Source organism: Gilliamella sp. wkB308, assembly GCF_001690185.1.
In the GTDB taxonomy this organism is placed as follows: Bacteria; Pseudomonadota; Gammaproteobacteria; order Enterobacterales; family Orbaceae; genus Gilliamella; species Gilliamella apicola_I.
The window spans coordinates 1-57,671 of sequence record NZ_LZGN01000017.1 but is presented as its reverse complement, the minus strand read 5'-3'; the positions used below and the strand labels follow the sequence as shown (position 1 = coordinate 57,671).

At 35.0% G+C, this 57,671-nt stretch carries 49 protein-coding genes and 1 tRNA gene (1 of these 50 running past the window's edge); 20 read left to right on the top strand and 30 right to left on the bottom strand.

Annotated features, from left to right (window positions below; genetic code table 11):
- From A9G10_RS02165 to flgB, 14 genes are all read right to left on the bottom strand, one after another.
- Nucleotides 1-726 carry the 5' portion of a T6SS immunity protein Tli3 family protein gene (locus A9G10_RS02165; RefSeq protein ID WP_065558050.1) on the bottom strand. The gene continues 144 nt to the left of window position 1, outside the view, so only the first 726 of its 870 coding nucleotides appear in the window; it begins with the start codon at nucleotides 724-726; the stop codon falls past the left edge of the window.
- Nucleotides 727-977: 251 nt separating this feature from the next.
- On the bottom strand, nucleotides 978-1,847 hold the full coding sequence (locus tag A9G10_RS02160) for a T6SS immunity protein Tli3 family protein (RefSeq protein WP_065558049.1): 870 nt from the start codon (nucleotides 1,845-1,847) through the stop codon (nucleotides 978-980).
- A gap of 251 nt (nucleotides 1,848-2,098) precedes the next feature.
- Nucleotides 2,099-2,968 carry a T6SS immunity protein Tli3 family protein gene (locus A9G10_RS02155; RefSeq protein ID WP_065558048.1) on the bottom strand — a complete coding sequence of 290 codons (870 nt, stop codon included), beginning with the start codon at nucleotides 2,966-2,968 and terminating at the stop codon, nucleotides 2,099-2,101.
- Nucleotides 2,965-3,720, bottom strand: coding sequence for a T6SS immunity protein Tli3 family protein (locus tag A9G10_RS02150; RefSeq protein WP_065558047.1), 756 nt, complete (start codon nucleotides 3,718-3,720; stop codon nucleotides 2,965-2,967). The genes A9G10_RS02155 and A9G10_RS02150 overlap by 4 nt, the downstream gene beginning before the upstream one ends.
- Nucleotides 3,717-6,287 carry a T6SS effector phospholipase Tle3 domain-containing protein gene (locus tag A9G10_RS02145; protein WP_065558046.1) on the bottom strand — a complete coding sequence of 857 codons (2,571 nt, stop codon included), beginning with the start codon at nucleotides 6,285-6,287 and terminating at the stop codon, nucleotides 3,717-3,719. Before A9G10_RS02145 ends, A9G10_RS02150 begins: the two co-directional genes overlap by 4 nt.
- A 678-nt stretch (nucleotides 6,288-6,965) precedes the next feature.
- Nucleotides 6,966-8,009, bottom strand: a complete 1,044-nt coding sequence (gene flgJ, locus A9G10_RS02135; RefSeq protein WP_065558044.1) for a flagellar assembly peptidoglycan hydrolase FlgJ — start codon at nucleotides 8,007-8,009, stop codon at nucleotides 6,966-6,968.
- 16 nt (nucleotides 8,010-8,025) lie between these two features.
- Nucleotides 8,026-9,135: a flagellar basal body P-ring protein FlgI gene (locus A9G10_RS02130; RefSeq protein WP_065558043.1), complete on the bottom strand. Its 1,110-nt coding sequence runs from the start codon at nucleotides 9,133-9,135 to the stop codon at nucleotides 8,026-8,028.
- An 11-nt stretch (nucleotides 9,136-9,146) separates the two neighbouring features.
- Nucleotides 9,147-9,839, bottom strand: a complete 693-nt coding sequence (locus tag A9G10_RS02125; protein ID WP_065558042.1) for a flagellar basal body L-ring protein FlgH — start codon at nucleotides 9,837-9,839, stop codon at nucleotides 9,147-9,149.
- A 9-nt stretch (nucleotides 9,840-9,848) separates the two neighbouring features.
- Entirely contained in the window at nucleotides 9,849-10,631 is a 783-nt protein-coding gene (flgG, locus tag A9G10_RS02120) for a flagellar basal-body rod protein FlgG (RefSeq protein WP_065558041.1), read from the bottom strand.
- Between the two features lie 15 nt (nucleotides 10,632-10,646).
- The gene (locus A9G10_RS02115; RefSeq protein WP_065558040.1) at nucleotides 10,647-11,402 is read right to left on the bottom strand and encodes a flagellar basal body rod protein FlgF; all 756 of its coding nucleotides are present in this window, start codon (nucleotides 11,400-11,402) and stop codon (nucleotides 10,647-10,649) included.
- A 14-nt stretch (nucleotides 11,403-11,416) separates the two neighbouring features.
- Nucleotides 11,417-12,628 carry a flagellar hook protein FlgE gene (flgE, locus tag A9G10_RS02110; RefSeq protein ID WP_065558039.1) on the bottom strand — a complete coding sequence of 404 codons (1,212 nt, stop codon included), beginning with the start codon at nucleotides 12,626-12,628 and terminating at the stop codon, nucleotides 11,417-11,419.
- Between the two features lie 17 nt (nucleotides 12,629-12,645).
- Nucleotides 12,646-13,365, bottom strand: a complete 720-nt coding sequence (locus A9G10_RS02105) for a flagellar hook assembly protein FlgD (RefSeq protein ID WP_065558038.1) — start codon at nucleotides 13,363-13,365, stop codon at nucleotides 12,646-12,648.
- 13 nt (nucleotides 13,366-13,378) lie between these two features.
- Nucleotides 13,379-13,783, bottom strand: coding sequence for a flagellar basal body rod protein FlgC (flgC, locus tag A9G10_RS02100; protein ID WP_065558037.1), 405 nt, complete (start codon nucleotides 13,781-13,783; stop codon nucleotides 13,379-13,381).
- A 5-nt stretch (nucleotides 13,784-13,788) separates the two neighbouring features.
- Nucleotides 13,789-14,199, bottom strand: coding sequence for a flagellar basal body rod protein FlgB (flgB, locus tag A9G10_RS02095; RefSeq protein ID WP_065558036.1), 411 nt, complete (start codon nucleotides 14,197-14,199; stop codon nucleotides 13,789-13,791).
- Between the two features lie 153 nt (nucleotides 14,200-14,352).
- Between flgB and flgA the strand changes: the two genes are divergently transcribed.
- The 5 genes from flgA (at nucleotide 14,353) to flhA (ending at nucleotide 19,220) form a co-directional block, all read left to right on the top strand.
- Nucleotides 14,353-15,012: a flagellar basal body P-ring formation chaperone FlgA gene (gene flgA / locus A9G10_RS02090; RefSeq protein WP_081298968.1), complete on the top strand. Its 660-nt coding sequence runs from the start codon at nucleotides 14,353-14,355 to the stop codon at nucleotides 15,010-15,012.
- A 72-nt stretch (nucleotides 15,013-15,084) separates the two neighbouring features.
- Nucleotides 15,085-15,381, top strand: a complete 297-nt coding sequence (gene flgM, locus A9G10_RS02085) for a flagellar biosynthesis anti-sigma factor FlgM (RefSeq protein WP_065558034.1) — start codon at nucleotides 15,085-15,087, stop codon at nucleotides 15,379-15,381.
- Nucleotides 15,382-15,407: 26 nt separating this feature from the next.
- Nucleotides 15,408-15,842, top strand: coding sequence for a flagella synthesis protein FlgN (locus tag A9G10_RS02080; RefSeq protein ID WP_065558033.1), 435 nt, complete (start codon nucleotides 15,408-15,410; stop codon nucleotides 15,840-15,842).
- Nucleotides 15,843-15,984: 142 nt separating this feature from the next.
- Nucleotides 15,985-17,124 (top strand): flagellar biosynthesis protein FlhB, encoded by a 1,140-nt coding sequence (gene flhB / locus A9G10_RS02075; protein ID WP_065558032.1) that lies wholly within the window; start codon nucleotides 15,985-15,987, stop codon nucleotides 17,122-17,124.
- Between the two features lie 8 nt (nucleotides 17,125-17,132).
- Nucleotides 17,133-19,220, top strand: a complete 2,088-nt coding sequence (gene flhA / locus A9G10_RS02070) for a flagellar biosynthesis protein FlhA (RefSeq protein WP_065558031.1) — start codon at nucleotides 17,133-17,135, stop codon at nucleotides 19,218-19,220.
- Nucleotides 19,221-19,327: 107 nt separating this feature from the next.
- Here the strand turns inward: flhA and A9G10_RS02065 are convergent, their stop codons facing one another.
- Entirely contained in the window at nucleotides 19,328-19,963 is a 636-nt protein-coding gene (locus A9G10_RS02065; RefSeq protein WP_065558030.1) for an NAD(P)-dependent oxidoreductase, read from the bottom strand.
- A 187-nt stretch (nucleotides 19,964-20,150) separates the two neighbouring features.
- Here A9G10_RS02065 and A9G10_RS02060 point away from each other — a divergent pair, with 187 nt between their 5' ends.
- From A9G10_RS02060 to A9G10_RS02050, 3 genes are all read left to right on the top strand, one after another.
- On the top strand, nucleotides 20,151-20,486 hold the full coding sequence (locus A9G10_RS02060; protein WP_065558029.1) for a winged helix-turn-helix transcriptional regulator: 336 nt from the start codon (nucleotides 20,151-20,153) through the stop codon (nucleotides 20,484-20,486).
- Nucleotides 20,487-20,684: 198 nt separating this feature from the next.
- Nucleotides 20,685-23,105 carry an McrB family protein gene (locus tag A9G10_RS12715; protein WP_143425950.1) on the top strand — a complete coding sequence of 807 codons (2,421 nt, stop codon included), beginning with the start codon at nucleotides 20,685-20,687 and terminating at the stop codon, nucleotides 23,103-23,105.
- A gap of 5 nt (nucleotides 23,106-23,110) precedes the next feature.
- Nucleotides 23,111-24,202, top strand: a complete 1,092-nt coding sequence (locus A9G10_RS02050) for a 5-methylcytosine restriction system specificity protein McrC (protein WP_081298967.1) — start codon at nucleotides 23,111-23,113, stop codon at nucleotides 24,200-24,202.
- Between the two features lie 176 nt (nucleotides 24,203-24,378).
- On the opposite strand, the gene A9G10_RS02045 is transcribed toward A9G10_RS02050, so the two are convergent.
- The gene (locus A9G10_RS02045) at nucleotides 24,379-24,927 is read right to left on the bottom strand and encodes a hypothetical protein (protein ID WP_065558027.1); all 549 of its coding nucleotides are present in this window, start codon (nucleotides 24,925-24,927) and stop codon (nucleotides 24,379-24,381) included.
- Nucleotides 24,928-25,133: 206 nt separating this feature from the next.
- On the opposite strand from A9G10_RS02045, the gene treR reads away from it, so the two are divergent.
- The 4 genes from treR (at nucleotide 25,134) to A9G10_RS02025 (ending at nucleotide 30,571) form a co-directional block, all read left to right on the top strand.
- Nucleotides 25,134-26,102: a trehalose operon repressor TreR gene (gene treR, locus A9G10_RS02040; protein WP_065558026.1), complete on the top strand. Its 969-nt coding sequence runs from the start codon at nucleotides 25,134-25,136 to the stop codon at nucleotides 26,100-26,102.
- A 173-nt stretch (nucleotides 26,103-26,275) separates the two neighbouring features.
- Nucleotides 26,276-27,703, top strand: coding sequence for a PTS trehalose transporter subunit IIBC (gene treB, locus A9G10_RS02035; protein WP_065558025.1), 1,428 nt, complete (start codon nucleotides 26,276-26,278; stop codon nucleotides 27,701-27,703).
- 75 nt (nucleotides 27,704-27,778) lie between these two features.
- Nucleotides 27,779-29,452: an alpha,alpha-phosphotrehalase gene (gene treC, locus A9G10_RS02030; protein ID WP_065558024.1), complete on the top strand. Its 1,674-nt coding sequence runs from the start codon at nucleotides 27,779-27,781 to the stop codon at nucleotides 29,450-29,452.
- A gap of 567 nt (nucleotides 29,453-30,019) precedes the next feature.
- Nucleotides 30,020-30,571: a hypothetical protein gene (locus tag A9G10_RS02025; RefSeq protein ID WP_065558023.1), complete on the top strand. Its 552-nt coding sequence runs from the start codon at nucleotides 30,020-30,022 to the stop codon at nucleotides 30,569-30,571.
- A gap of 322 nt (nucleotides 30,572-30,893) precedes the next feature.
- Here A9G10_RS02025 and A9G10_RS02020 read toward each other — a convergent pair whose 3' ends face one another.
- On the bottom strand, nucleotides 30,894-31,955 hold the full coding sequence (locus A9G10_RS02020; protein ID WP_065558022.1) for a nucleotidyltransferase domain-containing protein: 1,062 nt from the start codon (nucleotides 31,953-31,955) through the stop codon (nucleotides 30,894-30,896).
- Nucleotides 31,956-31,970: 15 nt separating this feature from the next.
- Complete coding sequence (locus A9G10_RS02015; protein ID WP_065558021.1) at nucleotides 31,971-32,726, bottom strand: nucleotidyltransferase domain-containing protein; 756 nt, start codon at nucleotides 32,724-32,726, stop codon at nucleotides 31,971-31,973.
- A gap of 186 nt (nucleotides 32,727-32,912) precedes the next feature.
- On the opposite strand from A9G10_RS02015, the gene A9G10_RS02010 reads away from it, so the two are divergent.
- The 6 genes from A9G10_RS02010 to A9G10_RS01985 all read left to right on the top strand — a co-directional run bounded on the left by A9G10_RS02010 (nucleotide 32,913) and on the right by A9G10_RS01985 (nucleotide 37,790).
- Nucleotides 32,913-33,266, top strand: coding sequence for a hypothetical protein (locus A9G10_RS02010; RefSeq protein WP_065558020.1), 354 nt, complete (start codon nucleotides 32,913-32,915; stop codon nucleotides 33,264-33,266).
- A complete protein-coding gene (locus tag A9G10_RS02005) occupies nucleotides 33,253-33,696 on the top strand; it encodes a hypothetical protein (RefSeq protein WP_065558019.1) in 444 nt (147 codons plus the stop codon). The genes A9G10_RS02010 and A9G10_RS02005 overlap by 14 nt, the downstream gene beginning before the upstream one ends.
- A gap of 290 nt (nucleotides 33,697-33,986) precedes the next feature.
- Nucleotides 33,987-34,706: a JAB domain-containing protein gene (locus tag A9G10_RS02000; RefSeq protein ID WP_065558018.1), complete on the top strand. Its 720-nt coding sequence runs from the start codon at nucleotides 33,987-33,989 to the stop codon at nucleotides 34,704-34,706.
- A gap of 109 nt (nucleotides 34,707-34,815) precedes the next feature.
- The gene (locus tag A9G10_RS01995; protein ID WP_065558017.1) at nucleotides 34,816-35,790 is read left to right on the top strand and encodes an ABC-three component system protein; all 975 of its coding nucleotides are present in this window, start codon (nucleotides 34,816-34,818) and stop codon (nucleotides 35,788-35,790) included.
- Nucleotides 35,774-36,022 (top strand): ABC-three component system middle component 8, encoded by a 249-nt coding sequence (locus A9G10_RS01990; RefSeq protein WP_065558016.1) that lies wholly within the window; start codon nucleotides 35,774-35,776, stop codon nucleotides 36,020-36,022. Before A9G10_RS01995 ends, A9G10_RS01990 begins: the two co-directional genes overlap by 17 nt.
- A complete protein-coding gene (locus A9G10_RS01985) occupies nucleotides 36,009-37,790 on the top strand; it encodes a DUF2326 domain-containing protein (protein ID WP_065558015.1) in 1,782 nt (593 codons plus the stop codon). Before A9G10_RS01990 ends, A9G10_RS01985 begins: the two co-directional genes overlap by 14 nt.
- A 148-nt stretch (nucleotides 37,791-37,938) precedes the next feature.
- Here the strand turns inward: A9G10_RS01985 and A9G10_RS01980 are convergent, their stop codons facing one another.
- The 5 genes from A9G10_RS01980 to A9G10_RS01960 all read right to left on the bottom strand — a co-directional run bounded on the left by A9G10_RS01980 (nucleotide 37,939) and on the right by A9G10_RS01960 (nucleotide 42,806).
- Nucleotides 37,939-38,946, bottom strand: coding sequence for a hypothetical protein (locus A9G10_RS01980; RefSeq protein ID WP_065558014.1), 1,008 nt, complete (start codon nucleotides 38,944-38,946; stop codon nucleotides 37,939-37,941).
- 142 nt (nucleotides 38,947-39,088) lie between these two features.
- On the bottom strand, nucleotides 39,089-39,547 hold the full coding sequence (locus A9G10_RS01975; RefSeq protein ID WP_065558013.1) for a hypothetical protein: 459 nt from the start codon (nucleotides 39,545-39,547) through the stop codon (nucleotides 39,089-39,091).
- A 44-nt stretch (nucleotides 39,548-39,591) separates the two neighbouring features.
- The gene (locus tag A9G10_RS01970) at nucleotides 39,592-40,812 is read right to left on the bottom strand and encodes an RtcB family protein (protein WP_065558012.1); all 1,221 of its coding nucleotides are present in this window, start codon (nucleotides 40,810-40,812) and stop codon (nucleotides 39,592-39,594) included.
- Between the two features lie 58 nt (nucleotides 40,813-40,870).
- The gene (locus A9G10_RS01965) at nucleotides 40,871-42,013 is read right to left on the bottom strand and encodes a slipin family protein (protein WP_442903214.1); all 1,143 of its coding nucleotides are present in this window, start codon (nucleotides 42,011-42,013) and stop codon (nucleotides 40,871-40,873) included.
- A gap of 720 nt (nucleotides 42,014-42,733) precedes the next feature.
- Nucleotides 42,734-42,806, bottom strand: a tRNA-Pro gene (locus A9G10_RS01960).
- A gap of 318 nt (nucleotides 42,807-43,124) precedes the next feature.
- On the opposite strand from A9G10_RS01960, the gene rtcR reads away from it, so the two are divergent.
- On the top strand, nucleotides 43,125-44,738 hold the full coding sequence (rtcR, locus tag A9G10_RS01955) for an RNA repair transcriptional activator RtcR (RefSeq protein WP_065558011.1): 1,614 nt from the start codon (nucleotides 43,125-43,127) through the stop codon (nucleotides 44,736-44,738).
- Here the strand turns inward: rtcR and A9G10_RS01950 are convergent.
- The 4 genes from A9G10_RS01950 to hsdR all read right to left on the bottom strand — a co-directional run bounded on the left by A9G10_RS01950 (nucleotide 44,725) and on the right by hsdR (nucleotide 52,151).
- Nucleotides 44,725-45,582 (bottom strand): hypothetical protein, encoded by an 858-nt coding sequence (locus tag A9G10_RS01950; protein ID WP_065558010.1) that lies wholly within the window; start codon nucleotides 45,580-45,582, stop codon nucleotides 44,725-44,727. The two genes, rtcR and A9G10_RS01950, sit on opposite strands and share 14 nt — an antisense overlap.
- Nucleotides 45,583-45,585: 3 nt before the next feature.
- Entirely contained in the window at nucleotides 45,586-46,917 is a 1,332-nt protein-coding gene (locus tag A9G10_RS01945; RefSeq protein WP_065558009.1) for a restriction endonuclease subunit S, read from the bottom strand.
- Nucleotides 46,917-48,518: a class I SAM-dependent DNA methyltransferase gene (locus A9G10_RS01940; RefSeq protein ID WP_065558008.1), complete on the bottom strand. Its 1,602-nt coding sequence runs from the start codon at nucleotides 48,516-48,518 to the stop codon at nucleotides 46,917-46,919. Before A9G10_RS01940 ends, A9G10_RS01945 begins: the two co-directional genes overlap by 1 nt.
- Nucleotides 48,519-48,629: 111 nt before the next feature.
- Nucleotides 48,630-52,151, bottom strand: a complete 3,522-nt coding sequence (gene hsdR, locus A9G10_RS01935) for a type I restriction-modification system endonuclease (RefSeq protein WP_065558007.1) — start codon at nucleotides 52,149-52,151, stop codon at nucleotides 48,630-48,632.
- A gap of 634 nt (nucleotides 52,152-52,785) precedes the next feature.
- Between hsdR and A9G10_RS01930 the strand changes: the two genes are divergently transcribed.
- The gene (locus tag A9G10_RS01930) at nucleotides 52,786-53,463 is read left to right on the top strand and encodes a JAB domain-containing protein (protein WP_065558006.1); all 678 of its coding nucleotides are present in this window, start codon (nucleotides 52,786-52,788) and stop codon (nucleotides 53,461-53,463) included.
- 5 nt (nucleotides 53,464-53,468) lie between these two features.
- On the opposite strand, the gene A9G10_RS01925 is transcribed toward A9G10_RS01930, so the two are convergent.
- The 3 genes from A9G10_RS01925 to A9G10_RS01915 form a co-directional block, all read right to left on the bottom strand.
- Nucleotides 53,469-54,677, bottom strand: a complete 1,209-nt coding sequence (locus A9G10_RS01925) for a modification methylase (protein ID WP_065558005.1) — start codon at nucleotides 54,675-54,677, stop codon at nucleotides 53,469-53,471.
- Between the two features lies 1 nt (nucleotide 54,678).
- Nucleotides 54,679-56,721, bottom strand: a complete 2,043-nt coding sequence (locus A9G10_RS01920; protein WP_065558004.1) for an ATP-binding protein — start codon at nucleotides 56,719-56,721, stop codon at nucleotides 54,679-54,681.
- Between the two features lie 383 nt (nucleotides 56,722-57,104).
- Nucleotides 57,105-57,671: EF-Tu/IF-2/RF-3 family GTPase (locus A9G10_RS01915; protein ID WP_257006711.1), on the bottom strand; the 567-nt coding region annotated here is incomplete at its 5' end.

The window sequence follows — 57,671 nt, the reverse complement described above, 5'->3', positions numbered from 1 at the left end:
AATCCGTTCATCAGAAAAAGCGGCGGAAGGATAATATATTGGGTATTCTTTTAACCCAAGTCCGTAATCAATTTTGTTATAACGATAAGATGCGCCAAATATTACCTCGCCATTTTTTAACACAAAATAGCCGGTATTGCCTGAGATAGTAAGCGGTATATCACCTTTTATTGGATCAAAAAAAATGTCCTCAATGGGCGAATCATCAACACCAATAAAAAAATCCACTTCATCACCGGGTACCGCTGCCATGGGCGATACTCTGGCTGTAATAAAATGCCGCCCGCCATCAACGGACATGGCAAAGTCGGTTAAATTTTGGGTAGGAATGGCAATATACTGCTTGCCGGGGTTGTAATAGTGATATTTAGGTAAGTCATAAGCGGTATAAAACCGTTTTTGAATTAAGGTGTGAATATTATTTTTATCGTCATGAAACCAAATATGCCCACTGCAATTTTCGCCTTGCAGTTCAAGGTAGCGGTCAGCATCATAGCGGTAAATCACTTGCCGTTTGGTGCTGACATAATAGAATGATTTTTTCAGTACATCACCGTTTTGGGCAAAGCTATAAAAAAGTTGATACCCGTCGCGCGGTTCGGGTTTAGGTGGTCGCAGTGGCATTGGCTCTGAACTTGGAAAAGGGGCAATGATTGATAAAATACCAATCAGTACAACTGGCACAGCAAATAACATAATACATAATTTAACGAGTGTCTGTTTCATTGATAAGTTCCTGATTTGGCAGTACCTAGCCATTGTTGAAAGACCGTCAATAAAGACAGATTATTGGGTAATTTAACGTCATCGGCATCAAAATCGCACTGCATTCTTTATTCACCGGTAAAATTGTTTATATGCCCAATAACAACAGCCAATACGTGTTGCTTGCACAAGTTTAAGACGTGGTTTAAACAGGGTGTTATCAAAAATCCTGCCCCCTGTAAGGGGGGACATAAGGGCAATACTTAACATGACTATTTTTCCGCCCCGACTTCGCAACGAATTTTATCCCACCCTTGATAAGGTTCGGGCTGGATATGTTTCATTGACTCAACCCGATTTTTATGTTCTTGATTATCAATAAGCCTATCAAAGGCACCAAAATTAGATCCGTCTCTAATCCGTTCATCAGAAAAAGCGGCGGAAGGATAATAAAATTGGTTATATCTTAAACCTTGCCCATAATTAATATCGTCATAATCATAGGATGCACCAAATATTACCTCGCCATTTTTTAACACAAAATAACCGGTATTGCCCGAAATGGTAATAGGTGCGTTTCTGTTTCCTGGTTTGCTATAAATTCCTTGTATTGGCGAATCATCCACACCAATAAAAAAATCGACTTCATCACCGGGTACCGCTGCCATGGGGGATACCACGGCAATAATAAAATGCCGCCCACCATCAACCGAAACGGCAAAATCGGTTAAATTTTGGGTAGGAATGGCAATATACTGCTTGCCGGGATTGTAATAGTGATATTTAGGTAAGTCATAGGCGGTATAAAACCGTTTTTGAATTAAGGTATGAATATTATTTTTATCGTCATGAAACCAAATATGCCCGCTGCAATTTTCGCCTTGCAGTTCAAGGTAGCGGTCAGCATCATAGCGGTAAATCACCTGCCGTTTGGTGCTGACATAATAGAATGAATTATCCAGCACTTCATCGTTTCGGGCAATGCTATAAAAAAGTTGATACCCGTCGCGCGGTTCGGGTTTAGGTGGCCGCAGTGGCATCGGCTCTGAACTTGGAAAAGGGGCAATGATTGATAAAATACCAATCAGTACAACTGGCACAGCAAATAACATAATACATAATTTAACGAATGTCTGTTTCATTGATAAGTTCCTGATTTGGCAGTACCTAGCCATTGTTGAAAGACCGTCAATAAAGACAGATTATTGGGTAATTTAACTTCATCGGCATCAAAATCGCACTGCATTCTTTATTCACCGGTAAAATTGTTTATATGCCCAATAACAACAGCCAATACGTGTTGCTTGCACAAGTTTAAGACGTGGTTTAAACAGGGTGTTAGCAAAAATCCAGCCCCCTGTAAGGGGGGACATAAGGGCAATACTTAACATGACTATTTTTCCGCCCCGACTTCGCAACGAATTTTATCCCACCCTTGGTAAGGTTTGGGTTGGATATGTTTCATTGACTCAACCCGATTTTTATATTCTTGATTATATAGAAGTCTTTTATAAGCACCAAAATTAGAGCCGTCTCTAATCCGTTCATCAGAAAAAGCGGCGGAAGGATAATAAAATTGGTTATATCTTAAACCTTGCCCATAATTAATATACTGATAATCATAGGATGCACCAAATATTACCTCGCCATTTTTTAACACAAAATAGCCGGTATTGCCCGAAATGGTAATAGGAGTATTGTAGTTTCCTGGTTTGTCATAAATTCCTTGAATAGGCGAATCATCCACACCAATAAAGAAATCGACTTCATCACCGGGTACCGCTGCCATGGGGGATACCACGGCAATAATAAAATGCCGCCCACCATCAACCGAAACGGCAAAATCGGTTAAATTTTGAGTAGGAATGGCAATATACTGCTTGCCGGGATTGTAATAGTGATATTTAGGTAAGTCATAGGCGGTATAAAACCGTTTTTGAATTAAGGTATGAATATTATTTTTATCGTCATGAAACCAAATATGCCCGCTGCAATTTTCGCCTTGCAGTTCAAGGTAGCGGTCAGCATCATAGCGGTAAATCACCTGCCGTTTGGTGCTGACATAATAGAATGAATTATCCAGCACTTCATCGTTTCGGGCAATGCTATAAAAAAGTTGATACCCGTCGCGCGGTTCGGGTTTAGGTGGCCGCAGTGGCATCGGCTCTGAACTTGGAAAAGGGGCAATGATTGATAAAATACCAATCAGTACAACTGGCACAGCAAATAACATAATACATAATTTAACGAATGTCTGTTTCATTGATAAGTTCCTGATTTGGCAGTGCCTAGCCATTGTTGAAAGACCGTCAATAAAGACAGATTATTGGGTAATTTAACTTCATCGGCATCAAAATCGCACTGCATTTTGTCCCATCCGGTGTAATCATCGGGAATCGGGGGAATGGTGTCGGGAATGATTTGACTGCGACCTAATATTTTTTTATGTTGATCCCATTTAGATAACATATGTGGCGCTTTCGTGCCAAAAGGGCGTTCCGAGGCATGTACATTGCCATCTTTAGCTAAAATAAAGGCTTGGTCATTAACTACATCGTATTGGGGAGAATCATGATTGCCTAACCAGTACCTATTCGCTAAATGAATGCTTCTAAAGGAACGCCCACCGTCAATAGAAATATCAATAGCCGACAGATCTGATAAAGGAACAGAAATATAGTTTTTAGCGGGGTGACGATAGGGTTCGGTATAAATTCGTTGTGAGTGAGCCGCTAAACGATAATAGACTTGCTCTTTATCATCAATAAAATAGACTTGTCCATTACAACGGTAGCCGGTTAATAACAGATAACGGTTTTCGTCAAACCGATAGACAATTTGCGAAGGACTAACATATTTTTGCTCTTGCAAATCGGTAATGGGTGAAATAGCGAGTATGCTAAAAATATAGATAAGATAGCTGAGTACTTGCCAGCCCAAATGATGTCGCTTAATGGATAACCAAGAAAAGCTTATTCCTCCAATTAAGGTAAGCAATATTGCTAGAATAATCATTTATTTCTCCTTTTGGTGATAGGTTCAGGCATTGGCCATTGTATATCTTCATCAAACATATATGGGTAGTGTTTTTTAAGAATATCAGGGATTTTAGTTGGTGAGCTGGTGAAAGTATCTTTCATTAGCGAGTAAGTCCCTTCTAACGAACCAACAAACCTAAATTCATTCACTACGCTCTTAGGTACAGTGCCTTTTAAAAGATTCATACTCTTCTTAATTCCATCAGGTAAAATACCCGAAATTTGGTAGATTATTGTTTCTTTCTCTTCATTTTGACGCGACCGCCAGTCGGCATTATTAATTAGCCGATGCCAAGTTCGCTGATTGGCTTTACTTGCAATACTGACTTCGCCAAGGGCAAGGTCATACGCCATAATATGCGATGGTACCTGTTCGTGTAGGGTTATGCCAGAGTGGTGGCTGCTATCCACGGGTGTAGATGCTTGGGTTTTTACGTCTTCATAAATCCTTTGTCTGATTTCGTCTTCATCAGGAAAACACCAAACTTCGAATTTATAAGGGTCGTCGGTAAATCGGAAGTGGGCAACGTTTTTCCATTCAGGGTGCTCTGCTTCTCGATCTTTTTTCCATTGGTAATGAAGATCGATAATATTGGTATGTGGTGCCAATCCTCTCCATGGCTTTTTGGGGCGATTAGGTCCCCGATATTCAAATGTATATTTCGGGTAAGGCTTATAATGTTCCGATTTCTTATAATCATTTTCGTAATGTCTATATTTATCTTGTTGGATAAACTGATCATGATAATAAATTGCTTTGGCTAACTCAGTCTGTGCGCTTTTTCCACAGCCGGTGTAGGTAATGGGGATAGGTACTTGTTCGCCATTTACTTTTAACTGCTCCTCTACTGCGTAGCTAGCATTACTGTATAGGTTAGCATCAAAAACACTATCTGCCCCTGTTTCTGTTGGCGAATAAAGCCCGGATTGTTGATCTTGTTTTAATCGTTCTAAGTCTTCGTCATTTATTTTGTATTGAATAACGAGTTTACTTTTGAGTATATCGTAATAGCCGTTATAGTAACGACCATTTTTAACCGGATTATGTTGATTAATTAGCGAAATTTCATCTTGGGTTAAAAAGACTCTCACTGTAGTTTTATTACCTTTAACAATTTCTAAATATCTGTTGTGCAAAGCTTTTCTATCAATATATGTGGGCAAATCAATCTTGAATGTTCCACTGGGTCTAAAAAAAATAAACTTATCAGGATTTTCACCCACCGGAAAACCATGCCCAAAGGCACGTTGCCTTAATTTGTCCCCACACTGTTTAAAAACGTAGTTCGGTATACCTTGCCAACCCATTCCTTGAATGCTTCTTAACGAAACGACCTGATCATTAGGACTAAAGTAGTTATACACTTTACCGAAATTGTCACGCCAATACAGCGGATTGGTAAAATCGTAATCAGGCGTGGCAGGATTGAGTAAATCGGGTTTTATTGGGGGCGATGCCACATATTTTTCGATTAATACCTTAGGATCTTTAAACATCTTTTCCCGTAAATTCTGTCCTTGTTCGATAGCATCTACAAAATTGATAAAGGTTTGTTCCCGTGCTTTATTGGTTTGTACCGCCATGCCCAGTTCTTTTGATTGCCCTTCTAAAAATGTGCCATCAAACGCATACGGTGAGTGAGCCATAATCACGCAGTCTGCCGGTAAGTAATTTTCGTCTTTAAGCATTAGATTAGCTAACATAGTAATAATGGTGCCTTGGCTGTGGGCAACAATATTAATTGGCGCATGTTTTAATTTGTCATCATCCCTAATCTCTTTTATTAATTTAGCTAATCGATAAGCAGCGAATACCATATAAATTCGGTGCGGATTTTCATAAGCTTTTGACCCTTTTGGTGACCCTAATGTAGCCACGAAATTTGTTATAGACGTTAAACCGGGACCGTACATATCGGGTATGCAGGTGGTGGCGTCAGAAAACGGTCCACCATTACGCGTAAAAAGGTGATCGATCCAGTTACCAAATTGATCACTGCTTAATTTGGAAAAACCAAACATGTCTTTTAGTTCTTTGGTTTCACGTTCAACCCAATAAGCATCATAGGGTAGTTCGGCTTTTTTATCTTTTTTTAGTCGTTCTTCGTACGCTTTTTGTTCAGTGTAATAACTATCAATATCAACCGGTCGATACCCCCAGTAAAAAGGGATAATTGGCGAGTTACCTTTATGTTTTTCCTCACACGGTTTTAATGGCACCTTAATTATCTTGGGTTCTGTCCATTCTGTAAACATTTGCATTCTGGGCGAAAAATTTTCATGGTCGGTTTGCGTCCACTTCCATTTATTGGGTTTTAAATCGTTACGTCCTAAACGTTTGTTTAACCCCGCACAAATGCCTTTATCTAAATTAGGAAATGCTTCGCCTACATCGTTAACGCCGTGAATTAAAATAACAATACATGGCAATGGTGCAGGTACATCAACGACGTGGGTTTTCATGACATCAGTCGATTTTTCCGGTACTCCTATTACGCCTTCAACACAGGCAATGACATCATCATAGCTATTTTTATCCGTCATAAATTAACTCCTTGGGTAATCTTTTTACTATAATTGATTTATTTTTGTTATTGTTAATTTTGATTTTTTCACTATTTAATCCATGAGCTGATGTTCTATACCATTGATAAAATACGTAATGCCATTGAGTGGATTGTTTAAGACTATTGGTATTTTTATTGAGTTTTTTCAACCAATTTTTAAAAAGGGTTGTTTTAACATGATTGATTGATAAAACGCGAAAGGTGGTTAGTTTTAGGGGTAACCTGTTATGGTTAATGACAGACATGAATAAAATCGACAATTGCTTAAAATTAACAATGGTGAACAAATTGTGATTAAGCGACAAAACGTTGATTAAAAAATTTTGCTTGTTTATTGTCGATTTCCTTGTGTTCATTGTGCATTCCTTTGGTGTTCGATAGTGATAATTTTTTACCGAATTAGATAACTATCAGTATAAAAATTAGTCTAGTTAAAATACGTCTTTTTTTTCAACAATGCAACTTTTTTTTTGATTAAAATTATCGAGATAAGTGTTTAAACAAGGTGAGTAGCTTGTTAGCAATCAAGGCGATCACTAACAATATAAGGCATTTATGACTATGCGGTTATTGCATTTATAAACAACCCATATTGTGTTTTAAAAAAGGTTGCTAATGGTAAAACGTTATCCGTTAGATTGGTTTTTTTAGTCAATCAATTAAACATAATTCGTTTAAAACTTGTTACATGGGTGGTGGGGTGTGTTTGAGCAATTTGTTCTATACGGGCAATAATTTGTATGAGTTTGTCACTGTAGTTGGGATCGGTTGCGTATTTTGCTGCTTGTAATGCTTTGGCGGCGGTTCTTGCATCGGGTGCTTTGACCACCGCTTGGTAGCGAGGGCTTTGGGTTAATAGATTAATATAGTCGGTTAATGCATGTTGTTTACTGGTATAGACTTTGAAATTATCTTGAATTTTTATCATTCGGTCATTGATAAATTCTTGTGTTGTTAATCGAGTCGCATTACCTTGCCATGTTGGCGTGGCTTTGATACCAAAGTAGTTATGGCTTGATTGGTTATCTGCGGTTTTAATCAGTTTTTGTCCCCAACCGGTTTCTAATGCGGCTTGTGCAATGATAACTTCGTAAGGTATACCTGAACTTTTTGAAGCTTGTTGAGCAGGAACAATCCATTCTTTGACAAATGCGGTTACATGATCTTGATTTGCCTTATCGGCAGGTTTTAACGATGTGAGTTCAGATGCATTTATTTTTGATGCATTATCGATTTTATGGCTATGATAAAGCATTTGTCCTAATGCTTCGGGCGTGACTGTCGCTGATGCGTTGCTAAATAAAGATTGTGCAAGTTTAAGGTTAGGTTGTTGCGACGATTTTTGAGGTTGAATAGGAATAGTGCCCGATGACGATATATTTGATGACAAAGGTTTGCCATGCGTGAGTTGCTTGGTGATGATATTAGCAAGCCCCAACCCTTTACCCGCTGCTTGCTGAGCAATTTGCTGATCAAACATCGATGTAAAGAGTTGGGTTGCAGGTTGATTGAATAATCCACTGTCCGGCACTGCTTTACGCATTGATTGCATCATCATATTAATAAATAGCGTTTCAAATTGTTCGGCAACTTGTTTAATACTTTGATTAGTCCCTTTTGCCACATCGCGCTTTAATTGATTTAATCCATTTACATCATAGGCAAAACGGTGAACAGATTGATTAATCAGATTATTCATATTCTATTTTTTATATCTAAATGGTTTCTAACGAAGCATGTAAGCAACCGGCTTTTTTAAGTGCTTCAAGGATTGACATTAATTCGGTCGGATTGGCACCCAATAAGTTGAGCGATTTAATCACACTATTTAAATTCACCCCTGCAGTGACTTTTTGCAATGCACCACCTTGCTCTTCAACCGCAATTTGTGTTTCAGGTGTGACCGCTGTTTCCCCACCCGCTAAAGGTGTATTGGGTTGGTTAACTTTGAGTTTGTTATTGACGACAACCGATAAGTTACCATGCGCGACAGCGCAGTTATCCAGCTGGACTTTTTGATTCATGACCACAACCCCAGTACGAGTATTAATGACAACTTTGGCTGAGATCGGCGTAGCACCAATTTCAAGATTTTGTATTCGTGATAATAATTTAACCCGTTCTTGACTGGTAACAGGCATTTTGACTGTCACCGTCGTACCGTCCAGTGCCACAGCACTGTTTTTTTGTAATTTATTAATCGCTTCGGAGATTTTTAAGGCACGAGTAAAATCGAATTGATTCAGATGTAAGTGAATAATGTCTTGTTCATCTAATCGCATGGCTAATTCACGTTCAATCGTTGCACCATTTGGGATTGTCGCACCAGCTAATTGATTGACACTTACGCTACTTCCGCCACTACTTGCGCCCATGCCACCCAAAAATAGATTACCTTGAGCAATGGCATAAACTTGGTTATCTGCGCCTTTTAACGGCGTCATAATTAATGTGCCCCCTCGTAGACTTTTGGCATTACCAAGTGAAGATACCACGACATCTATTTGTTGTCCTACACGTGCATAAGAAGGTAATTTTGCCGTAACCATAACCGCAGCAACATTTTTAAGTTGCATATTGCTGCCTGTTGGAACAGTAATACCTAATTGAGACAACATATTGGTGATACTTTGAATCGTAAACGGTGTTTGTGAGGTTTGGTCGCCCGTTCCATCAAGTCCTACCACAATGCCATAACCCACTAATGCATTATCACGTACCCCTTGTATGGTGACTAGATCACGGATGCGTTCAGCGTAACTATAAGGTATCGCTAAAATCATCATTAAGATAAAACAGATAAGAGTAGGTATTTTTTTTATCATGCTAAAACTCGTTAAAACGGTGAAAGATTGAGAAATAAACGCTGTAGCCAACCCATTGTTTGTGCTTCATCGATGTAGCCATTTCCGACGTATTCAATACGGGCATCGGCTACTTGTGTTGAGATAACGGTATTATTGCCGCTAATTGTTCGAGGGTTAACTACACCTGAAAATCGTATAAATTCGGTTCCTTGATTAATCGCAATTTGTTTTTCACCAATGACTTTTAAATTGCCGTTTATCATGACATCTTGTACGGTGACAGTAATAGTACCACTAAAGGTATTTTTAGCGTTTGCTCCTCCAGAACCTTTAAAATCATTACCGCCAGACATGTCTGTTTCGACTTTTCCCCGTCCAACCAGTCCATCTAAAAAAGTGGGCACAGCTTTTACCCCTAAATTCAATGAACTGTTACGTCCGGCATTGATTGATGAGCTTTTGCTAGCGCTGACGTTTTCTTGTAACACGATAGTTAGCACATCACCAATATTGCGTGGACGGCGATCTTCAAACATGGGTTGATAACCAAAATTACTTGGTTGTGCTGCTTGATAGATAGAGCCGCTGGTGTTAACAATTTCTGGCATTTGCGGAACGATGCTTGTTTCGCCTTTGACTAATGGCTTTTTTGGTAATTGTGCGCAATTCACTAAGCACAGCGTAGCGATCACGATATACAGGGATTTTATCACGTTTATCATGGTATTAATTTATAACTGATTTAATCGTTGTAGCATCTGATCGGATGCTGAAATCGCTTTACTGTTAATTTCATAAGCACGTTGTACTTGAATCATATTTACCAGCTCTTCGGCAACATTGACATTCGATGTTTCGGTATAACCTTGGTATAGCAATCCTGCACCATTTAGCCCGGGGGTGTTTTCAGTTGGCGCACCAGAACTTTCGGTTTCTAAGTAAAGATTTTCTCCCATGCTTTCAAGCCCCGCATCATTAATAAAGGTGTGTAATGTCAGTTGACCTACTTGCACTTGCGAGGATTGATTAGCAAGGGTGGCATTGACAATACCATCACGCGCGACCGTCATTTTAATCGCATTTGCGGGAATATTAATGGTCGGTTGAATTTCATAACCGTTGGCGGTGACGAGTTGTCCATTTTGGTTAACTTGAAATGCGCCACTACGAGTATAAGCTTGAGTGCCGTCGGGTAATAGCACTTGGAAAAAGCCTTGTCCATTAATAGCAATATCACTGCTGTTGTCGGTTAATTCTAAATTACCTTGGCTGTGAATTCGTTCGGTAGCAACCGGTCTTACCCCTGTACCGATTTGCAAGCCTGACGGTAAGGTAGTTTGTTCTGAGGATTGTGCACCCGGTTGGCGAACAGTTTGATAGAGTAGATCTTCAAATACCGCTCTTTGCCGTTTAAAACCACTGGTACTGACATTGGCTAAATTGTTGGAAATAATATCCATATTCATTTGTTGTGCGGTTAAACCGGTTTTGGCAATCCAGAGTGATTTAATCATTGGTGATACTCCTAATTAAGTCAGTGATAATATTTGATTCGCTTTTTGGGCATTTTCATCAGCGGTTGTGATCCCTTTCATTTGCATTTCAAAATGGCGAGAGTGGCTGATTAAATCAACCATTGCGACAACGGGATTAACATTACTGCCTTCTAATACGCCCGACATCAATTTGGCATTGGGATTATCGGGTAATACGGCGCCACGGGCATTGCGTGTTTGTTCAGTCAATTGAAACAAGCCATTATCACCCCGAATTATTTCGTTGGGTTTAAGTTGGACTTTTTTAATTTTACCCACTTGGGCTATGGTGGTCGGTTTATCACCTGCGCCTAAAGCTGATAAAGTCCCGTCTGAACTGATACTGACTTTTGATTGTTGCGGAACGGTTAGTACACCGCCATCACCCATTAAAGGATATCCTTGCACACGCAATGTACCTTCTTCATCAATTTGGATCGCACCATTACGGGTATAAGCCTCACTACCATCGGCAAGTTGTACTGCTAACCAGTTATCTTCGGCTAAAGCAACATCTAATTCTCGACCAGTATAATTAAATGCCCCCATACTGGCATCAAATGTGGGAGTGGTTGCCGTGACCATTGTTCGGGTTGGCATAGTGCTGCCAACAATAGGCACCGCTTTCATTGCGGCTAATTGGGCACGAAACCCCGATGTTGAAACATTGGCTAGGTTATTACTGGTTATCGATTGCCGATGAAGTGTCTGACTTGCTGCCGACATGGCGGTATAAATAACGCGATCCATAATTTATTCCTCAATTAACGCAAGTTAACCAATGTGTTGAGTATCTGATCCTGCGTTTTTATGGTTTGCGAATTAGATTGATAATTGCGCTGGGCAACAATCATGTTGACTAATTCTTGACTCATATCCACATTGGATGATTCCACTGCACCGCTGGTTAATGCGCCCATCGTACCTGAGTTTGCAATACCTAATACTTCAGCGCCTGATTGGAGTGTTGAACGCCAATTGTTATTGCCTGCTGACTCTAGTCCGTTTACATTGGCAAAATCCGCCATCGCAATTTGACCTAACAACATGGTTTGTTGGTTAGAATAGATACCGTAAATCGATCCGTCATTATTGATGTTGTACCCGACTAAGTCACCCGGTGCATAACCATCAACGACAGGGGTTTTGATACTGCCTACTTCTTTGCCCATATTTTGTTGAGAGCTATTAGCCAGTGATAGTGTAAACGTGTTGTCAGCCGAGCCATTAATACCGTTAATATTTACGGTCATTTCTGGATCACTGATTAATTTACCGGATGAATCAAATTCCATTTGCCCCATTTTTTGTAATGTTGCATTCGGATCGCTGCTGTCAAGATAATGCACATCCCATTGATTGTCGGCTGTTTTGACATAAAACAGTTGTACATTACGTTGATTACCGAGCGAATCGTAAGTTGTCAGCGTTGTTGAGTAGTTGAACGTATCGGCATCAAGTGCATTGATGGGCTGTTTTTCAGGTACTGTACTATTTGAGTTTAAGTTAGTTTGTAATGATGCTTTTGTCGTGGCGGCAGCATTTAACATTTCTTGTGAAATTTTAAGCGGTCCCGGTGCTGCACCTTGTGCAATTTGTGGCGGTGTTCCTGTGGCTAAGTAGCCAGTGAGTTGCAAACCATCCGCCGAGATAATATTGCGCTCCGCATCTAATTGAAATTGACCATTACGGCTGTAATAAATTTGTCCACTACTATCCACTAAGCGAAAAAAACCATTGCCTGAAATAGCAACATCTAAACTATTGTTAGTGGCGGTTGTTGTTCCGTCACCAAAATTTTGCATGACGGCTGCAACTTTCACACCCATACCAACTTTTGATCCGGCATACATGTCGGCAAATGAGATACTCGCACTTTTAAAGCCAACGGTTGCAGAATTGGCAATATTATTACCAATGACGTCTAATTGTTTTGATGCAGCATTCATGCCGCTAATTGCTTGAGAAAATCCCATTTGAATTTTATCCCCTTTTAAAGAATTTGACGTACTTCGTCAATACTAATTGAACCAAGTATTCCTAAATCGAGTAATACTTTATTATTAACTTTACTGTTTATCACACCATAGACAACCGAATAGCCAAGTGACGTTGAAGATACTTTTTGTCCATCGTAACTGGCATTGACCGAAAAGGTATAACTGCCATCTGGGGCGGTGGTGCCATCGTTTAGCTGACCGTCCCAAGTGAAGGAGCTAACTCCAGCAGGAATCGAACCTAAATCGACTTCACGTACGACATTACCATTTTCATCTAAAATCGTAATGATGACTGAATCCGCATCGCGCATTAGCTCAAAACCAAATGGTGTGGTAATGGTTTCGGTTTCGTTATCACTACCTTCAAGCTCAGAGGTCGCCACTAAAATTTTATTGCCAGGTACCATTACCCCTTTACCAATCATGTTGCTGGCATTGACCGATAAGCTATCGTCAATTTGCCCAGATACCATACCAAGCGTAGTATTTAATCTTTCAATCCCCGCTAACGTGTTAATTTGAGCAAGTTGCGAGGTTAATTGACTATTATCCATTGGGTTGGTTGGATCTTGATTCTTCATCTGGGCAATCAGTAGCGTTAAAAAGTTATCTTGTAATTCTTTACTCGAATTTCCATCAGTTGTACTTTTTTGTTTGGTTTGAATGCCGTTTACACCTACCGATTCGGATACAGACACATTTGTTACACCCATCTATCACTCCTTACTATTGACCTAATGTCAGTGTTTTTAACATTAGGCTTTTGGCGGTATTAATGACTTCGACATTGGCTTGATAGCTGCGTGATGCAGATATGGTGTTGACCATTTCGGCAACAACATCGACATTGGGTTTTTGGATGTAACCTTTCTCATCGGCTAATGGATGATGTGGCTCATAAACTAAGTTCATGGGTGCCGGGTCTTCAATCACTTGGGCGACTTTAACGCCAGCAATACTATTTTGTTCACCGTTATTATCCACCTGAAAAATAACTTGTTTTGCTTGGTATGCTTTTCCTGAGGTGCTGGTGATGCTGTCAGCATTAGCTAAATTACTGGCGCTGACATTCATTCGCTGAGTTTGTGCCATTAAGGCCGAGCCAGAAATTGCAAAAATTGAAAAACTCATACTGATTATCCTTGCTGTAATACAGATATTACATTTTTAAATTGTTCACCTAAAAAAGTTAAATTGCTTTGATAGTGGATACTGTTATCCATAAATGCTGTGCGTTCTTGATCCATTTCGACTGTATTACCGTCAGCGGATGCTTGATAAGGAATACGATAAAGCATATTTACATTTGTCATAGCAGGTGCATTGATCTGTATATGTTGATTCGACGTTACATTAAGTTGTAGGTGATGGCGATTATTCTGATGAGTTAGTGCTTTTTTTAATTCGGCATTAAAATCAATATCACGAGCCTGATAATTCGGTGTATCACTATTAGCAATATTTGATGCTAAGATAGTTTGTCTTTTTTCACGTACATTTAATGCTTGTTGATGAAAATTAATAAAGGTGTCTAATTTATTCAGCATAAAATCGTCTCACTTTGTTTGATATTTAAAATTTTATGTGAATCAAAAAAAATTCATCGTATAAATAACAACAAAAATTGTCTTTATTTCAACATTCAATAAAATTGTTCATACAGTAAAATCGGCTTACAAATAATTTTAAAACAAGCAAATATGATTAAGGTTTTTAGATTAATACAGCTTATTTCACTATTATTGGTGACCAATATGGCGATGGCTGATTCATTTGAAAGAGCGGTGAATGATTTAGTTTCAAAACATATAACGGTTCCTGTCGATAATATTTCAATATCTTATATTTCGCCTAAACCGCAGTTAATGTGTGATGAGCCCAAAATTACGCTACTGAATAATAAAAAACAGTGGGGTACGATGACCATTGGCGTTAAATGTGGTAATAAAACTCAGTATTTGCAAATAAAAGTCAGTGCTGAGGGACGTTATTTTGTCGCAGATAAACCTATCAGTGCAGGAACTATCATTACTGATGCATTGATACGGTCAAAGTTGGGACGACTTGATCTTCTAGCCAATTCGGTAATTTTAAATAAGCAGCACATTATTAATCATATTGCTTTACGTAACATCGATCTTGATGAGCCAATTCGAACTTCAATGCTACAACAAAATTGGCACATTAAGGCCGGTCAAATGGTGAAAGTGTTGATTAATGGAGAGGGGTATGTGATTGCGACAAAAGGTAAATCTCTTAATAACGGTGCCTTAGATGATCATATTAGTGTAAAACTTAATTCTGGCAATATTGTTGAAGGTATTGTTACGCAAGCGGGTGTGACAATTTTCGATAAATAAAATTAATGATTTTTTTATTTTTGCCGATAATTAGACTAAACAAATCATTAAATTTTTGATCAAAGGTATTTTATGAGTATAGACGCGACTAAATCGGTAACGACAATAGCAGGATTACTTAATCGTGATGTTATCAATGAGCAACCAAAAAGCCCACGATCATCTGAGCAGACAAAAAATAGCCTGACCAGCAGTGCTAATGTGACATTAAGTCAAAATACTTTATCGCTTTTACAGTCTACGCATAATGATATTGACATGGAAAAAGTTGAAAGTATAAAACAGGCTATTACTGAAGGTAAATTAGTGATAAACACCACAAAAATAGCTGATGAACTTATCAAACAGATGATTGAAAATATTGAATAGTAAGTAAAGTTTGAAAGGAAATAAAAATGTTAGAATTAAATGACATCTTAAATAAAATAACCGTCATGTTACAAACACTTTCAGACATTTTGCAGACCGAGCAACAAGTGCTTATTGAAAACAGTTCTATCAATCAACTTAATGAAATCATTAATAAAAAGAGTCAATTACTTATCGAATTAAAATTATTAGATGAAAAACGAATTAATACCAGTAAACAACTCAATTTATCTTCCCCCTATAGTGAAAATCCAGAACTGGCAGAGCAATGGCAATCCATTACAACTACTACGCGGTTATTAGCGAATATCAATCGTGATAATGGTTTGATTATTCAAAATCGTATGCATCGTACTCAGCAAACTATCGATCATTTAAAAAGTATTCATAATCCGGTTGTTTATACCAATAATGGTTATCAACAAACCGAAACAATCTCATCAAAACGAGCAAAAGTTTAATGATGATTGCGGTGTGTTCACTGCAAACGCGTTAAATACACCTTAATTTGTCGTTTAATCAAGCCAATAACTTTAGTGTGTTAAGTTCATACTGTGACTATTTTATTTCTATTTAGACAGTTAGATACTATTAACCCCCATCATGGCTAATGAAAGTGATGTAGATAAAAGCGAACGCCCCACCGATAGCAAACTTAAAAAAGCTAAAGAGAAGGGACAGATACCCCGTTCACGAGAATTGACTTCCGTCATTATTTTGTTGGTGGGCATTATGCTATTTTGGTTAATGGGTTCTACATTAGTCCAAAAGTTAATCATCATGATAAAAACAGCGATGCAAGTCTCTTTTCGTGTAAATGATGAATCTCGTATTCTGACAAATTTGATTGAGTTGATGACCGCAGGCTTTTGGGCTATTGTTCCTCTGTTTTTTGCATTGGTTATCTTTGCTATTGTGGCGCCGCTTTGTGTGGGTGGTTTGTTATTTAGTTGGCAATCAATTAAACCCAATTTTAAAAAGTTGAATCCGATTTCTGGTTTTGGTCGGATGTTTAGTCGACGAATTTTAGCGGAATTATTTAAAAGTATGCTAAAAGTCATATTAATTACCCTAGCTGCTTCATTGTTATTATTAGACTTGTTTCCAAACCTGCTTTCTCTTCCCAAAATGTACCTAAATAGCGCATTAACTAAAGCGATAGATCTTATTTTAATTTGTGGGTTATTTATGGTGTTGTCACTTATTCCTATGGTTGGCTTTGATATCTTTTATCAGATTTGGAGTAATTTAAAAAAACTGATGATGTCAAAACAGGAAATTAAAGATGAGTTTAAAGAGCAAGAGGGAAATCCTCAAATAAAAGGCCGTATTCGGCAGATGCAGCAAGCCATGGCAAGGCGTCGCATGATGAAAGATGTCGCTAAAGCAAATGTCATTGTAACCAACCCGACGCATTATGCGGTTGCTTTACATTATGATGAAAAAACCATGATCGCCCCTAAGGTATTGGCAAAAGGAACGAATTTGGTTGCTTTAAGAATTAAGGAGATTGGCAATCAACATCATATTCCACAATTAGAAGCGCCACCACTAGCTAGGGCTTTGTATCGTTATGGCGAAATTGGCGAGACCATTCCAACCGAATTATATACAGCTGTTGCGCAAATTCTTGCTTGGGTTTATCAATTAAAACGGTGGCATAAATATGGCGGTGATAAACCGATGACACCTAACAATTTGCCAGTACCTGAATCATTAGCAGAAAATCAACCAAGGCGGTAATTAATCACATGATTAAAAATAAAATAGTTTCGTTTTTATCAACCAATGGGCTTAAAAAAGGGCATTATCAGATTTTAGCAGGTCCACTGCTGATTTTATTGATTCTTTCAATGATGGTATTACCTTTACCTGCATTTATGTTAGACCTGTTTTTTACCTTCAATATTGCGTTATCAATCATTATTTTGATTGTGGCATTGTTTACTAAGCGTGTACTTGATTTTGCGGCTTTTCCAACTGTGTTACTGTTTGCGACTTTATTACGCTTGTCATTAAATGTTGCCTCAACGCGGGTTGTTCTGTTAAAAGGCCATACTGGCAGTAATGCCGCAGGTCGGGTGATTGAAGCCTTTGGTCATTTTCTGGTAGGTGGTAATTTTGCGATAGGTATTGTAGTTTTTATCATTTTGGTGATTATTAATTTTATGGTTATCACCAAAGGGGCCGGGCGAATAGCCGAAGTCGGGGCTCGCTTTGCGTTAGATGGTATGCCCGGTAAGCAAATGGCTATTGATGCGGATCTTAATGCTGGATTAATTGGTGAAGACGAAGCCAAAGCACGCCGAGCCGAAGTCACCCAAGAAGCCGATTTTTATGGTTCAATGGACGGGGCAAGTAAATTTGTTCGGGGTGATGCCATTGCTGGCTTATTGATAATGGCAATTACCATTATCGGCGGGCTGTTAGTTGGGGTCGTACAACATGGTATGGCACTAGCGGATGCGGGGCAAACGTATGTATTATTAACTATTGGTGATGGTCTGGTTGCTCAAATCCCTTCTTTAATTATTTCAACGGCTGCTGGCGTGATCGTGACAAGAGTCACATCACAAGAAAACATCAGTGAACAGATGCTAAACCAGTTGTTTAAAAATCCACAAGTATTAATCTTGACTGCGGTTGTCATTGGATTATTGGGTTTGATTCCGGGTATGCCAAATCTGGTGTTTTTACTGTTTACTGCAATATTAATTTTGCTTTCTTGGTGGATTAACAAGCAGAAAAAAAATGATACGACTGCCAGCACTAAGCAAGTTGATACGCAAGCGACGACACCCAGTAATATTGAAGCATCTTGGTCGGATGTCAGTATTGAAGATATTTTAGCAATGGAAGTGGGGTATGGGTTAATTCCTATGGTAGATCAGACTCAGAATGGTGAATTATTGGGTCGGATACGCAGTTTACGGAAAAAGTTTGCTCAAACGTTTGGTTTTTTGCCACCTCAAGTTCATATTCGAGATAATTTATCTCTTGCCCCTTATCAATATAAGTTGTTTATAAAAGGGGGGGAAATAGGGAAAGGTGAAATCGTAAATAACAAATGGTTAGCGATTAATCCGGGTAATGTGGCAGAAACCATTGACGGAATAGCCACTACCGAGCCTGCTTTTGGTTTGCCTGCGGTATGGATAGATGCTAGCAATAAAGAAAATGCTCAAATCTTAGGTTATACCGTTGTTGATACCAGCACCATGATTGCGACGCATTTTAATCATTTGTTACAACAGTTCGCCAGTGATTTATTAGGACGAGTGGAAACACAAGAGTTACTGGATCATGTTAAACAAGATATTCCAAAATTGGTGGAGGATTTTATACCGGGCGTTATTACGTTAACGACTTTTCATAAAATACTCCAAAATTTAATTGCCGAAAAAGTGTCAATACGTGATATGCGCACAATTATCGAAACCATAAGTGAACATGCACCAAATCAAAACGATGCTTATCAATTACTTAGCTTAGTGCGAATAGCATTAGGAAGAGTGATAACACAACAATGGTTTCCGGGCAATGGAGCAATTAATGTCATTGGTTTAAATGTGAATTTGGAGCGATTGTTGTTACAAGCACTCCAAAATACCAGTAATGTTGAGCCGGGATTAGCGGATCATATTATTCAACAAGTTAAGCAGGCTTTAAATCAGCAAGATGCCATTGGTGCACCGCCTGTACTTTTGGTTAACCACACATTAAGACCGATGCTTTCACAATTTTTAAGACCCCATTTTCCACAGCTTGTGGTATTGTCAAACTTAGAAATCACGGATAATCGAGAAATCAAAATGACTTGTCAAATTGGTGTAGAATAGTACCAGTAATTTGATTAATCACGCTTAAATTGAAAATTCAGCAATAAAAAGCGCTATCATATAGTGAACAGGCATTAGCTGTTCACTATATAAAATAGATTTTTATCTTATTCTGTCACTACTGTAAAACGTTGTTTAATGTGTTTGGCATTTTCTGCTTCATCAACCATGGCTATGGCATAATCAGCATAGCTAATTTGGCTTTTTCCTTGAGTGTTGAATAAGACCTGTTCACCGCCTGCTTTGTAGTGACCTGTTCTTGCGCCATCGGCAATGAACTCAATAGCTGGGCTTAAGTAAGTCCAGTTCACATCCTGACATTTTTTTAATTCATCGAGCGCTTTAGCCATATTATTAGCTAATGGTTTAAACTCTTCTGGAAATTCCGGTGTATCAACTAAACGAACAGTATGTTCAGGATTGACATATAAACTACCTGCACCACCAACAACTAATAAACGGTTAGGTTTACCGCTTAAAATATCGGTTAAATGTTTTAAACTAGTTTGATGTTGAGGAAGTGATTCAAGGCTCCATGTTGCAAATGCATCGACAATAACATCAAAAGGTTTCAAATCTTCATAAGTCAGATCAAACAGATCTTTAACTAAGATTTTTGCATTAGGATTAACATGAGAATTTGGATTACGGACAATTGCCGTCACATCATGCCCACGTGCAATTGCTTCTTTAACTATCAGACTGCCAGATTTACCACTTGCACCAATAACAGCTATTTTCATCTTTTTACTCCTTTATTCTTTTCAATTTAATAATATTGTTGGATTCTGGTTTTAGGTTATGTTAAGAAAAATCTTTAAGTAATGAATGTTTTTAGATTAATATTCTAAGTATCTATTGTAAAGTAGGTACTAAACAGTAATATAGTTACCAAATTAATACTATAATTGAATTTAAAGGATTTTTAATATGTCTCTCAATGAAAATTTACCCCCTTGTCCAGTCGAAACTACGCTTATGTTAATGGGCGATAAATGGAAAGTCTTAATTGTTCGTGATTTATTAACAGGTACAAAACGCTTTGGAGAATTAAAAAAATCCTTAGACGGAATATCGCAAAAAGTGTTAACCCAGCACCTACGTGCCATGGAAAAAAACGGATTAATTCATCGCAAAGTCTATGCCCAAGTACCACCGAAAGTGGAATATACTTTAACCGATGTTGGACAAAGTTTAAAACAAGTGCATGACGCCATGTTAGAGTGGGGAAGTGCTTATAAGTTAAGGCAGTGTGTTAAGAAATAGGTTTTTAACATGAATAAAAAGCTATTTTTTGTCAATTATATTTAATGATATTAATGGTTATTTAAGTATTTTTTTTGAAAATTTGACCTGTATCACATATTTAATTAGATTTGTTCACTTTTTTATCTTGTTTTAAGTTAAACTTCGTTTCTAAAATTTATCTTTACAATAGATTATCTACTTTTGAAAGGAAAAATATTGGAAGCAATAAAAACATATTGGTTTTTAAGCGCTAAGTTTAATGGTGGTGAAGACCAAACAGAACGTTTTGTTAGATTAGGTATTTGGGAAAATGGTTACGATAATAAATACTTAAATACCGTACGTACCATTTCAGTTGGTGATCGAGTTGCGATTAAATCCACTTATAACTTAAAAAAGAATTTACCTTTTGATAATAAAGGTCAAGCTGTTTCGGTCATGGAGATTAAAGCAACCGGCATTGTGACAAAAAATTATGGTGATGGAAAGTTATTAAAAGTTAATTGGCAAAAAGGGAATCTAAATAAAAAATGGTTTTTCTATACCAATATAGCCACTATTTGGAGTGTTAAAGATGATGAATGGTTATCAAAACAATTAATCAATTTTACTTTCTATAATGAACCACAGGATATTGACTATTTTCGGAATGCGCCTTATTGGCGATCACGTTATGGTGATGTTGCCAATCGTACCCAATTGTTCAGTTGGGTACGTTTTTATGAAGCTATTGCAGATAATTTATTAATTTATCTAGACAAAAGCAAACGTTCAATATTAATGGAATTTGTCAATCAGCTGGCCACCGAGTTTAAGCTTTCTTATTTACTCGATAAAGGTTTACAGGATATTTGTCCATTTACTGCATTAGGAACATTTAATCGACATATTAAAGAAACGACAAGAATAGAAATTGCAAAAAAGTGGGCTGAATTTCTTAATATTGAAGAATCCGTCCCTAACTCTTTTGAGGGCATACCATTACTTAATAATCAATTGTCTTGGTTTTTTACCAACTCTGAAAATCAACAACAAGAGATTGATAATTTGTGGGAATTTTATGCTACTGCACTGAAGTTTTCTAATGCTGATGAAAACTATCGAGATGAGTTTGAACAAAAATTTGACTTGATCATGTCGCAGTCATATTTTCCATGGCAATTAACAAGTGGTTTATTTTGGATTCGTCCTCACGCCTATGTCGTATTGGATAAGGCTTCAAAAACTTATCTTACTGATGAATTGGAGTTGATAAAAGATGATCGATTATCTAAAGAGCATTTTAATGGTAATGTTTACCTAAAATTGCTCGATGATTTAGCAATGAGATTTAACGAAGATTACTTTCCTATTCACTCTTTTCCTGAGCTTTATTTCACTGCACTACGTAAATATGAAAATCGCACATTAATTAATGAAAATTTAGCATCTAATAATCAATGGCAAATTATATTATTACAATTCATCCAAGAGCTTTGCCAAGATAACGGAAGTAATGTTTTTAATTGTAAAGAGTTGCTGGATAAATACGGACAACAACTTGAGGAGGAATTTCCAAATAATAGAGTTACAAGTAACTTGTTAACTTACACTTTACAACGAATGAAAGATAAAAAATTTTTTCAGTTTTTGGGGAATGGTAAATATCGGTTACTTAATCATAATATTGATGGAAAAAGAGGAGAAATCATGGAAAATGAACCAGATATTGATGCACCATTAATTGATGATCCATTATTTGTTAGGCATCCTTATACATTAAAAAATTTAATTCAAGAAGACTGTTTTATCGATAAACAGCAATTGCAACAAATGATATCCAGTATAACAAAAAAGAAAAATATCATTTTACAAGGCCCGCCTGGTACAGGTAAAACTTGGTTAGCTAAAAGGTTAGCTAATATTATTATTGGTTATAAAGATTCAAATAATATTCGAGCAATTCAATTTCATCCTAATCTATCTTATGAAGATTTTATTCGTGGTTTTCGCCCTACCAGTGAAGGTAAGTTAGCGCTGATCGATGGTCCATTTTTGGAGATAATTCATCAAGCCAGAAATGATCCTCAATCTAAATATGTTATGGTTATTGAAGAAATTAATCGAGGTAATCCGGCACAGATTTTTGGTGAAATGCTAACGCTGCTTGAAGCTGATAAGCGAATACCGAGTGAAGCATTAGAATTGACCTATCGCCGTGAACAAGAAAACGGAATATATATTCCCGATAACTTATATGTCATTGGTACGATGAATATAGCGGATCGATCTTTAGCATTAGTCGATTTTGCATTACGTCGACGTTTTGCGTTTTTTACTTTAGATCCTAATTTTTCAGAAAAATGGTTACGCTATATGATTAAAAAAACAGGGCTCAATAGTAAGCTTTTAGAAGAAATAAGAGAAAGAATGAATGAATTAAATGAATTCATTGCTCAAGATAGAATGTTAGGAAGTGCTTTTGCTATTGGTCATAGTTATTTAACTCATCATAGAGCTATACCGAAAAGTGAAGGTTTAGTTTGGTATCAAAATATTATTGATACAGAAATTAAACCTTTATTGGAAGAGTATTGGTTTGATGAAAAAGATAAACTTAACAAAGCAATGAAACTTATTAAGATTGCATATAAATAATTTCAATGAATACTGAATCGACAACAAGACAAAATACCACATTAAATAAAATACCTATTAAAAACATATGGTTACTTTTATTGTATGCATCAGATTATTATAAAGAGCTTGATAAACAGCAGCGAATAAATTTTGAAGAAAATCCTGAAAAAATTGTTGAGCTGGCTGCTGAGATTTATTGCAAGGCAGTACACAAAGGATTGCGTTATTCATTATCTAACAGTTATCAACCTAAAAAGCAAGTTTTAACACGTGTTAGAGGGAAAATTGATTATTTAATAACCGCACGTAAATTATTACTTGAAAAAGGTAAAATCCATTGTCGATATGATGGATTAACAAATAATACACCCAAAAATCAATATATTCATGGTGCTGCTCATGTTTTATTAAGGCAATTAAATAATGATAAATTGATTAAGCAATGCAAACAAATAACCAATCGTTTTAAAGAGTTAAAAATCGGTAAATCTAACTATTACAACCCTGTTATCGATCAGTTCAATCGATCAAATCCTCATGATAATCTATTAGTTTCGGTGGCTAAATTGGTTCATAGTTTATCTATTCCAACAGAATTATTCGGTAAAGAAACACTTAATACGTTGGAGAAAACTGATCAGTGGTTAAGAGCATTATTTGAGAAAGCGGTAATTGGTTTTTATCGGGTTAATCTCGATCCAAATGAATGGCAAATCGAGTCGGGAAAAAGGTTTAAATGGCAATGTACCCAATCGACGGACAACATTGGACAGTTTATGCCAGAAATGATCACCGATTTAATTATAGAAAATAACAAAACTCATTCTCGCTTAATTGTGGATACTAAATGTACCTCAATTTTTAATCATAACAAATTTTCTTTTAAGACAGATCATTTGTACCAACTTTATGCTTATGTAAGAAGTCAAGAAAGAAGTGATGACCGATTATCCTATTCTGCATCAGGTATGCTGTTATATCCAACAACAAATCAATCGATTAATGAATATACTACCATTCAAAATCATCAGCTATTTTTTTGTACGATTGATTTAAGTCAAGCAAACATGAGAATTAAAGAGTGTTTGCTATCTTTATTGGCTCAAAGTACATAAGCAATCTGCATCAAGATTCGACACCATTAGAATGAATTGATGCATTCAATCGAAAAGTTTATAACCAAGTACCACCTAATATGAAATTCACACATTACCAATGTTGCTCAGTGTTTAAGACAAGTGCATAACATAATATAAATAAATTAATAGGATAATATTCATTAAGCAAAAAATTAAGGCTCATTAGCCTCAACTTTAGAACAAATAAAATAAAAATCATTCGGTTTTGAGTCATTATCCTGACCAATAATTATAGTATCAGGGTAAAGTTTATTGTCCGTAATAGGGGTAATATCTTTTCGGTATATGTCTGTATCATTCAAAGGAATGGGTTCTTCACAGCTACGCAATATAGTGTTAGCACCAATCAATTTAGCGAACTTGTGCATATCCCCTTTGGCTTTAGCATAAAAAGATGTGACAAAATTATCGCTTTCATAACGAATCATATTCACCCATACATTCTTGATTTTGATAGGTTGCTTAAAATGGTATTCGATTCCAGTGATATTATCTTGTTGTTTGTTTTTTATGGTAATTTTTTGTTTTTCAAGTTCAGCAATGATTTTTTTATCTTCGATGGCAAAAGGCTTTGATTGACATAATAGAGCAGTTTTAAATTGTTCTTTAACGGTAGCTATTTTGGTGACATTACTTGATGCGTGTCCGGATAAACTGACAAAAAATAAGATATAACCTAACAGTAAATATAATTTTTTCATGTTTAATCGCTTGTCGTAAAGTGAGATATTGAGTTAAACAGTACTACTAATGACCTGTTAAATTTTAACCTGATTCTACCATTAGACATTAATTTAGGTATACCAATATTTCATGATTTTTAATATCATCCAAACAGCTACCGTATCGCAATTTTGTTGAAACTATATTACTATAATTTTATTGATCTTTATTCAGCAAAATTATTATGAGCAAGTCATCGAGCCACTTAACCATTAAGGATATTGCCAAACTTAGCGGAGTAAGCAAATCAACGGTTTCAAGAGTAATTAACCATGACCCAATGGTGAAAGAAGCAACACGTAATAAAGTCAATGCCATTATTGAACAATATCAATTTACGCCGTCTAAATCTGCAAGAGCAATGCGAGGTTATGGTAATAAAGTGATTGGTATTATTGTTACTCGTCTTGAGTCGATGTCTGAAAATCAAGCTGTCAGTAGTATGCTGCCAATATTTTATCAACATGGCTATGATCCGATTATTATGGAAAGCCAATTTAATGTTGAAAAGGTTGAAGAACATTTAGCCATGTTGAAAGATAAGCAGGCTGACGGTGTCGTGGTTTTTGCCTTTACAGGATTGGATAAGGGAGTATTGTCTTTCTGGCAAAATAAGAGTGTGGTTATTGCTCGTTCATTCCCTAATCATATGTGTGTTTGTTACGATGATATCGGTGCAGTAACTCACTTACTTGAGCATTTATATCATCAACAAAAACAGCGTAATATTGCTTTTATTGGTATTGAACAACAAGACCAAACTACCGGTGCGCTACGTTATCAAGCTTATCTGGATTTTTGTCAGCTTCATCAAATCACCCCTAATGCTTGTTTAGGAAACTTAAGTTACCTGTCAGGCTATCATCTTGCTCAAACAGTCATTAAATCATCACCTTCTGCTATTGTTTGTGCGACTGAAACGCTTGCGTTAGGTTTGCATAAATATCTTCATGAAAAGCAACTTAATAATACCATTGTTGCGAGTATCGGACAGAGTGAATTGCTCCGTTTTCTTTTTCCACAAACGTTATCTGTGGAGTTAGGTTTTGATAAAGCTGGAACTTATACCGCTCATGAATTACTCCGAATGTTAACCGATGAAGTTGAACTCAAAACGGTGACTATCCCTTGCCAACTGGCTGTTAATAAATAGCGATAACAATTTAAAATTATTATAGTTTTTATTATTTATGTGAGATCAATCACAAATAGGGAACGTTCCCATTTATTGTTTGTCTTTTTCAATCTATGCTAAATCCTAATTCAAACATAGCCAATGTATTAATAGCTAATTCAGCTAAATATCTATGATAGGGAGACTTGGAGATGGCTAAAGATCCTAATATCGCCTCAGAATCGATAACCGCATTAATTGATTGTGTGGGTGGAAAAGAAAATATTGCGAGTGTTACTCACTGTTTAACACGATTAAGATTTGCACTGTCTGATCCCAAATTAGCCAATATAAAAGCCATAGAGGGATTACCTTTTGTAAAAGGGTGTTTTAATAATGCTGGGCAGTTTCAAGTTATTATTGGAACGGATGTTGATAGTTATTACAAATTATTGATTGATCGATTAAATATTGATGAAGCGACTAAAGAGCAAACAAAAGCCTCAGCTAAAAAAAATATGTCATGGTTTGAACGCTTAATTTCAAATTTAGCTGAAATTTTTGTGCCATTATTACCCGCACTGATTGCGGGGGGATTATTACTCGGCTTACGTAACGTGATTGGTGACATGCCAACTATAAATGATAAACCACTTACTGACACTTATACTTGGTTGGTACCTATTCATAGTTTTCTTTGGTTACCTTGTGAAGCGATTTTCAACTTTCTACCAGTAGCCATATGCTGGTCTACAGTCAAAAAAATGGGCGGTTCCCCTGTGTTAGGGATTGTTTTAGGGATAACATTGGTTTCCCCACAACTGATGACTGCTTATGATCTAGGGAAAAAGATTCCCGAAGTGTGGGATTTTGGTTGGTTTACGATTCAAAAAGTCGGCTATCAAGCACAAGTGATTCCATCTATTTTTGCCGGTTTAGCGTTAGGATGGATTGAAACTCGATTACGTAGAATTGTCCCTAATTACCTAACTTTAGTGATTGTACCAATTGTATCAATACTATTAGCCGTCGTCCTTGCACATTTTCTTTTAGGACCAATCGGACGAATGTTGGGCAATGGTATTGCTTATGTGGTTAAATACCTAATGACGGGTGATTATGCCTTCATTGGTTCGGCTATTTTTGGATTCTTCTATGCACCTTTGGTTATTACAGGAATTCATCATACTACATTAGCTATCGATATGCAGATGACACATAGTATGGGTGGTACACCGATTTGGCCAATTATTGCCTTATCCAATATTGCTCAAGCTTCAGCCGTTGTTGGCATCATTCTAATCAGTAAAAAACATAATGAGCGTGAAGTTTCCATACCGGCTGCGATATCAGGTTACCTAGGTGTAACTGAGCCAGCTATGTACGGTATCAACTTACGCTATAAATTCCCAATGTTCTGCGCCATGATTGGAGCGGCGAGTGCTGGGTTAATCTGTGGTTTACATGGTGTATTATCTAATGGTATAGGTGTGGGTGGATTACCTGGTATTTTATCCATTAAACCGATTTATTGGGGAATTTATGCATTAGCTATGATTGTGGCAATTGTCGTACCTATTGTTTTAACATCAGTTGTTTATAAAATAAAATTGAAAAAAGGTACGTTAGATATTCGCTAAACACGATTCAATAACCGTTAACCGTTCAATTATGGAACGGTTAATTTATGACAGATGAATAATTAAGAGCAAACAATGAATACGAACGAAATCCCTTGGTGGCAAAATGGTACTATTTATCAAATCTATCCCAAAAGTTTTCAAGCCAGTGGTACTGGTTCAACGGGAGATTTATTAGGCATTATAAGCCGATTGGATTATCTTAAAAATCTGGGCATTAGTGCGATTTGGTTAACGCCAATTTATCCCTCTCCGCAAGTTGATAATGGTTATGATGTATCGGATTATTATGATATTGATCCGGCTTATGGCACGATGGACGACTTTGAATTATTGGTTAAGCAAGCGCATGAACGTGATATCCGTATTATGATGGATATGGTATTTAACCATACTTCAACAGAGCATCCATGGTTTAAATCTGCCTTAGATAAAACCAGTCCTTTTCGATCGTTTTATATTTGGAAAGATGCCAAAGCTGACGGCTCAGAACCCAACAATTGGCGGTCAAAATTTGGCGGTAACGCTTGGCAGTGGCATGAGCAATCAGGACAATACTATTTACACCTGTTCGCAAAACAGCAAGCCGATCTCAATTGGGAAAATCCAACCGTACGCCAAGAGATTAAAAATGTGTGTCAATTTTGGGCGGATAAAGGCGTCGATGCATTAAGGCTGGATGTGATTAATTTGGTCTCTAAACAGCAAGACTTTCCGGATGATGTCCAAGGGGACGGTCGAAAATATTATACAGACGGCCCCAAAATACACGAATTTTTGCAAGAGATAAGCCGAGATGTTTTCCTACCTAATGGTTTAAAAACAGTGGGCGAAATGTCATCCACTACATTAGAAAACTGTCAAAAATATGCCGCATTGGATGGTAAAGAGTTGACAATGACGTTTAATTTTCATCATTTAAAAATTGATTATCCAAATGGGGAAAAATGGACGCTGGCTAAGCCCGATTTACTTGAACTCAAAAAAATACTTGGCTATTGGCAAAAGGGTATGCACGGTAAGGCGTGGAATGCAATTTTCTGGTGTAATCACGATCAACCTCGTATTGTGTCACGTTTAGGTAATGAAGATCAATATCACAGCGAATCAGCTAAAATGCTGGCGATGATTCTTTATGGACTACAAGGCACACCGTACCTTTATCAAGGTGAAGAGATCGGGATGACAAATCCCCATTTTACTCATATTTCGCAATATAAAGATGTGGAAAGTCTTAACATCTACCAAGAAAAAATTGCCGAAGGTATGTCAGAGTCTGACATGTTAGCGATTCTTGCCAGTAAGTCACGCGACAATAGCCGAACGCCAATGCAATGGGATCATACTGCCAATGCCGGATTTAGCCAAGGTAAACCTTGGATTGAGGTGGCAAATAATTATTCAAAAATCAATGTTAAGGCAGCGCTTGACGATCCCAATTCAATCTTCTATTGCTATCAAACCTTAATCAAATTACGCAAAATGTATCCGATCTTTATTTTCGGTGACTATCAAGATCTAACGCCTGATGTTGCTAATTGTTGGTGCTATGCCAGACATTGGAATAATCAAACGTTACTCGTGATAGCCAATCTGACCGAAAATACGGTTAAATGGCAATTACCTAATGGGTTTGAAAATCGTCATTGGCAAAGATTGCTAGGTAATTATGAAAACCAAACTATATTAAAGCCAGAAATGGTGTTACAACCTTATGAGGCTATGTATTGGTTGCATATAAATAGTTAAACGGTTGTATCAGGTTACAAGGATATACACTAAATCATTTTGTTCTATTGAATTAAAAAATTGTTGAGCGAATAAGGTAGTAAGAAAATGCCAACACTTGTGTTGGTTTTTTGATTGAAACGCCATAATAAGTTGTTCATCGAAAGTTGTGGATAGTTCATATGGGTCATCAATTCCTTTATGTTAGTTAATCAATAGACATTCTAAATCACGTTAAATAATTGGTAATATGTGTAAATCTAACTTTCCTGTTATAAAAAACGGGTTATCAGAACGTCAACTATACTCACTTGAACAGTAATTAATTAGCATTAGTGATGAATATCAATATTGGGTTATCTTAAGATAAAGTATTATAGAAATTATGATAAATGACCTAATTAGTAAAGCTGTCTAGAAATAGAGTAATAATACATTCGTTTTATACTAAAAAAATATTTTTCAATCATATTCATTGGGATAATTTTGATTTTTAGAATTTGGTATTTAAAAATAATTATTATAAAATAATAAATTATAATTCCATTGAAAATAATAGATTTATCATCGTTAAAAAACATAGTAAAAATGAATACAAAAAGAAAACAAAATAAACCATTAAAAAAATCTTTTATGGATATTATATCAACAGCACTGACTTTTGGTGTTTTATTTTGGTCTCTTTTGTTATTAGTTTTTATTTTTCTAGCTGTTATAAATTTATTTATAGGTGTTGATGAATTATTATTTTCAATTCACGGTGTGTGGTTTTTTCCTGCTACTATTTTAGCATGGCTATGCATGACTCCAACTTTCCATATCACAAAGAAAAGCATTATTATTTTACGAAAAATTAGACCAAAAATTTATATTCCAATTTGCCAAGATCTTGAAGTTAAAATCATTAAGGTCGAATATTTCAAGTATCCACCTAAAGGGATACTATGGAAAAGGATAAGATGGATAGGGAAATGGCATCCTATATATATATTATTTATAACTTTTAAAAATAAAAAAGTAAAACTAAAAAAAAGCGTGATAAGTGGGGTATACACACATGACCAAATTGATTACTTTTTTAGTAATTTAAATTTGTCAGGTGTTCGCTATGAAGTCAAAAATTTACATATTCCTGTTTAGTAAAAATTTAGGGATTTATTTCTATATAACCTTAATGATTTGGATATTTCATTTTTATAATTTGAAACATTTTGGTAATTGATTTCTCTTTCCTCAATTGTATATATTCCATAATTTTTTATAGTGGTATCTATTATTATTTCTGTATCAAAAAAGAGTGAATGATTCAAAATAAACCTCTCGGATTGAATGGCTTGGGTGATAAATATGCTGTTTGAAAGAGTCGTGTTTGTTAAAAATAAACATCTATAATTTTATTGTTTAGAGATTAAGAAGAATTATCGTAATTTACTCGTTAGCTGATTGTTTTTTTTATTACTTACTATCGATTATATAACCACTCCCGCATTTTAACTAACCGAGCAATAATTTCATCTGAATCGGGCATTTCAGGTAAGGTTGTGGTTAGTGTTGCGGTTTCAATGTCATCAAATAATGATTTGGCCATATTCATAATTTCGTCATAGCTTAATTGACCATTTTTAATTGCGAGCAGTTCGTTTCGATTAGTGCGTTTATTGGTAATGGTGCCTTTGGTCATAATTTCATGAGCAACTTGTAATAAGCGAATGGTATGCATCATATTTTTAGCATCAAAATCATTACCATTTTCAATATTACTGCGATAACGCTGTTCATTACGTTTAGCAACCCATTGCCAGTAAGCCTTATAATCACGACAATGCGATGAAAAACCATCACGATTAAAACTTAAGTAAGCAATTACTGGGGTGTCGACTTTTATTGAAGACAAGCACAGCTCGGTCGAATCATCCTGTTGAATAATACCATGATAACCACAATCCCCTGATGCATCATAAAAAAGGGCATATAAATCTCGACTATGTGGAACATTCACCAAACCACATAAGTGTTGATCAAAACGCTTTTCATTTAACCAATTGGTGAGGGGATAAGCATGCTGACCTTGAATAATATAACAAAAATCAAGGACCGTTTTACGCTTCACCTCGACTGGATTATTAATCTTTTTATTCAATCCCTTGGCTTTTTTAATTTGTGACATGGCATAGTGAGCAAAGGTTTGTTTAGTTTGTTGGGATAAAAATAGATCAAGGGTTAACTGCTGCATAATTGGATGCTGATATAAAATACAGTCGGGTGCAGAAGCCAATACTTCTAAAATATTCGGGTTATTTTTAAGTAAAAGCTCTACAAAACGACCTAATTCATAATAGACGATATCATTGGTTTCATTACTAATTTGCGGAATATACTCGAGTCCATAAAATTTATCTTTAGGTAAATAAAACACCCCTTTGATATCTGTATCCGATGTTTCGGTAGCTAATCCGAACGAACGACTACCACTAATCACTTCAAACAAAATGAGATTTTGTGCTTTTAAATCATCAATTGTCATGTCGTGTTCCTTTCCTTATTTTAAGCTCATTAACGTTTGTATAAAAAAGCGATCTAATTTATCTGCCTTAAAATGCTGTTCAGTGATAGACTCAACTTCTGCACTGATATCAATCATGGATTGTTCAATGAACGATAAGATTTCTGGCGCAATAGTTATCGATGCTGATTCCACCATAGTTGCTTTTAATCTAATAATATCATTTATTTGCTGTCTTAAATTATCCGGTAATAGTGTTAATAATGGCATTATTGCCATAGGAGCGATTTGCCGTTTTTCTAAACACCATTTAGCACACAATAAAGGTCTTAACACATAAAACAATTTTTTAACACCAATCTCTTTGCCATCGATAGTTTGCAGCGAGCTTTTAGCAATACCTAAATAGTGATAGATGTTACCACGTGTATTAAAAAAGTCTGCACACAATTGCCATAATTGCTGAGCAATTGATTGATTTTGCTGATAAATAATTGGAGATTGCAACCACTCAAACGGCGTAGTATTGGATTTTCGGATTAACTGTAGGGTCTTTTTCAAATCCCAACCTTGTAAATCCAGTTCGTCGTCTATGGGAAAAGTAAAATGTGATTCAGGATTATCAATGGCTAAATATCTATCTAATGGATGAACATAAATAAAACGTACATCATAATCGCTATTTGGCGAAGGAAACCCCCACGCTCGACTGCCCGATTCGCAGGCATAAAGAATATGGATACGGTATTGTTGTTCTAATTCGGTAAGTTTTTGTTTTATTCGCTGTTCCATTTTTATTATTCCTTAACTTTTGACACAATTTAAGCATTTTACTCATTATCATTGATAACAAATTATTTAGAAATGAAAATTTATGATTAGAACCTTCAAATCTGAAAAAATTAACAAAAAATAAGCTTTAGCATTTTTTTATTAAATTTGTACATTTAATATAAAATCCCTACTAGCTATCAATGCATGATTTTTGATCCTAATGGCGATTACATGCGACAATATCGAGGACAAGCAGAAGCTTTTTATGATGATGGAGACATCCCTTTTTCAATAGAACAATTTATCAAATACCATGCGAAAGATGGTGATTATGTTTCTCAACGTGAAATCACATTAACACGAGAGCAAGCGCTGAATATTGAAAAAAGAATTATTAATGGTAATTATGCGACTTTTATTGGTTTTTATTGTGCGCGTGCCGTTTCATCTGTTTTAGATGAATATGGTCTACAAGAACTTTATTTGTTACCTGCCTCTTTGGAAAAAGCGGTAAAAAAGATTGAAGATAAAAAAGGACAAGCTAGTGAAAATAATTAATTTAGTCATTATCGTTTTATTTAATTTTATCGGTGCCTATCTAAGTTACCAATGGTGTTATTCAATAATTATAAGAAAACATCATCGTTTACCACCAGAATTATATTATTTGATATGTTATGGTTTGTGTTATTTCTGTTTTATTCTGATTTCAATCTTTCTTTTAAATAAAATAAAACGACCGATGGTTTTAGTGATTTTCGGCGTGCTAATTGGTATTATAATTCCCGCAATGCCGCCTATTGTCCAAATGTTAGTAATGGAAGATACTAATAAATTTGCTTTTAATCTAGATTTTATTATGGGGATGTTAGGTATCACATCAATGATAACCCTCAATTTTATAATATATCCGGCAATATTATTATGCTGTCATTATTTTATTGGTGGGATACAAAAAATATCAAGTAAGCTTGCTTTGAAGCAATAATTAATTGTCCGAACTAGTCAAAAAAACGCCCAACTATTTTAAACTGTTGGACTTATTAGATTGGATTGTTGATATTGAATTATCTGCTGTTATTTTAGGCGTTTTATAATAAAAATTAGTAAAATTAGAATCCAAACTAAAATGCTAAATGATTTTTATTGCAGTTTATGATGAACCTATCAGGCAAGCATAAAATAATCATCACAGGTATGACCAAGATTAATTAACTACTGCTAAGTCTAAGAAAAATATGCTATATTATTTTTTAATTGATTTTACAAGGTGATAAAATGGATACAAAACTAACCAAGCATGACAAACGATATATTGAAGGCACAGACGATGTCTACAGCATTATGCAACGTGTGTTATTGCGTGATAACCAAATCGACCAAGAAAAAGAACATCTTTGGATGATTGGCATGAATCAAGCTGGTTATATCCTGTATATCGAACTGATTGCGCTTGGCAGTTATAAATCGGTCGATGTTGAACCGATGAATGTATTTCGTGTTGCGGTAATGAAAAACGCCTCACGCGTGATATTAGTTCATAATCACCCGTCAGGATCGCTGACGCCGTCGGATGCCGATAAAGATATCACTGATCGCCTAATCCAAGTCGGCCGTATTTTGAATATCGACCTAATCGACCACCTAATTATCACCCCTAAATCCTATATCAGCTTCCGCAGTACTAAACTTATGGACGAGTTAGAACAAAGCCTAAAATACGTCCCGACTTATCAAGTGGTTGAACGCATCCGTAAGGAAGAAAAATTGATTGCTAAAGAGAAGTTGGCGGTAGCAAATGACAAAGTTAAAGTGGCTGAAGAAAAGGCGAAAATAGCAAAATTGGCGGAGAAAAAAGAAAGAGAACAAAAAGAACGATTGGTTCAAGCTTTAGCTCGAAAAGAAGTATCGGTTGAACAAATTGCAATCATCATGGAAATTGATACTAAAGAAGTTCAGAAGATTCTTAGAAAGAAAACGGTAAAAGCTCAAAAGTAATAAGTATCAAAAATGCGAACTTGCTCGTAAAATAATAAACTTATTATTGTTATGTATATAAACACAGTTATAATGTTTGGCACTTTTAGTAGTAAGGAATACATATATCATGAAATATGCTTATGAAGATATGAGTGATGAACAATTTGAAAGATTAGTTGTTATTATTTGCCAGCATATAATGGGTATTTCTACACAAGGATTTGCTAAGGGTCCTGATGGTGGGAGAGACGCTAAATTTATTGGTACTGCCGAATTATTTCCCAGTAGAAGTTCACCTTGGGTTGGAACAACAATTATTCAAGCCAAACATACTAATGGCTATAATCGTAATTGCTCTGAATCTGATTTTTATAATAAAGAAAAGAAAACTAACCCCAATACCGTAATTGGTGCTGAACTGCTTCGTATCAAAAAGTTAAAAGATAAAGGTGAGCTGGATAATTATGTCTTGTTTACTAATCGTCGTTTAACTGGTAATGCAGAGAGTGAAATATGTAAAACGATTTCAGACTATATTGAAGTCGATATAGCATCAGTAAAGATCATAGATATTAATCAGATAGAACTTTATCTTAAACGATATCCTGAAATAATGAGAATCGCTGATCTAGATCCTATCGATAGTCCGTTAATTGTTAGTCCTGACGATTTAGCAGAAGTTATCCAGGCATTTGCAAATCAAGCGCGAACTCTTGATAGAAGTTTGACCAATATCAATATTGAGCGAACCACTTACGCTAGAAAAAATCAGCTAAATAATATGACTGAGGCTTATGCTAATGAGCTTAAGCGGCGTTACTTAAAAGACGTTAATGAAATTGAATCTTTTCTATCTTTAGCTGAAAATACTGCACTACGTGAACGTTATGAGCTTGCAGCAGAAGAGTTTTGTTTAAATATTATTGCAAAAAGAAAAGATTATCAGACTTTTGATCACATAATGAATTACTTATCAAAGTTATTAGTTGATAGAGAGCCAATTTTGAGGCAAGCTAAACATAAACGATTAGTGAATGTCATGTTGTTTTTTATGTATTGGAGTTGTGATATAGGTGAGAATGAAGATGCTAAGACCCAATAAACATACTCACCCGGATAAGACCATTATTAACATGTCTTTTTTATTACTTTATTATATTAAGAAAAAGAGACTAGAAAAATATGATGGTTTATTAGAATATGCTAAAAAGTCGGTTGAAGGTGGTCAATTTTTATTTCTACCTGCACTTAATCTTCTTTTTTTATTAGGGTTAGTTGAGTATCATGCAAAAACTGACTCAATCGAATATGTGGGGATAAATGAAACTATCTAAATTATATTCAAATAAACCAGATTTATTTGAAACTATTATTTTTTCATCAGGTTTGAACGTAATTCAAGCTGAAATTCGCTTGCCTGAAAATAAGAAAAAAGATACCCATAATTTAGGTAAATCGACGTTAGGCAAATTACTTGATTTTTGTTTTTTATCTAAAAAAAAATCAGAATTTTTTTTATTTAAGCATAAACAAATATTTAAGCAATTTGTGTTTTTTTTAGAGTTGGAACTAGAAGATGGTTCTTACCTCACTATTCGTCGCTGTGTTACAGATGCAACACGTATCAGTATAAAGAAACACACCGATTCACACCAAGATTTTACGCAATTAGCACATTGGGATCATGAAAATGTGTCATTTGATAAAGCGAAAGAGATTTTAGACAGTATATTAAATTTTTATTTGATTAAACCATGGCAATATCGCAAAATTTTAGGTTATTTATTACGTTCTCAAGATGATTACCGTGATGTTTTTCAATTAAGAAAGTTTGCCTCTAAACATAAAGATTGGAAACCTTTTCTTGCTCATATTCTTGGTTTTAATTCTGATTTAATTGTAAAGCATTATGAACTGGAAGCTAAACTTAAAGATGCACAAGATAGAGAAACGATAGTAAAACAAGAGTTAGGTGGTTCAATTGAAGATATTAGTCGGATTGATGGGCTTTTATTATTAAAACAGCAGGATGTTAATGAGCGACAAAGACTGTTGGATAAGTTCGATTTTCACTCAGTGGATCAAGCAAAAACCAAAAAACTCATTGATGAATTAGATTTGCAAATAGCTACATTGAATAAAAATCGCTACTCATTGGATTTTAATCGAAAAAAGATAGAATTATCTTTACAAAAACAACAAATATTATTTGATCCTGATGAGGCTGAAAGCTTGTACAAAGAAGCCGGTATTCTTTTCCCAGAACAATTAAAAAAAGATTTTAATCAACTTATTCAGTTTAACCGCGCTATTACAGAAGAACGACATACATATTTAAAAGAAGAACTATCATCAATAAAAAAAGAGCTAACAAATATTAATCAAACTTTATTGCAATTAGGTGAAGAAAGAACACAGACTTTATCTTTTTTAGGTGAAACAGATATTTTTAATAAATATAAACAAATATCTAATGATTTAATTACCTTAAAAACTGATATTGCTTTTTTAGAAAGACAAAAAGAATTTATTCACAAATTGCAGGAGCTTAGGACTGAAATTAGATTATTAGATGAGCAATCTCAAAAAGTCAGAATTGATATGGAAAATGATTTAGAGATACAAAATACACAAGAAACAAGTTTATTTTCAGAAATTAGGTTGTATTTTAGTCGCATTGTTGAAGATGTTATTTCAAGAATGGCATTACTTAATGTCAAAATTAATCGAAAAGGCCATTTTGACTTTAGTGCTGATATTTTAGATGAAGCGGGTCGTTCAACAAGTGCTGATGATGGTCATACTTATAAAAAATTACTATGTGTAGCTTTTGATTTAGCTATATTACGTGCTCATCTTAAAGATAACTTTCCTCGTTTTGTTTATCACGATGGAATATTTGAATCGTTAGACGACAGAAAAAAGATAAATCTTCTTAACGTTATAAGACAATATTCTAATTTAGGTATTCAACAAATTATTACTGTAATTGATTCAGATATTCCTCTTGATACCGATATTTTCTTCGATAAAAATGAAATTGCATTGGTATTACATGATGAAGGGATAAAAGGACGATTATTTAAATTACCATCTTGGTAATTAAATTAATAAAAAAATAAAATCATGGATATGTGACTATCATTTAAAAGATAAAACTATTTTTTACACATAGGGGATACTGCCGATAAATTACAATCATAAATACTGAAAATTAATTATTAATATTTCAGTATTTATGATCAATATATTATTTATGAATGTCTACGTTAGTATAATCTGAGCCATTACAAAGATAAGTTGTCATTCGAATATCACTTTTATCTTTTTCAAAATAAAACGCCCGAAATTCTAGTTCATCAACCTTCAAATAACGAGCAGTATCATTAGGCACGTTTTTTATAATCTTATTATTGCATTTAAAATAATTTATTGTATCTGCTTTATATGTTTCAGAAATTAAGGTATTAGTAATATTATTTATATTGAAAATAATTAATAAGCAGGGTAATACAGCGCTTATTAAAACAACAAAGTAAGTTATACTTGGTAATCTATTTGAAAGCTTTTGGTTCTTTGCTAACTCAAACCCAATTATAGCAAAAATCTGTAATAAACTACTTCCGATTAAAATAAAGTTAAGCCAATATAATCCTTTTGTTATAGTTGATAGTTGTTCTGGATAAACAGATATCATATCAGTGACAAATGTTCTCCCTTGATTTTCCCCCATGAAATCAAGCACTATATAGATAAGAGCTAATAAAGCAGCACCTATAATTTTTTCTAACTCATTAAATTCTCTTTTAATTATATAAGTTATCATTATCGTTATAGCTGAAAGAAATTGTAATATAAAAAGAAGAAAACTAATTAACCAGTAACATTTAAACAAGAATGTAAGAAAAGCTAAACAACCAAATATAGCTCCCCAGCCAGATAAAAATAATATTAGATGTAATACTTTTTCGGAGTGTTTTTTTTGTTTTTTTTTGTTGATTTTCTTTTTTGGTAATGTAAATACAATTTTAAGCCAATCCTTTGTAAATTTCTTCTGCTCTTTACTGGTATAAAATTTATAATAAATTGTATACCCCACCCCCAAAACAACATAAGAAATAATAAAATAGAAAGTAACTGCTTCTCTTTTATTCATAGTAAGAATAATTACGCTCACAATGTAAGTTAGAGCTACTACCCAAAATAGAACGGGATATTTTAAAATATAATTCTTTAATTTATATAATGGTTTTTTCATTACCACTCCTTTTTTGTTATCTTTTATCTATATGCAAAACTGAATAATGAAATTATCTTGATAAACACTAAAAATAATTTTTAATGAAAGTGAAAAGCATAGATTTTTTCCATAATAAATTACACATTTCAATCACCAAAAATTAATCATCTAAACAAAAATATATTAAATAATAGTTATTTTGATAAACCAACAGTAAATCACACCATTGTATCGCATACCACATTGGTGGCATTGTTTCAATTTCATATAGATAACATTTATTTAATTCTAGGTGGGACAATATATCGATAAAACCTGAAACTCCCCTCATTCCGTTTTCTCTATGCAAGGTTGGTGAATAGCTTTGCTTAAAAAACCATTTATTAATTTGCTGTATAAATTCATCAACGGTGATCTGTTTTGGTTTTATATGCCATAACTGAGCATCTAAAAATTTTCCGTGCTCATCGGCAATTGATTGAAAATGATGGGCCAATGTATCCGTAAAATGGCCTTTATGATCAAGTAACTTAACTGTATAATCACAATAGTGATTAGGTTCCGCATTTAAACAAGCCATTGCTTTTAGATAACCATTAATATAATCAAGATTCACCATATTTTATATCTCCGTTAACATCGAAGAGCGCTCCTCGATAATTTTTACCCCTTCACACACACCACTTGCCTTAATTGATGCACTATCTCAACCAATTCATTTTGCGCGGTCATCACTGCATCAATATCTTTGTATGCCATTGGGATTTCATCAATCACGTTGGCATCTTTACGACATTCGACATGGGCCGTGGCCTTGATTTGATCCTCAATGGTAAATTGCTTTTTGGCCGCTGTTCGGCTCATCACGCGGCCGGCACCATGCGAACACGAGCAAAAACTTTCTTTATTTCCCAGTCCTCGCACAATATAGCTTTTAGCCCCCATTGAGCCGGGAATAATGCCTAATTCTCCTTTACGTGCGGATACTGCGCCTTTACGTGTGATAAAAATTTCTTCACCAAAATGTTGTTCTTTTTGAACATAGTTATGGTGACAATTTACTGCCGACATATGGGTAGTAAATGGTTTAGTGATAATTTTCCGCATTGCCAAAATCACATTATGCATCATTGCCTCTCGATTTAGCCTTGCAAACTCTTGCGCCCAATGCACAGCCTCGACATAATCGTGAAAGTGCTCTGTACCTTCTTCCAAATAGGCTAAATCTTTATCCGGTAAGTTTTGGATATGCACTTCCATGTCTTTTTTAGCCATTTCAATAAAAAAACTGCCAATGGCATTACCCACGCCACGTGAACCACTGTGCAACATAATCCAAACACGATCGGCCTCATCTAAACAGATTTCGATAAAGTGGTTGCCGGTACCTAATGTGCCTAAATGACGGTAGTTATTGGTTTTTAAAAAGCGCGGGTATTTTTCCGTCAGCTTATTAAAACCTGGCGCTAGCTGTTGCCAGTACTGTTCGACAATAGCAGGGGCGTCATGCCAGCTACCATAATCCCGTCCTCGGTGTTTTGGGGTAATTCCATGCGGCACCGCTTTTTCAATTTCAGTACGTAATGGTAATAAATTATCTGGCAAATCAGCCGCCATCAACGAGGTTTGTACCGCAATCATACCGCAGCCAATATCTACCCCAACTGCGGCAGGAATAATCGCGCCGAATGTTGGAATTACACTGCCAATGGTTGAGCCTTTGCCTACATGCACATCGGGCATCACGGCGATATGTTTAAAAATAAATGGTAGTTTTGCCGTTTTAGTTAGTTGTTCTTTAGCCTCGGGTTCTACCGGTACCCCTTTAGTCCACATTTTGATTGGCTTGGCGTTTTCTGTCTGTAATAGATTATATTGTGTCATTTTTTTATTCCTTACACCGCCCTGCGATTGTACATGGCGGCTTAATATTTTCTTTTTATCACGCACTTTTAGGTTGGATATTTACCAAGCCATGTAACACTTGGTCAAGTCCGCCTACTACCGAGATTTTATCGATACGTTCAGCAATGCGTTCTAAAGTTTCCATCTCTTTTAACCGCAAGGCTACTGGGTTATTTTCCATTACTTTGGCGGTGTTCAATAATGAACGGGTTGCTGATGTTTCCTCGCGGCGACGAATCACATTGGCTTGCGCCACTTTTTCCGCCTCGACCACTTGTGATAGAATCGCTTTCATATCGCCTGGTAAAATAATGTCTTTTACCCCTAGTGAAACAGTTTGTAAACCATAGCCATCTAAACGCATTTTGATATGTTGGGTTACCACTTCATCAATAATATTTTTGTTCTCAAGTAACTCATCCAACGTACGCATACCAATCGCTTCGCGTAATCCAAATTGTAATTCACGATACAATAAATCAACCGGCTGCGCAGTTTTTTCAAACGCGGTTAATACGTCAGTATAGTGCCAGTTAGCCACTAAGTTTACCCGCAAATTGACTTTATCTTTGGTTAAAATCTCTTGTCCTGCCACTTCTAAGGCTTGCAGGCGAGTATCCACCATATCAACCGAGATTTCCCGGTTAAAAAGCCAATAAGCGGTAATGCTAGCTTTTAATAACTGCTCAATTTTACCGTTCACTTTTAATACCCCGACATGATAAGCCGGCACTTGTGCAATTAATACGCTGTTATCACCGAGTACTTCTTTTTGGCGTAACTTTGGTTGTAGTAATTGCTGTACCATTTCATCACTTAAGGTATACCTTTGGTTTAAATCCACTGTCACCATATGCTGTTTATGGCTATTTTGCCAATATAGGCGTTTAGTACCCGGGGATAAAATTTCAACCAATAGATCGTTTTCATAACGCAAACCAGCCTGATTTGCACCGACTTCCATTGCGATACAGTATTGTGATAGTTGTTGTGGTGTACGTTGTTCTATGGCATCAGCGATACGATCATCAATGCGGTTGTCCCTTAAGTTAAATTTACCCAGTACAATCGTATGTTTAAATTGGCAATAACCGACGATCGATTCTGGCGCAATAATCTGTATTAGCTGGTTATCAACAAATAAAGTCCCAATTTGTTCATGAATAAAGTGATGTAGCACTAGTTTTTCGATATTCACAATGGCGTTATTGCTATTTTTAGCTTCAATCAATTCTTGTGCGATATCGGTTGGCAGTGCATAACCGTCTTGTAATGCCACTTTTTTAATCGCATGTGCTTTGTAGCTTTTCCAATATAATGCTTTGTTTGCTGGTAAAATGACTTCTACCAATTTTTGCTCTTCATAACGTAAGGCAATTTCGTTTTCAGCCACATCCACTAAATAACTGTGTTGGTTAATAATATTTGGATAGAAGTTGATTAACTGTTCTGCTATGTTGGCTGCAATTTTTGTCTCAGCTAAATTAATCAATTGATAACTGGAGATATTAAATGGATCAAAAATTCGGTGTACCCCCGCAGTTAATACTTTTTCAATCTCATTGTTTTTGAATAAAATTGCAATTTCATATTTTTTGACTTTAATAGTTTTTATCATTTTACATTTCCTTTTTAGCACAATCAGCAACCGAGTTTGCACAATTGAAACGGGCTAAGTAACGAAATAGTAGGGTGAAGGTTAAAAGCAATAAGAAAAATAGTGCGCCACTTATTGGTATTTAACATTATGCCTATTATCCAGTTTGTTTACCTTGAAAGTCGTGGTGACCTGACAAGTTAACCGGTTTTTTTTGCGGATAAGCTTGTTACGGTGCTTTGTCACTTAGCTTATCTAACGCCGATCACTGACTGTGTTTGTTTTTCTACTTTTGTTTTACGGTTTTTGAAGTGGGATTCGAACCCACTACATATCGATCCCTAGTCGATTGTTCTACCAGATGAACTATTCAAAATTGACTTTTCTACAGTCACCTAATCACACAATAAGGAATACATGTTGATAATCTTCCGTCCTTTTATCCCGTAGATAAACCCGTAAAGGATTCGCGATGTACCTTGCTGTGATAAAAACAGCATTTGCTTGCTTAGGTATATTTAATATTGCGAAAAGCGTGCCAAAAAATAAAAAGTAATAAAAATATTTTTTAACTATTTGATTTATAAACATAAAAAATAAATATCATATAATATATATGATATTCAAATAGATTTTAATGATTATAAGTCTTATAATTTAATCTAGCTATTTATATAATATTATAAATTTAATCATGAAAAAGAATGTGATATTTGGTTTTTTGGGTAATGTGCTGGATAACCGAGGTAGAGGTAAAAAACGCTGGGCGCGTTGGCGGCCAACGATTGATTTGTGCAGACAAGCTGATTTAGCTATTTCTCGTTTGGAACTGCTTTATTTTGCCAATGATGAGCAGCTACTTTGTGATATTGTTAATGATATAAAAATTCTATCCCCTAATACCGAAATTAAACCTATTGTCATTAATATTGCTGATCCATGGGATTTTGAGCAGGTTTATACTTGTTTATTTGATATTGCTAAACGATATTCTTTTGATCCAGATAAAGAAGATTACTATTTGCATATCACAACCGGAACCCATGTAGCGCAAATTTGTTGGTTCTTATTAGCTGAATCACGTTACTACCCAGCTAAGTTATTGCAAACGTCACCACCAGTAAAATCAAATAAAGTTGAAGAAAGAATTTATAATAATGAGGCGGAACTGATTGCCAATAGTCCTAAAGGAAAAGCTAACACCATTGATTTGAATCTTAATCGTTATGATCAAATTCTTAACCGCTTTCAGCAATATGCCAGTGAAGCTACCGAGCTTTTAAAATCGGGAATCCCCACACGCAATCAACTGTTTAACCAGTTAATTGCTGAAATCGAACAAGTGGCCAGCCGTTCTTATGCCCCTATGTTATTATGTGGGCCAACTGGTGCAGGAAAATCATTTTTAGCGAAACAGATCTATTTACTTAAACAAAGTAACCATCAAATCAGTGGTCAATTTGTTGAGATTAACTGCGCCACCTTACGTGGCGATAGTGCTATATCTACCTTATTTGGTCATGTCAAAGGCGCGTTTACGGGGGCAAATCTGGCGCGGACTGGATTGTTAAAAAGTGCCGATGGAGGATTGCTGTTTTTAGATGAGATCGGGGAGCTTGGGTTAGACGAGCAAGCAATGCTATTAAAAGCGATTGAAGAAAAGCAATTTTATCCATTTGGTAGTGATAAACCAATTAAGAGTGATTTTCAGCTGATTGCCGGCACCAATAAAGACCTTAAACAGGCAATCAGTCAAGGTGAGTTTCGCGAAGATCTGTATGCCCGTATTAATCTGTGGACTTATACATTGCCAAGGCTAGCCGAGCGTAAAGAGGATATCGAACCGAATATTGATTATGAACTGGCGCGTTACGCCAAAGAATATGGCTTGATGCCACGTTTTAATCGTGAGTCGCGCAGTGCCTATTTACAGTTTGCAATTTCGAATGAAGCATTATGGAAAGGAAACTTTCGTGAACTCACCGCATCTATTACGCGTATGGCAACGCTGGCACCACAAGGTAATATTACAATTGAGCAAGTCGAACAAGAGATTAAACGTTTAAAACAAAACTGGCAAGGCGATCAGCCAAATAATTCATTAATTCCACAAGAAATAGATGAATTTGATCGCCACCAATTAGAAAAAGTTATCGAGATATGTCAAAAAAGTGCCAGTCTATCAGAAGCTGGTCGAAAGCTTTTTGCTGTTTCGAGAACCAAAAAACAGAAGAGTAATGATGCCGACAGGCTGAAAAAATATTTGGCGAAGTTTGGGCTGAGTTGGGATGAGATTAAACAGGTATAACTGAATGAATAGCATCAGAGAACTTTTTTTCTATATTATGAATTTTGACTTGTTTTAATACGATTTTATTTGGTGTTGAACAATGATGAACTAAATAGCAATATAAAAAAGTTAACAGTTGGGCTCGATTAAAAAGTTGTTGGAATGAATAAGAAAGCGGCGTATCAAGATATTTGATATGAATGGATAAGGTTTTATCGATTAAATGGTTAGTAATATTTTTCAGTGGTTCACTATTTTTCTGTAATTGAGGTAGTCCGAAATTCGTGGTTAAATGATAGAGAGTTGAATAATCTGATATACGACTAAGTTGATTGCAAAAAGTTCTAAACTGTTTTATTAAATAAGCATCTAAATAACATTCTTTAATTTTGAGATGAAAATGTTTTGAATTATCGATAGGTTGTATAATTCCCGCCACCTCATATACTGCGATGGTCGCATAAATATACAAACCGACTAATGTATCTTGCCCTTGTGATGATAATTCATCAAAGTTAAGGTTAGCTTTTTCGAGATCTTCCGAAATTATTTCTTTGTACAAATTTAATTGCGCTAAGAAATTTGCTTCTTCACCTGTGTTGCTATCATTAAGCACTAAATAAATTCCACAAATATAAGTTTGGTAGTAATTAAATTTAGTTGTATTAAAAACAAAATGTAACACAGACTGTTTATATCGTTTTACTATTTTAGCTAATGATTTACTAACATATTTATCGATTAATTTATTCGAGCATTGCCAAGGTGAATATAATAACCCTTTAAACAATGCGTTGATTTCAGGGTTACTATTTTGCTTATTGGTGATTATTTCTAGCAAATCAATTTGTTCTTGACGCATTGATTATTTTTTCTTTTTGTTTTTATTGTTTTGTTCGCGTTCAACTTGAATTTTTTCAAGTAAGGATGCAGCTGAATTTTCACCCGTAATTAAATCAGGATTTTTAGTGCGCCATTGGGCGGTTAATTCACCACGAAACGCTTTGGCTAAAATTGATTGCGGTAAATGATTCACTTTTTCTAAAGCTATATTAACCTGTTGTTCAATTTTATCAGCATAGGCAAATAATTGTTCTACACGACGGACGATTTCGTTTTGTTCTTCTAGTGAAGGAATTTGAATTGGATATTCGCCAAGTTTTTGAGCATTAATATTAGATTGACTCACTCCATCTGATTTGACTTCATAACAATATTGCTTTGCTTCTGGACTATTCAAATTGTAATTAAGATATTCAGGGATTAAATCATCTAAGCATTGAATTTTAATTAAATAACCTGCATAAATAGCTTTTCTTTCACCTCTATAAATAGAAGTTTTACCTACTAACTCTGGACTATTTGTTCTATTAAATAATACATCTCCGGCTATTAATTCATACTTATCTATCTCTGTTTGATCAGATGTATAAACTAAATCAGTCCAGTCTAAATTCCCATTTTTAAGATTTCCCATTCTCAAAACAGGAACAGAACCAACTTTTTTAGATTTTGTAGATGTTCCATATGAAGGTTTTTTAATAAAATCTTTAAGTTTTCCATTTTTCCAATCATTTAGATTTTTACTTTCTCGCCATTCTCCCGTTAACTTACCACTCACGGCATCCGATAACACTGACTGCCGAAACTGTTTTAGAAGTTCGGGAATTTGTTCAAGGCGTGATTTTGTTTCTTGTACTTGGGCTAGTAATAAGTCAAGTTTTTCAGCTATGATTTTTTGTTCATTGAACGGTGGTAGTAAAAATACAAATGAATTTAGATCATCTTTATTAAATCCATTTTGAGCTGAACGAGATAATAATCTTAAGGATCCTTGAAATAGTTCTGATTCTAAGTATGCTTTCAAAAATCTTCTATCTAAATATTTACCAAATAATACTTTAGCTAAAGCAACATTATAAGCACCTTTCATTCCAGTACAGATACGTCCTAAAGATGCCCCGTAACGTCCTATTAATACATCATCTTTATCACATAATTTTAATTTAGATGTTATTGGTATAAATGTTGGGACAGGTTTGTCGCCAAAATCTCGAATTTGAAGAAGGCGTATATAGCCTTCTTTTACTTGATCTAGAAAATTAGATTTGGGTGGTTGAGTACCACCTTGTATATCCAAGACATCAGTAAATTTAGTAACAATCCAACCTTCAGGTACAAGAAGAATATCGCTCATTATTCAGTTTCTCCCAAAGCACTCAACAAACTCTCCAACTTATCCAAAGCAACTATTAACTCATCTTTAGCTTGCTTGGCAAGTATGGCGGGTTCTGGAAGTTTGGTTGCATCCACACTATTTTTATCTTTTAACCAACTGATATCGAGTGAATCCTGTTTTGTGTCAGCAATCCAATCGCGGCTAAAACAGCGCCATCTTGATTGCGCTAGTTGAACATTAACGTCTAAGTTTTCTTGACTGGCTGACGAGTCTGCTTCGATATCATCTGGATTGAATGACCATTCACCTTCCTGTCTTGGACTGGTGCCGTCCGGATTGATACCATAAACAGTTTCAAATGGTTGCAAATATTGCTCAGTAAATGGTGTACGTTTACCAAAGTTTGGCATATTAGTACGCAAATCATAAACCCAAACATTTTGTGTACAGTTTTCTTGTTGCAGTTTGTCTGTTACTGAGCCCTTAGTGAAAAATAGCACATTGGTTTTTACACCTTGGGCATAAAATATCCCGGTCGGTAAGCGTAGTATTGTATGTAAATTACATTTATTCATTAAATCGCGACGAATATCAGTCCCTTTACCCGCTTCAAACAATACATTATCAGGCAATACCACGGCAGCTCGACCACCGGGTTTTAAATTACGGTAAATATGTTGTAAAAAAGCTAATTGCTTGTTGGTGGTTTCATAAGTTAAGTCTTTACGAGTAATACTGGCATCGCCACCTTTACTGGTACCAAATGGTGGATTAGCGAGAATAATATCCGCAGGTTTTAGGTCTTGCCCAACTTGACCAAGTGAATTACCTAATAAAATTGCACCGTCATTACCGCCCTCTATACCGTGTAATAGACAATTCATTAAGGCAAGTCGACGAGTATTTGGCACTAATTCAACACCAATAAACGCTTCGTTTTTTTGAAAATCAGCTTCTTTAGCATCAAGATCATAATAATCGTTGGTTTGTTGCCGTAAATACTGATCTGCTGCGACAAGAAATCCTGCCGTTCCGGCAGCAGGATCTTGGATGATGTTTTTTATTTGTGGTTTAATACATCGCACCATGCAATTAATTAGTGGTCTTGGCGTAAAATACTGACCGGCACCGGATTTTGTTTCATTGGCATTTTTTTCTAATAATCCTTCATAAAGATCGCCCAACCCATCCTTTTGAATACTAAACCAATCAATTTGATCTAATGTTTTGATCAGTTTTGCTAAGTGGCGCGGTTCTCGTAATCGAGTTTGTGCATCGGCATAAATGGCGCTTATTAATGGGTCATTATGTACTGTCACTTCAATGTATTGTTCTGGATTTTTAGGATCGATTTCTTGACGCTTACCTGTTGATAAGGCTAATAACATGGCTTTATAATCATTTAATAGGGTAATACCTGATTTATCATTGAGATTAGTCCAACGACAACCAACAGGTAAAGGATGTTTTTGCAAAATCCCTGCTTCGGTATTTTCGTGTACCATTTTAATAAATAATAAAAGTACTAATTCAGTTACATAATCTGAATAGTTAATACCATCATCACGCAATACATCACATAAATTCCATAGTTTTTGTACTATATTGTTATTAGTCATTTTTTATCCCAAGTTTATACTCGTATACTTAATAGGCGAGACTAGTATTTTCATCGCCATTATGAATTAGAGTAAATGTATATTTTAGTAACTTCAAGTGACTTTGCTATATTATGCGGTAAGTGCTGGCCAAATAGCCTCGCTTAATTCATCTAATACCGTATCAAGTTGATTGCCCAATATTTTATCAAGCTGCTTAGCGCCACCACTATCAGTAAAGCGATGATTAATAAATTCTTTATCAATAACGATCTCAAAGATAATTTGTTTGGCTAAACGATCTAACCAATTGCGTTGAGCCGGTGTCCAATTATGATTTTGGTAGATTCGTTGCATGGCTTGATTAACGCGTTGTTCAAAAGGAATTAATGGTTCGCCCAAAGCAGCACGTCGGATATAACCAATAATACTCGCTGCAATATCTTGATTAGTTTGATTGCGTAAGGCAGTGCGTAAATTAGCTTCGGAATAACCTGCACCATCCAATAACAGTTTAACTTCTTTCAATTGCGCACGGGTTAAATCACGTGGGCGGTTAACAACCACAGACAACGCAGCACTTTCATTTAATTGATTATGAATGAAATGATTAAAACTGTCTAAATAATCCTCGGGTCTTTGGTGAGAACCATAACTTTGCGAGCGTTCACGAAGATGATCTTCATGTTGAGAAATGAGTGGTAAACGTTCACTACCTAGCAATCGATTGACTTCATTTAATTGATTAATTAACCCATGATGTTGTTTGATAAAATTCGCAGCAGATTCAGGACCAATTTTATGTAAATAATTATGTAGTTTTTTCGGTTCAACATCCCATAAAGTTTGTAATTCATCTAACTTTTGTCTTAATTCAGGCTTATTTTCCGCTTTTTGCTCAGCCTTACGCAAGATTCGCATTAATTTTTGATTTAATTGATTTAAAATTACATCAGCATAAGTTTCACCTGCCATATCACCTGATGTTTGTAATGCTTTAGTTAATAATTTAGGATCACTTAGTTCATCAATTAATTGCTCAAGGGTGATATTAGGATCTTTAACTAACGGTTGCATAGTGTTGACGTCTTTTAATGCGACATAAATATCAACCGGATCATATATTCGAAATACCGTTTTACCTATGTTATCACATCGTCTTGTTGCACGACCAATCATTTGTTCATATAAGATACGGGATTTGACTCGGCGCATAAAGACTAAATTACAAATTTTTGGCACATCAATACCGGTTGTTAATAAATCAACAGTGATAGCTATATTTGGATAGCGTTCATTTTTATATTGTTTGATTAATTGATCAACTTTATCACTCTGCCCGGTAATCTTAGCGACAGCAGCTTGATTATATTCACCATTATAGAGATTCTTAAATGCATCATCTAATAAGCGTTTAACCATATCTGCATGCAGATCGGTAGCACAGAAAATTAATGTTTTTTCTTCACCAAACGGATCGAGTTCATTTACCAATTGTTCGCAAATTACTCGGTTAAAGTTTTCATTTATTACCCGACGATTAAATGCATCTACTTCAAAATTAAGCTCATCTTCTAATTCAGCAGTTTCAATTTCACCGGTTTGCGTATTGATGGAGCTTACTTTTTCACCTTTGGTAAACGTAATACCATTTTGTGTTAATAAAGTTTGATAACGTATTGGCGGTTCATGATCAATTAACCAGTCATCGGCAACAGCTTCTCGATATGAATAAATATAAACAGGCTTACCAAAAATATCGCTAGTATGTTTTGCGGGTGTTGCCGTTAGCGCAATTTTTACCGCATCAAAATAATCTAATACTCGACGATAACTTGATAAATATTGCGTGGCGTCACGTATTGCCATCTCACCTTCTGTCATTTCTTGATCTAATGTATAACCACGATGCGCCTCGTCAATTATGATGCAATCAAACTGATCGATTAAGGGTGGATTATCGCTCTTAAAAATGCGTTTGACCATTGCTTGCACGGTTGCCACTTGTATTCGTGTTTCAGCTTCAGTCACCATAGAACCAAGCTCGGCTAAGTTATAGATTTTAGATAAAGTGAGATTTTGTTCTAACGTGGCTTCATTAAAAGAATCTATTGCCTGTTCTCCTAAAGCGGTACGATCAACTAAAAATAGAATTCGTTTAAATCGTTCAGTTTTTAAAAAGCGGTACATCAAACCTATAATTGTTCGAGTTTTACCTGTTCCTGTTGCCATCGCAATTAAAACTGTTCGTATCCCTTTGGAAAGGGTATTTTCTGTCGCAACAATTGCTTTCTCTTGATAATCCCTTAATTGCAAATAGGCAAATGGTTCTTGTTTTAGTTGTTGTTCAGCGTTTTCTCGACTACGATTAAGTAGATCTAAGAGTCCTTGTGGTGAATGAAAGGATAATAAAGGACGCTTTAAATTGGCGCCATCACGAACATCACGAAACCATGTTCCTGACTGTTCAGCTAATTGCTTAATGTATGGACGACCATTACAAGAATAAACAAAAGGAATTTTGTAGTGGCAATCTGATTCATCAGGCCAAGCAATCGTTCTTTTTTCAAGTTCCCATGCACCAATCAATGGTGGTAATACTTGGAAGCCTTTACTATAACGTTCAGCTTGACCGATTTTTCCGGAAACATTTTTATTCTTTTTCTTAGCTTCAACAACTGCAATTGGTGTTAATCCCGCAAATAAAACATAATCAGCCCATCCTTTTTCGCCTTTATGTTCTGTCGGCCATTCGGCAATGGCTAAATATTTATTTTTTTCTGGGCGAGTACCCTTTTTATAATTTAACTGTTCGGTGTCAGCTTGCCAACCCGCTTCAATAAGCTGCATATCAATTAAAATTCGTGTGAGTTCTTCGCTTAATTCTATTTGTTGACTTGCTTTCTTAGCTTTCTTACTTATTGTATTACGAGATACTTTTTGAGCTTTTACGTCTTGTAGAGCAAGTGCTTGTTGTAAATCCTTAATCTTTATTTCATATTCTTTCTGTTGTTTGAGTAACATTGCCTCATTTTCTTGGGCCTGTTGAGATAGGGATCGCGCCTCTTCATCCATTTTTAAAGCTAAGGTTTCAAATTCAGTCTTTTCTTTAGCGAGTAATTCATTAAATTGTTGACTTGAATTGAGTTCAATATTGGCTTGTTCTAGTTCTATTTTAAGTTTACTGATTTCTGACTGTAAACTGCGCAAATGCTCGCTGGGGTCAACAAGTGGTTTAAAAGGTCCTGGTTTAAATAGCACACCAGCTTGACTAAAAGATTGGTGAAACCATATTGCTAATTTGTAAGCAACTAAAAGTCCATCTTTTGCTTCTTTGTGCTTGGTTTTAAATTGATGAGTAGCTTTATTTCCTTCAATACGTAATGTATGAAAAAGATTTCGGATAATGGGTTCTAATTTGAGTTCATTACTAATCTTATACAACAAATCAGACTGAGAAGTGCGTTCATTAAATTCAATACCAGCCTTGGCAGCAATATGTTGTGCCATTGCTTCAGCTAATTGCCGTAATTTTATTAATGTGGTATTAGGATCACTGCTAAATGCTCGCTCGGCTGTACATGCTAATTCGACAAACAGTGGATCGTGTTCAACTAGAAAACCAAAATTTGATTGCTCTTTAATTATTATCATTAAGCACTATCTCCATTAAAGTTATATCCTTTATCCTTTTTTATTATCTCAAATTTTGTATAATTTTATAGCTATTTTTTTATTTTCAAAGCATTTCTTCGGTAGGCTATTTAAGCGGAGTGCCAATTGGTTTTATCATTACCTTAATGTCACCAATTTTCTTCATATTAATTATGGGAGATGATTATAAATCGATTTTTAATCTAGATTTTATTATGGGGATGTTAGGTATCACATCAATGATAACCCTCAATTTTATAATCTACCCGGCAATATTATTATGCTGTCATTATTTTATTGGTGGGATACAAAAAATATCAAGTAAGCTTGCTTTGAAGCAATAATCATTTGTCCGAACTAGTCAAAAAAACGCCCAACTATTTTAAACTGTTGAACTCATTAGATTGGATTGTTGATATTGAATTATCTGCTGTTATTTTAGGTGTTTCCTAATAAAAATTAGTAAAATTAGAATCCAAACTAAAATGCTAAATGATTTTTATTGCAGTTTACGATGAACCTATCAGGCAAGCATAAAATAATCATCACAGGTATGACCAAGATTAATTAACTACTGCTAAGTCTAAGAAAAATATGCTATATTATTTTTTAATTGATTTTACAAGGTGATAAAATGGATATAAAACTAACCAAGCATGACAAACGCTATATTGAAGGCACAGACGATGTCTACAGCATTATGCAACGTGTGTTATTGCGTGATAACCAAATCGACCAAGAAAAAGAGCATCTTTGGATGATTGGGATGAATCAAGCTGGTTATATCCTGTATATCGAACTGATTGCACTTGGCAGTTATAAATCGGTCGACGTTGAACCGATGAATGTATTTCGTGTTGCGGTAATGAAAAACGCCTCACGCGTGATATTAGTACATAACCACCCGTCAGGATCACTGACGCCGTCCGAAGCAGATAAAGATATCACCGATCGCCTAATCCAAGTCGGACGAATTTTAAATATCGACCTAATCGACCACCTAATCATCACCCCAAAATCCTATATCAGCTTCCGCAGTACTAAACTTATGGACGAGTTAGAACAAAGCCTAAAATACGTCCCAACTTATCAAGTGGTTGAACGTATTCGTAAGGAAGAAAAGTTGATTGCTAAAGAGAAGTTGGCGGTTGAAAGGGATAAAACAAAAATAGAAAAAGCACGTCGAGAAAAAGCAGAGTCTGAAAAGAAAATACTGATTAATGCATTGTTGAAAAAAGGTGTTTCGGTTGAGGATATTGCTAAAATTCTGGGGATAACGGTGAAGGCGGTGGAGAGGGTTGTGAAAAAATAACCCTCTTAGATAGTTTTTCTATGAATAATAACAAACTCTTTACTCATCGAAAAAACAGAATTATTGTTCACTTTCGATGTTAATTTTGGTATTCGTTTATTAGGAATCTCTCGGTTGCATTCATAGATATTTCTGAAATTTTTATGTTCTAAGTATTCTTGAGTGATTGATGTTAGGTTGATATTAACTCCATCAACAGTACGATTTCCCAAAGTCAACACAATATATTTTTTGGTAACTCTGCATAGTTCATCAAGAAATAAGAAATAATCTTTAAAAAAGCTAATTACTTTTTTTTGTTTTGAAAGTGATATATCGTCTAAATACGGTTGTAATAATAAATTCCCTGTCTCGTTTTCAATTGGACCTTTATAAAATCCACCTAAACTCTTTCGATCTATTGCTGAATAATTATCTAATTCCCAACCATCAAAAGCCAAATCTTTTTTATCAATCCAATGGAGTGCTAATGATGAAAACTGTCCATAGGGTACTGTTGTTGCATTATCCCCATAGGGTGGTGATGATATAGATAAATCTATTGAATTTTTTTTGAATTTAGCCAATTGTTTTAAAGAATCGTTTTTATATAACTTCAAATTAGACGATGAAATAGTGAATTTTGAAATATTTTGTTCAACGCTAGTAAGAAAATCATCTATTAAATTATTCTTCATACGTTGAATACATTCAATGTCTTTAACGTGTAATTTATATGTTGAACTACGTGTATTACTATATTTGCGAATAAATGTACTTAAAATTGACCAAAAATAGAGTCTATTCCTTTTACTTTTTATCAAAATAATAGATTGGCGAATTTTTTTTAGACTAATAATAATATCTGAACGAAACCATTTATTCATATTCGGAAATGAAAAATCATCTATTTCAACATTATTTAAATAATTTTTTAATTTTTCTATATCAATTTTTATACTTTTTGTTATTCCTTGTAATTTCACTTTTGTTATTAAATGGGCTAGAGGATTGATATCACAACCAACTAGTTCAATATCAGGACATAATTCCAATGCTTCGTAAAGTGCTGTACCTGAGCCAAAAAAAGGATCAAAAACAGATTCAATATTTTCCGATTTTAAAAGTTCTTGAAGAATAAGATTTTGAACTGGCGCTATCATAGTTGCAGGATAAAGCGCTAAACCATGTATATCATTTTTTTTATAATTACGGAATGATATATCACCTAACATTTTATTTCCCTTTACTGTTTAGTGGTTCTGGTTTTTTACATTCAGAAATAATATTATCAGAAACATTATATAACAAGGCATCAGAAAGAACAGCAAATAACCCAGCTTTTTTTGCTATATCATTTATTTCTGAATCTGATAAATAAAGCATTGATTTATGAGCTCCTAAATGAGCTTTTTTCACCATATTTAAAAATTCTTCTTTATCTAATAACTTATTGAAAGACTTATAATCTATAGCTATAGTTTTACTCAATTCAGTCTTCAGTTTATTATTTAATGCTATGAATTCAATAATATATTTAACTCTAGATTCTAATTCATTTATAGTTAAGGAAATTGGGAAAATATTAGGATCTTTATTTTTTAAATAATCACTACATAACTCAAAGATACTTCTCAATGCGCAAGCAATGGTTTCATTATATTCTCCTTTTTGTTTATAAATTTTTTCAAGTTGAACTATTAATTTCGAAACATATGGAATCTTGATTGAATAGTCTTTAGTTAAAGGAAGATTAAATAAGCTTTTTTTACTGTTAGCTGTGATCATAGCTTCCGGTAATTCAAATATTAGTTTTAAGTTTTCAACTACCTTTCCAGTTATTGAATCATTGTAAATATATTTAATTGATTTTTCACATGGTGAATCCTGACTTTGTAAAATAAATTTGGTAGCTTTTTCTCCATCAATTTCTATTTGTATATCTTGAACAAGATCTATCTGCTCCCCGCTACTATTACAAGCAAACGTAATTTCTTTTAAAAGATTTATTTGTCCTGAAGGGATAGTTATTCTTTTTAGTTTTTGTCGTAAAGTTATTTGAGCAGGTTGAGGTAAAAGATTTCTTTCTTTACCATTTGTTGATGTAGATTTGTTTATATCATAAGGATATGCAGCTCCAGTTTCGACATTTCCAAATTTTTCTTTAATTTTATTCCTAAAAAAAGAGCCATCCTCCTGAATCTTTTGGTTTAATTCCTTTAACTTTTCCTTGATGTTAGATGTTAATTTGTTTTGTACAAAATTAGTTCTATCAGAATTAAACTCCATTAAAGGATGAGAACTTATGATTTTAATATGACCAATTAGTTGTGGTAATACATTCCCAGATCTCTTTTTTCTGAATATACTTGGGTCGAATAAAGTATAATTATGAAATAAATTATTATTGACATAAATTAATGGAATTAGTGCATCATCATGTTCTCGATAATATAATTGTGAAACTTTTTTCGTACCGCCTGATTTGAAAGAATATGCAATTAACTCTATATCTAATTTGTAATCATTAGTATTAATGTCATACTTTATTTCATCATATTTTCCACCTTTATAAAAAAACTCAATTTTTGATTTTTCGGATGAATATGTAATATAAAAAAGCTGATCTTCTTTATCTATATCTACAAAATTAGCATGACTTTCATTTTCATATTGACCATGATTTGTCTTTAAAACTATTTTAAATTGATCATCATAAAAGGCATTAACTAATTTTTTAATATTTTTGTCTTGTGAAAAATATTTCTCTAAATCATCATTATCGTCTTGATAGAGATCAATTGTAATAGTCGTACCTATTTCAGTAGATATTTCTTCCTTTGTTTCTACACGATAGGTAGCTAGATTTTTTAGTGAAATTAATTCATCTTTATTGACTGAAAATGTTATCTTTTTTTTATTTTTATTTGTTACCCATATAACATTAGCGCCAAATTTAAAAACAGATAAAAAACCTAATCCTTTGGAACCCTGTGTATATCTTTTTAATTTGCTTTCCTTATTACGGATAAGTTTTCCAAACTTTTTGTCGCTATTGGAAATATGGAAAAGCTTCTTAATACCTCTATCATCCATTCCTAAGCCATTATCTTTAATAACCAGTTTTTTATTAATTGTATCAAGGGTGATAATAACTTCAGTTGCAAAGGCATCATAGGCATTTTTGATAAGTTCATTTAAAGCAACTATATGGGTAGGTATTTTATCTGAAAGTTCACTAATTATATTACCATCTACTTTCATTCCAATTGGTTTCATACATTTTCCTCATTATTTTATGCGAAAAGATCTAGTAAAGATAATTTAAATGATATATAAAATCTTTCTGAAAATAAAGTAATAGTCTGTATTTAATATGTTTTTTTATCTTTATTTTAAATATAATTTGTTAATGTCAATCAATATATAAATGAGTAAATACGGCACTGATTATGGTTAATCGAAGAATTTGGAGGGAATATATGAATTTTTAAGTAAACTATCAATCTATGTGTTTTTAGGTTAATTGAAAGGATAAAAAGAATATAATTGATTTAAAACCAAGATTTGTTTTAACGTTGCTTAAAAAGCACAATAAAAAAGGCGCACAATGTACGCCTTTCTTACTTGTTTGCATCGGTGATGCGATAGAAGGTTTTAAATTATTTAATAACCTTAGCAACAACACCTGCACCAACAGTACGACCACCTTCACGAATCGCAAAACGTAAACCTTCTGCCATCGCGATTGGGTGAATTAATGATACTGACATTTTGATGTTATCGCCTGGCATTACCATTTCTACGCCTTCCGGTAATTCGATTGTACCAGTCACGTCAGTTGTACGGAAGTAGAACTGTGGACGGTAACCTTTGAAGAATGGAGTGTGACGACCACCTTCATCTTTACTTAAGATATACACTTCTGATTCGAAATCTGTATGTGGCGTGATTGAACCTGGTTTTGCTAATACTTGACCGCGTTCGATTTCTTCACGTTTAGTACCACGAAGTAATACACCTACGTTTTCACCAGCACGACCTTCGTCTAGTAATTTACGGAACATTTCAACACCAGTACAAGTTGTTTTTGCTGTTGGTTTGATACCAACGATTTCAACATCTTCACCAACTTTGATAATACCGCTTTCTACACGACCTGTTACCACTGTACCACGACCTGAAATTGAGAACACGTCTTCAATTGGTAATAGGAATGGTTTGTCGAT

What these genes read in the sequence shown, in the direction of transcription:
- A9G10_RS01925 (WP_065558005.1), bottom strand. Translation starts at nt 54,677, where the DNA reads ATGTTAGGTGATATATCATTCCGTAATTATAAAAAAAATGATATACAT.
- A9G10_RS02000 (WP_065558018.1), top strand. Translation starts at nt 33,987, where the DNA reads ATGGATACAAAACTAACCAAGCATGACAAACGATATATTGAAGGCACA.
- A9G10_RS02125 (WP_065558042.1), bottom strand. Translation starts at nt 9,839, where the DNA reads ATGATAAACGTGATAAAATCCCTGTATATCGTGATCGCTACGCTGTGC.
- A9G10_RS02025 (WP_065558023.1), top strand. Translation starts at nt 30,020, where the DNA reads ATGAATACAAAAAGAAAACAAAATAAACCATTAAAAAAATCTTTTATG.
- A9G10_RS01980 (WP_065558014.1), bottom strand. Translation starts at nt 38,946, where the DNA reads ATGAAAAAACCATTATATAAATTAAAGAATTATATTTTAAAATATCCC.
- A9G10_RS02150 (WP_065558047.1), bottom strand. Translation starts at nt 3,720, where the DNA reads ATGATTATTCTAGCAATATTGCTTACCTTAATTGGAGGAATAAGCTTT.
- A9G10_RS02155 (WP_065558048.1), bottom strand. Translation starts at nt 2,968, where the DNA reads ATGAAACAGACATTCGTTAAATTATGTATTATGTTATTTGCTGTGCCA.
- A9G10_RS01990 (WP_065558016.1), top strand. Translation starts at nt 35,774, where the DNA reads ATGCTAAGACCCAATAAACATACTCACCCGGATAAGACCATTATTAAC.
- A9G10_RS01940 (WP_065558008.1), bottom strand. Translation starts at nt 48,518, where the DNA reads ATGACTAATAACAATATAGTACAAAAACTATGGAATTTATGTGATGTA.
- flgB (WP_065558036.1), bottom strand. Translation starts at nt 14,199, where the DNA reads ATGCTGAATAAATTAGACACCTTTATTAATTTTCATCAACAAGCATTA.
- flgM (WP_065558034.1), top strand. Translation starts at nt 15,085, where the DNA reads ATGAGTATAGACGCGACTAAATCGGTAACGACAATAGCAGGATTACTT.
- A9G10_RS02050 (WP_081298967.1), top strand. Translation starts at nt 23,111, where the DNA reads ATGAATACTGAATCGACAACAAGACAAAATACCACATTAAATAAAATA.
- A9G10_RS02020 (WP_065558022.1), bottom strand. Translation starts at nt 31,955, where the DNA reads ATGACAATTGATGATTTAAAAGCACAAAATCTCATTTTGTTTGAAGTG.
- A9G10_RS02130 (WP_065558043.1), bottom strand. Translation starts at nt 9,135, where the DNA reads ATGATAAAAAAAATACCTACTCTTATCTGTTTTATCTTAATGATGATT.
- A9G10_RS01985 (WP_065558015.1), top strand. Translation starts at nt 36,009, where the DNA reads ATGAAACTATCTAAATTATATTCAAATAAACCAGATTTATTTGAAACT.
- A9G10_RS02160 (WP_065558049.1), bottom strand. Translation starts at nt 1,847, where the DNA reads ATGAAACAGACATTCGTTAAATTATGTATTATGTTATTTGCTGTGCCA.
- flhB (WP_065558032.1), top strand. Translation starts at nt 15,985, where the DNA reads ATGGCTAATGAAAGTGATGTAGATAAAAGCGAACGCCCCACCGATAGC.
- A9G10_RS01920 (WP_065558004.1), bottom strand. Translation starts at nt 56,721, where the DNA reads ATGAAACCAATTGGAATGAAAGTAGATGGTAATATAATTAGTGAACTT.
- A9G10_RS01975 (WP_065558013.1), bottom strand. Translation starts at nt 39,547, where the DNA reads ATGGTGAATCTTGATTATATTAATGGTTATCTAAAAGCAATGGCTTGT.
- A9G10_RS01995 (WP_065558017.1), top strand. Translation starts at nt 34,816, where the DNA reads ATGAAATATGCTTATGAAGATATGAGTGATGAACAATTTGAAAGATTA.
- flgG (WP_065558041.1), bottom strand. Translation starts at nt 10,631, where the DNA reads ATGATTAAATCACTCTGGATTGCCAAAACCGGTTTAACCGCACAACAA.
- flgC (WP_065558037.1), bottom strand. Translation starts at nt 13,783, where the DNA reads ATGAGTTTTTCAATTTTTGCAATTTCTGGCTCGGCCTTAATGGCACAA.
- hsdR (WP_065558007.1), bottom strand. Translation starts at nt 52,151, where the DNA reads ATGATAATAATTAAAGAGCAATCAAATTTTGGTTTTCTAGTTGAACAC.
- treR (WP_065558026.1), top strand. Translation starts at nt 25,134, where the DNA reads ATGAGCAAGTCATCGAGCCACTTAACCATTAAGGATATTGCCAAACTT.
- A9G10_RS02065 (WP_065558030.1), bottom strand. Translation starts at nt 19,963, where the DNA reads ATGAAAATAGCTGTTATTGGTGCAAGTGGTAAATCTGGCAGTCTGATA.
- A9G10_RS01970 (WP_065558012.1), bottom strand. Translation starts at nt 40,812, where the DNA reads ATGACACAATATAATCTATTACAGACAGAAAACGCCAAGCCAATCAAA.
- A9G10_RS02015 (WP_065558021.1), bottom strand. Translation starts at nt 32,726, where the DNA reads ATGGAACAGCGAATAAAACAAAAACTTACCGAATTAGAACAACAATAC.
- flgE (WP_065558039.1), bottom strand. Translation starts at nt 12,628, where the DNA reads ATGGGATTTTCTCAAGCAATTAGCGGCATGAATGCTGCATCAAAACAA.
- flgA (WP_081298968.1), top strand. Translation starts at nt 14,353, where the DNA reads ATGATTAAGGTTTTTAGATTAATACAGCTTATTTCACTATTATTGGTG.
- A9G10_RS02060 (WP_065558029.1), top strand. Translation starts at nt 20,151, where the DNA reads ATGTCTCTCAATGAAAATTTACCCCCTTGTCCAGTCGAAACTACGCTT.
- A9G10_RS02045 (WP_065558027.1), bottom strand. Translation starts at nt 24,927, where the DNA reads ATGAAAAAATTATATTTACTGTTAGGTTATATCTTATTTTTTGTCAGT.
- flgJ (WP_065558044.1), bottom strand. Translation starts at nt 8,009, where the DNA reads ATGAATAATCTGATTAATCAATCTGTTCACCGTTTTGCCTATGATGTA.
- A9G10_RS02115 (WP_065558040.1), bottom strand. Translation starts at nt 11,402, where the DNA reads ATGGATCGCGTTATTTATACCGCCATGTCGGCAGCAAGTCAGACACTT.
- A9G10_RS02145 (WP_065558046.1), bottom strand. Translation starts at nt 6,287, where the DNA reads ATGACGGATAAAAATAGCTATGATGATGTCATTGCCTGTGTTGAAGGC.
- treC (WP_065558024.1), top strand. Translation starts at nt 27,779, where the DNA reads ATGAATACGAACGAAATCCCTTGGTGGCAAAATGGTACTATTTATCAA.
- treB (WP_065558025.1), top strand. Translation starts at nt 26,276, where the DNA reads ATGGCTAAAGATCCTAATATCGCCTCAGAATCGATAACCGCATTAATT.
- A9G10_RS02010 (WP_065558020.1), top strand. Translation starts at nt 32,913, where the DNA reads ATGATTTTTGATCCTAATGGCGATTACATGCGACAATATCGAGGACAA.
- A9G10_RS01945 (WP_065558009.1), bottom strand. Translation starts at nt 46,917, where the DNA reads ATGAGCGATATTCTTCTTGTACCTGAAGGTTGGATTGTTACTAAATTT.
- A9G10_RS02080 (WP_065558033.1), top strand. Translation starts at nt 15,408, where the DNA reads ATGTTAGAATTAAATGACATCTTAAATAAAATAACCGTCATGTTACAA.
- A9G10_RS02105 (WP_065558038.1), bottom strand. Translation starts at nt 13,365, where the DNA reads ATGGGTGTAACAAATGTGTCTGTATCCGAATCGGTAGGTGTAAACGGC.
- A9G10_RS01930 (WP_065558006.1), top strand. Translation starts at nt 52,786, where the DNA reads ATGGATATAAAACTAACCAAGCATGACAAACGCTATATTGAAGGCACA.
- rtcR (WP_065558011.1), top strand. Translation starts at nt 43,125, where the DNA reads ATGAAAAAGAATGTGATATTTGGTTTTTTGGGTAATGTGCTGGATAAC.
- flhA (WP_065558031.1), top strand. Translation starts at nt 17,133, where the DNA reads ATGATTAAAAATAAAATAGTTTCGTTTTTATCAACCAATGGGCTTAAA.
- A9G10_RS01950 (WP_065558010.1), bottom strand. Translation starts at nt 45,582, where the DNA reads ATGCGTCAAGAACAAATTGATTTGCTAGAAATAATCACCAATAAGCAA.